This window comes from Mycobacterium sp. NGS27, assembly GCF_059813005.1.
In genome coordinates this window covers 1-55668 of sequence record NZ_JCALDT010000002.1, presented here as the reverse complement: position 1 = coordinate 55668, position 55668 = coordinate 1, and the positions used below count along the sequence as shown (strand labels likewise).

At 66.8% G+C, this 55668-nt stretch carries 56 protein-coding genes and 2 pseudogenes (1 of these 58 only partly in view); 37 read left to right on the top strand and 21 right to left on the bottom strand.

Going from position 1 to position 55668, the window contains the following annotated elements; all coding sequences use genetic code 11:
• The 7 genes from AC5Y30_RS04765 to AC5Y30_RS04735 form a co-directional block, all read left to right on the top strand.
• Positions 1–508, top strand: partial view of a 2-keto-4-pentenoate hydratase gene (locus AC5Y30_RS04765; protein ID WP_499916909.1) — the 3' portion only. It extends 278 nt beyond the left edge of the window; only the last 508 of its 786 coding nucleotides appear in the window; its start codon lies beyond the left edge, outside the window; the stop codon is at positions 506–508.
• Between the two features lie 47 nt (positions 509–555).
• On the top strand, positions 556–1488 hold the full coding sequence (locus AC5Y30_RS04760) for an acetaldehyde dehydrogenase (acetylating) (RefSeq protein WP_499916907.1): 933 nt from the start codon (positions 556–558) through the stop codon (positions 1486–1488).
• A 72-nt stretch (positions 1489–1560) separates the two neighbouring features.
• Positions 1561–2616, top strand: a complete 1056-nt coding sequence (dmpG, locus tag AC5Y30_RS04755) for a 4-hydroxy-2-oxovalerate aldolase (protein ID WP_499916905.1) — start codon at positions 1561–1563, stop codon at positions 2614–2616.
• Between the two features lie 58 nt (positions 2617–2674).
• Positions 2675–2980, top strand: a complete 306-nt coding sequence (locus tag AC5Y30_RS04750; protein ID WP_499916903.1) for a hypothetical protein — start codon at positions 2675–2677, stop codon at positions 2978–2980.
• Positions 2981–3068: 88 nt separating this feature from the next.
• The gene (locus AC5Y30_RS04745) at positions 3069–4196 is read left to right on the top strand and encodes a hypothetical protein (protein ID WP_499916901.1); all 1128 of its coding nucleotides are present in this window, start codon (positions 3069–3071) and stop codon (positions 4194–4196) included.
• A gap of 2 nt (positions 4197–4198) precedes the next feature.
• A complete protein-coding gene (locus tag AC5Y30_RS04740; RefSeq protein WP_499917627.1) occupies positions 4199–4981 on the top strand; it encodes an SDR family oxidoreductase in 783 nt (260 codons plus the stop codon).
• Positions 4981–6126 carry a sulfotransferase family protein gene (locus AC5Y30_RS04735; RefSeq protein WP_499916899.1) on the top strand — a complete coding sequence of 382 codons (1146 nt, stop codon included), beginning with the start codon at positions 4981–4983 and terminating at the stop codon, positions 6124–6126. The genes AC5Y30_RS04740 and AC5Y30_RS04735 overlap by 1 nt, the downstream gene beginning before the upstream one ends.
• Before the next feature lie 178 nt (positions 6127–6304).
• Here AC5Y30_RS04735 and AC5Y30_RS04730 read toward each other — a convergent pair whose 3' ends face one another.
• Together AC5Y30_RS04730 and AC5Y30_RS04725 are read right to left on the bottom strand one after the other, a co-directional pair.
• The gene (locus AC5Y30_RS04730) at positions 6305–6763 is read right to left on the bottom strand and encodes a hypothetical protein (protein WP_499916897.1); all 459 of its coding nucleotides are present in this window, start codon (positions 6761–6763) and stop codon (positions 6305–6307) included.
• A 5-nt stretch (positions 6764–6768) separates the two neighbouring features.
• A complete protein-coding gene (locus tag AC5Y30_RS04725; RefSeq protein ID WP_499916895.1) occupies positions 6769–7947 on the bottom strand; it encodes a 3-ketosteroid-9-alpha-monooxygenase, oxygenase component in 1179 nt (392 codons plus the stop codon).
• A gap of 115 nt (positions 7948–8062) precedes the next feature.
• Between AC5Y30_RS04725 and AC5Y30_RS04720 the strand changes: the two genes are divergently transcribed.
• Positions 8063–8587: a gamma carbonic anhydrase family protein gene (locus AC5Y30_RS04720; protein ID WP_499916893.1), complete on the top strand. Its 525-nt coding sequence runs from the start codon at positions 8063–8065 to the stop codon at positions 8585–8587.
• Here AC5Y30_RS04720 and AC5Y30_RS04715 read toward each other — a convergent pair.
• The 5 genes and pseudogenes from AC5Y30_RS04715 to AC5Y30_RS04695 all read right to left on the bottom strand — a co-directional run bounded on the left by AC5Y30_RS04715 (position 8584) and on the right by AC5Y30_RS04695 (position 12335).
• Entirely contained in the window at positions 8584–8991 is a 408-nt protein-coding gene (locus tag AC5Y30_RS04715; RefSeq protein ID WP_499916891.1) for a nuclear transport factor 2 family protein, read from the bottom strand. The genes AC5Y30_RS04720 and AC5Y30_RS04715 overlap by 4 nt on opposite strands.
• Positions 8988–9062, bottom strand: a pseudogene (locus tag AC5Y30_RS04710) (16S rRNA (guanine(966)-N(2))-methyltransferase RsmD); the annotation flags it as partial. The gene AC5Y30_RS04715 and the pseudogene AC5Y30_RS04710, both read right to left, overlap by 4 nt.
• A gap of 1 nt (position 9063) precedes the next feature.
• A complete protein-coding gene (locus AC5Y30_RS04705; RefSeq protein ID WP_499916889.1) occupies positions 9064–10260 on the bottom strand; it encodes a thiolase family protein in 1197 nt (398 codons plus the stop codon).
• Positions 10260–11324, bottom strand: a complete 1065-nt coding sequence (locus AC5Y30_RS04700) for a thiolase family protein (RefSeq protein ID WP_499916886.1) — start codon at positions 11322–11324, stop codon at positions 10260–10262. Before AC5Y30_RS04700 ends, AC5Y30_RS04705 begins: the two co-directional genes overlap by 1 nt.
• A 15-nt stretch (positions 11325–11339) precedes the next feature.
• Complete coding sequence (locus AC5Y30_RS04695) at positions 11340–12335, bottom strand: Zn-ribbon domain-containing OB-fold protein (protein ID WP_499916884.1); 996 nt, start codon at positions 12333–12335, stop codon at positions 11340–11342.
• A gap of 66 nt (positions 12336–12401) precedes the next feature.
• Between AC5Y30_RS04695 and AC5Y30_RS04690 the strand changes: the two genes are divergently transcribed.
• The 3 genes from AC5Y30_RS04690 (at position 12402) to AC5Y30_RS04680 (ending at position 15453) form a co-directional block, all read left to right on the top strand.
• On the top strand, positions 12402–13442 hold the full coding sequence (locus AC5Y30_RS04690) for an LLM class F420-dependent oxidoreductase (protein ID WP_499916882.1): 1041 nt from the start codon (positions 12402–12404) through the stop codon (positions 13440–13442).
• 74 nt (positions 13443–13516) lie between these two features.
• Positions 13517–14233: an acetoacetate decarboxylase family protein gene (locus tag AC5Y30_RS04685; protein WP_499916878.1), complete on the top strand. Its 717-nt coding sequence runs from the start codon at positions 13517–13519 to the stop codon at positions 14231–14233.
• On the top strand, positions 14230–15453 hold the full coding sequence (locus tag AC5Y30_RS04680) for a cytochrome P450 (protein ID WP_499916876.1): 1224 nt from the start codon (positions 14230–14232) through the stop codon (positions 15451–15453). The genes AC5Y30_RS04685 and AC5Y30_RS04680 overlap by 4 nt, the downstream gene beginning before the upstream one ends.
• Positions 15454–15512: 59 nt before the next feature.
• Here the strand turns inward: AC5Y30_RS04680 and AC5Y30_RS04675 are convergent, their stop codons facing one another.
• On the bottom strand, positions 15513–16352 hold the full coding sequence (locus AC5Y30_RS04675) for an endonuclease domain-containing protein (RefSeq protein ID WP_499916874.1): 840 nt from the start codon (positions 16350–16352) through the stop codon (positions 15513–15515).
• 103 nt (positions 16353–16455) lie between these two features.
• Positions 16456–17283, bottom strand: coding sequence for a crotonase/enoyl-CoA hydratase family protein (locus tag AC5Y30_RS04670; RefSeq protein WP_499917626.1), 828 nt, complete (start codon positions 17281–17283; stop codon positions 16456–16458).
• 70 nt (positions 17284–17353) lie between these two features.
• On the opposite strand from AC5Y30_RS04670, the gene AC5Y30_RS04665 reads away from it, so the two are divergent.
• From AC5Y30_RS04665 to AC5Y30_RS04650, 4 genes are all read left to right on the top strand, one after another.
• Entirely contained in the window at positions 17354–19006 is a 1653-nt protein-coding gene (locus AC5Y30_RS04665) for an acyl-CoA synthetase (protein ID WP_499916872.1), read from the top strand.
• A complete protein-coding gene (locus AC5Y30_RS04660; protein WP_499916870.1) occupies positions 19003–19770 on the top strand; it encodes a fructosamine kinase family protein in 768 nt (255 codons plus the stop codon). The genes AC5Y30_RS04665 and AC5Y30_RS04660 overlap by 4 nt, the downstream gene beginning before the upstream one ends.
• A 123-nt stretch (positions 19771–19893) precedes the next feature.
• Positions 19894–20721: an amidohydrolase family protein gene (locus AC5Y30_RS04655; RefSeq protein WP_499916868.1), complete on the top strand. Its 828-nt coding sequence runs from the start codon at positions 19894–19896 to the stop codon at positions 20719–20721.
• The gene (locus tag AC5Y30_RS04650; RefSeq protein WP_499916866.1) at positions 20718–22268 is read left to right on the top strand and encodes an acetolactate synthase large subunit; all 1551 of its coding nucleotides are present in this window, start codon (positions 20718–20720) and stop codon (positions 22266–22268) included. The genes AC5Y30_RS04655 and AC5Y30_RS04650 overlap by 4 nt, the downstream gene beginning before the upstream one ends.
• On the opposite strand, the gene AC5Y30_RS04645 is transcribed toward AC5Y30_RS04650, so the two are convergent.
• The 4 genes from AC5Y30_RS04645 to AC5Y30_RS04630 all read right to left on the bottom strand — a co-directional run bounded on the left by AC5Y30_RS04645 (position 22254) and on the right by AC5Y30_RS04630 (position 26871).
• On the bottom strand, positions 22254–22967 hold the full coding sequence (locus AC5Y30_RS04645; protein WP_499916864.1) for a serine hydrolase: 714 nt from the start codon (positions 22965–22967) through the stop codon (positions 22254–22256). The genes AC5Y30_RS04650 and AC5Y30_RS04645 overlap by 15 nt on opposite strands.
• Positions 22968–23045: 78 nt before the next feature.
• Positions 23046–24557: a long-chain-fatty-acid--CoA ligase FadD17 gene (gene fadD17 / locus AC5Y30_RS04640; protein WP_499916862.1), complete on the bottom strand. Its 1512-nt coding sequence runs from the start codon at positions 24555–24557 to the stop codon at positions 23046–23048.
• A 5-nt stretch (positions 24558–24562) separates the two neighbouring features.
• Positions 24563–25660: an acyl-CoA dehydrogenase family protein gene (locus AC5Y30_RS04635; RefSeq protein ID WP_499916860.1), complete on the bottom strand. Its 1098-nt coding sequence runs from the start codon at positions 25658–25660 to the stop codon at positions 24563–24565.
• A 29-nt stretch (positions 25661–25689) separates the two neighbouring features.
• Positions 25690–26871, bottom strand: a complete 1182-nt coding sequence (locus AC5Y30_RS04630) for an acyl-CoA dehydrogenase (protein WP_499916858.1) — start codon at positions 26869–26871, stop codon at positions 25690–25692.
• Positions 26872–27083: 212 nt separating this feature from the next.
• On the opposite strand from AC5Y30_RS04630, the gene AC5Y30_RS04625 reads away from it, so the two are divergent.
• The 12 genes and pseudogenes from AC5Y30_RS04625 (at position 27084) to AC5Y30_RS04570 (ending at position 39011) form a co-directional block, all read left to right on the top strand.
• A complete protein-coding gene (locus tag AC5Y30_RS04625; RefSeq protein ID WP_499916856.1) occupies positions 27084–27275 on the top strand; it encodes a ferredoxin in 192 nt (63 codons plus the stop codon).
• Between the two features lie 111 nt (positions 27276–27386).
• Positions 27387–28292 (top strand): annotated as a pseudogene (locus AC5Y30_RS04620) (3-oxoacyl-ACP reductase); the annotation flags it as partial.
• A 236-nt stretch (positions 28293–28528) separates the two neighbouring features.
• On the top strand, positions 28529–29293 hold the full coding sequence (locus AC5Y30_RS04615; RefSeq protein WP_007772499.1) for an MlaE family ABC transporter permease: 765 nt from the start codon (positions 28529–28531) through the stop codon (positions 29291–29293).
• Between the two features lie 19 nt (positions 29294–29312).
• Positions 29313–30155, top strand: a complete 843-nt coding sequence (locus AC5Y30_RS04610; RefSeq protein ID WP_067355945.1) for an MlaE family ABC transporter permease — start codon at positions 29313–29315, stop codon at positions 30153–30155.
• Positions 30156–30175: 20 nt separating this feature from the next.
• The gene (locus AC5Y30_RS04605) at positions 30176–31378 is read left to right on the top strand and encodes an MCE family protein (protein WP_499916853.1); all 1203 of its coding nucleotides are present in this window, start codon (positions 30176–30178) and stop codon (positions 31376–31378) included.
• A complete protein-coding gene (locus tag AC5Y30_RS04600) occupies positions 31378–32430 on the top strand; it encodes a virulence factor Mce family protein (RefSeq protein ID WP_499916851.1) in 1053 nt (350 codons plus the stop codon). The genes AC5Y30_RS04605 and AC5Y30_RS04600 overlap by 1 nt, the downstream gene beginning before the upstream one ends.
• Complete coding sequence (locus tag AC5Y30_RS04595; RefSeq protein ID WP_499916849.1) at positions 32420–33487, top strand: virulence factor Mce family protein; 1068 nt, start codon at positions 32420–32422, stop codon at positions 33485–33487. Before AC5Y30_RS04600 ends, AC5Y30_RS04595 begins: the two co-directional genes overlap by 11 nt.
• On the top strand, positions 33484–34923 hold the full coding sequence (locus AC5Y30_RS04590; protein WP_499916847.1) for a virulence factor Mce family protein: 1440 nt from the start codon (positions 33484–33486) through the stop codon (positions 34921–34923). The genes AC5Y30_RS04595 and AC5Y30_RS04590 overlap by 4 nt, the downstream gene beginning before the upstream one ends.
• A complete protein-coding gene (locus tag AC5Y30_RS04585) occupies positions 34920–36074 on the top strand; it encodes an MCE family protein (RefSeq protein ID WP_499916845.1) in 1155 nt (384 codons plus the stop codon). The genes AC5Y30_RS04590 and AC5Y30_RS04585 overlap by 4 nt, the downstream gene beginning before the upstream one ends.
• Before the next feature lie 14 nt (positions 36075–36088).
• Positions 36089–37813, top strand: coding sequence for a virulence factor Mce family protein (locus AC5Y30_RS04580; protein ID WP_499916843.1), 1725 nt, complete (start codon positions 36089–36091; stop codon positions 37811–37813).
• Positions 37813–38520 carry an Rv1363c family protein gene (locus AC5Y30_RS04575; RefSeq protein WP_499916841.1) on the top strand — a complete coding sequence of 236 codons (708 nt, stop codon included), beginning with the start codon at positions 37813–37815 and terminating at the stop codon, positions 38518–38520. The genes AC5Y30_RS04580 and AC5Y30_RS04575 overlap by 1 nt, the downstream gene beginning before the upstream one ends.
• On the top strand, positions 38520–39011 hold the full coding sequence (locus AC5Y30_RS04570) for an Rv1363c family protein (RefSeq protein WP_499916839.1): 492 nt from the start codon (positions 38520–38522) through the stop codon (positions 39009–39011). The genes AC5Y30_RS04575 and AC5Y30_RS04570 overlap by 1 nt, the downstream gene beginning before the upstream one ends.
• Positions 39012–39027: 16 nt before the next feature.
• On the opposite strand, the gene AC5Y30_RS04565 is transcribed toward AC5Y30_RS04570, so the two are convergent.
• From AC5Y30_RS04565 to AC5Y30_RS04555, 3 genes are all read right to left on the bottom strand, one after another.
• A complete protein-coding gene (locus AC5Y30_RS04565; RefSeq protein ID WP_499916837.1) occupies positions 39028–39606 on the bottom strand; it encodes a hypothetical protein in 579 nt (192 codons plus the stop codon).
• An 85-nt stretch (positions 39607–39691) separates the two neighbouring features.
• Positions 39692–41173: an alpha,alpha-trehalose-phosphate synthase (UDP-forming) gene (locus AC5Y30_RS04560; protein WP_499916835.1), complete on the bottom strand. Its 1482-nt coding sequence runs from the start codon at positions 41171–41173 to the stop codon at positions 39692–39694.
• Positions 41174–41338, bottom strand: a complete 165-nt coding sequence (locus tag AC5Y30_RS04555; RefSeq protein ID WP_007772513.1) for a hypothetical protein — start codon at positions 41336–41338, stop codon at positions 41174–41176.
• A 150-nt stretch (positions 41339–41488) separates the two neighbouring features.
• Here AC5Y30_RS04555 and AC5Y30_RS04550 point away from each other — a divergent pair, with 150 nt between their 5' ends.
• From AC5Y30_RS04550 to AC5Y30_RS04530, 5 genes are all read left to right on the top strand, one after another.
• Positions 41489–42187, top strand: coding sequence for an ABC transporter ATP-binding protein (locus AC5Y30_RS04550; protein ID WP_499916833.1), 699 nt, complete (start codon positions 41489–41491; stop codon positions 42185–42187).
• Positions 42184–42975 (top strand): ABC transporter permease, encoded by a 792-nt coding sequence (locus AC5Y30_RS04545; RefSeq protein WP_499916831.1) that lies wholly within the window; start codon positions 42184–42186, stop codon positions 42973–42975. The genes AC5Y30_RS04550 and AC5Y30_RS04545 overlap by 4 nt, the downstream gene beginning before the upstream one ends.
• A gap of 92 nt (positions 42976–43067) precedes the next feature.
• Positions 43068–44003: an enoyl-CoA hydratase gene (locus tag AC5Y30_RS04540; RefSeq protein ID WP_499916830.1), complete on the top strand. Its 936-nt coding sequence runs from the start codon at positions 43068–43070 to the stop codon at positions 44001–44003.
• 101 nt (positions 44004–44104) lie between these two features.
• The gene (locus AC5Y30_RS04535; protein ID WP_499916828.1) at positions 44105–44938 is read left to right on the top strand and encodes an SDR family oxidoreductase; all 834 of its coding nucleotides are present in this window, start codon (positions 44105–44107) and stop codon (positions 44936–44938) included.
• A 15-nt stretch (positions 44939–44953) separates the two neighbouring features.
• Positions 44954–45745, top strand: coding sequence for an SDR family NAD(P)-dependent oxidoreductase (locus AC5Y30_RS04530; protein ID WP_499916827.1), 792 nt, complete (start codon positions 44954–44956; stop codon positions 45743–45745).
• A gap of 33 nt (positions 45746–45778) precedes the next feature.
• On the opposite strand, the gene AC5Y30_RS04525 is transcribed toward AC5Y30_RS04530, so the two are convergent.
• Both AC5Y30_RS04525 and AC5Y30_RS04520 read right to left on the bottom strand, forming a co-directional pair.
• Positions 45779–47341, bottom strand: coding sequence for an LCP family protein (locus AC5Y30_RS04525; protein ID WP_499916826.1), 1563 nt, complete (start codon positions 47339–47341; stop codon positions 45779–45781).
• 323 nt (positions 47342–47664) lie between these two features.
• A complete protein-coding gene (locus AC5Y30_RS04520) occupies positions 47665–47919 on the bottom strand; it encodes a hypothetical protein (protein ID WP_499916825.1) in 255 nt (84 codons plus the stop codon).
• A 350-nt stretch (positions 47920–48269) separates the two neighbouring features.
• Between AC5Y30_RS04520 and AC5Y30_RS04515 the strand changes: the two genes are divergently transcribed.
• On the top strand, positions 48270–48446 hold the full coding sequence (locus AC5Y30_RS04515; RefSeq protein ID WP_499916824.1) for a hypothetical protein: 177 nt from the start codon (positions 48270–48272) through the stop codon (positions 48444–48446).
• A 16-nt stretch (positions 48447–48462) separates the two neighbouring features.
• Here the strand turns inward: AC5Y30_RS04515 and AC5Y30_RS04510 are convergent, their stop codons facing one another.
• A complete protein-coding gene (locus AC5Y30_RS04510) occupies positions 48463–49956 on the bottom strand; it encodes an amidase (RefSeq protein ID WP_499916823.1) in 1494 nt (497 codons plus the stop codon).
• A 126-nt stretch (positions 49957–50082) separates the two neighbouring features.
• On the opposite strand from AC5Y30_RS04510, the gene AC5Y30_RS04505 reads away from it, so the two are divergent.
• Positions 50083–50958 carry an alpha/beta fold hydrolase gene (locus AC5Y30_RS04505; protein WP_499916822.1) on the top strand — a complete coding sequence of 292 codons (876 nt, stop codon included), beginning with the start codon at positions 50083–50085 and terminating at the stop codon, positions 50956–50958.
• Positions 50959–51047: 89 nt separating this feature from the next.
• Positions 51048–51716: a S1 family peptidase gene (locus tag AC5Y30_RS04500; RefSeq protein ID WP_499916821.1), complete on the top strand. Its 669-nt coding sequence runs from the start codon at positions 51048–51050 to the stop codon at positions 51714–51716.
• Positions 51717–51764: 48 nt separating this feature from the next.
• Here the strand turns inward: AC5Y30_RS04500 and AC5Y30_RS04495 are convergent, their stop codons facing one another.
• Positions 51765–52565: a lytic transglycosylase domain-containing protein gene (locus AC5Y30_RS04495; RefSeq protein ID WP_499917625.1), complete on the bottom strand. Its 801-nt coding sequence runs from the start codon at positions 52563–52565 to the stop codon at positions 51765–51767.
• A 295-nt stretch (positions 52566–52860) separates the two neighbouring features.
• Here AC5Y30_RS04495 and AC5Y30_RS04490 point away from each other — a divergent pair, with 295 nt between their 5' ends.
• Complete coding sequence (locus tag AC5Y30_RS04490) at positions 52861–53685, top strand: DUF732 domain-containing protein (protein ID WP_499916819.1); 825 nt, start codon at positions 52861–52863, stop codon at positions 53683–53685.
• Positions 53686–53790: 105 nt separating this feature from the next.
• Entirely contained in the window at positions 53791–54093 is a 303-nt protein-coding gene (locus AC5Y30_RS04485) for a protein UsfY (RefSeq protein WP_499916817.1), read from the top strand.
• Between the two features lie 36 nt (positions 54094–54129).
• On the opposite strand, the gene AC5Y30_RS04480 is transcribed toward AC5Y30_RS04485, so the two are convergent.
• Positions 54130–55668, bottom strand: a 1539-nt coding sequence (locus tag AC5Y30_RS04480) for a thioesterase domain-containing protein (protein WP_499916815.1), incomplete at its 5' end; no start/stop codon positions are given.

The following is a 55668-nucleotide window of genomic DNA, read 5'->3' as shown; positions in this document are numbered from 1 at the left end:
TCCGGTCAAGACGAACCGCTACCTGTACCCGCGGGTGGAAGTAGAGGTCGGTTTCATCCTGTCCGCGGATCTGCCTGGCGCCGGCTGCACCGAGGACGACGTGCTGGCGGCCACCGAGGCGTTGGTCCCGTCGATCGAGTTGATCGACACCAGGATCACCGACTGGAAGATCGGGTTGTGCGACACCATCGCCGACAACGCGTCTTCGGCGGGCTACGTACTGGGTCAGGCGCGGGTCTCGCCGACCGAGCTCGATGTGACGAAGATCGACGCGGTGCTGACTTGCAACAGTGAGGTGATCGCCAAGGGACGTAGTGACGCGGTGCTGGGCAATCCGGTCACCGCGGTGGCCTGGTTGGCGCGCAAGGTGGAGAGCTTCGGCGTCCGGTTGCGCAAGGGTGACGTGGTGCTGCCCGGGTCGTGCACGCGGGCGATCGACGTGCACCCCGGCGACGACTTCGTCGCCGATTTCGCGGGCCTCGGTTCGGTCCGCCTGTCGTTCGAATAGGCTCGAATTTAAATCATCTAACTAAACCTCAAAGCTCGAGGAGCATCATGCCGACTAAGGCGACTGTGGCCATTGTCGGGTCGGGGAACATCAGCACTGACCTGCTATACAAGCTGCTGCGATCGGATTGGCTGGAACCCCGCTGGATGGTCGGCATCGACCCGGAGAGCGAGGGCTTGGCCCGGGCCCGAAAGCTGGGTTTGGAGACCACCCACGAGGGTGTGGACTGGTTGTTGGCGCAGCCGGAGAAGCCCGACCTGGTGTTCGAAGCGACCAGCGCCTACGTGCACCGCGACGCCGCACCCAAGTACGAGGCCGCCGGGATCCGCGCGATCGATCTGACGCCGGCCGCCGTGGGCCCGGCGGTGATCCCGCCGGCCAACCTGCGCCAGCACCTGGACGCACCGAACGTCAACATGATCACCTGCGGTGGGCAGGCAACCATCCCGATCGTGTACGCGGTGTCGCGTGCCGTCGCCGACATCGGCGGCGTGCCCTACGCCGAGATCGTCGCCTCGGTCGCCTCACTCTCGGCCGGTCCCGGCACCCGCGCCAATATCGACGAGTTCACCAAGACCACCAGCAGGGGCGTAGAGACGATCGGCGGAGCCAAGCGCGGCAAGGCGATCATCATCCTGAACCCGGCCGACCCGCCGATGATCATGCGCGACACCATTTTCTGCGCCATCCCGGAGGACGCCGACCGAGACGCTATTGCCAAGTCGATTCACGACGTGGTGGCTGAGGTGCAGACCTATGTGCCGGGTTACCGGCTGCTCAACGAGCCCCAGTTCGACGACCCGTCGATCAACTCGGGTGGGCAGGCGCTGGTCACCACATTCGTCGAAGTGGAGGGTGCGGGCGACTATCTACCGCCTTACGCTGGAAATCTCGACATCATGACCGCCGCGGCAACGAAGGTGGGCGAGGAGATCGCCAAGGAGTCCTTGAGCGCGACGGCCGGAGGAGCGCAATCATGACCCGTGCCGACGACGATGCAGTGGGGATACCGCCCGCTTGCGGGGGACGAAGCGATGAGGAGAAGTGGCGCCATGAGTGAAGTCTTCTTCAACCCGGTCTGGGACGTCCGGATGACCGATACGTCGCTGCGGGACGGCTCCCACCACAAGCGCCATCAGTTCACCACCGACGAGGTCGGCGCCATCGTGGCCGCTCTGGACGCCGCCGGAGTGCCCGTCATCGAGGTCACCCACGGCGACGGCCTGGGCGGCTCGAGCTTCAACTACGGGTTCTCCAAGACCCCCGAGCAGGAGCTGATCAAGCTCGCGGCCCAGACCGCCAAGGAGGCGAAGATCGCCTTCTTGATGCTGCCCGGCGTCGGCACCAAGGAAGACATCAAAGAGGCCCAGAACAACGGCGGCTCGATCTGCCGGATCGCGACGCACTGCACCGAGGCCGACGTGTCGATCCAGCACTTCGGCCTGGCCCGCGAGCTCGGCCTGGAAACCGTCGGGTTCCTGATGATGAGCCACACCATTGCGCCCGAGAAGCTGGCGGCGCAGGCCCGCATCATGGCCGACGCCGGCTGCCAGTGCGTCTACGTGGTCGATTCGGCCGGAGCGCTGGTCCTCGAGGGCGTGCGGGACCGGGTGGCGGCGCTGGTCGCCGAGCTCGGCGACGATGCCCAGGTCGGCTTTCACGGCCACGAGAACCTGGGGCTCGGGGTGGCCAACAGTGTGGAGGCGGTCCGGGCGGGCGCCAAGCAGATCGACGGCTCCTGCCGCCGGTTCGGCGCCGGGGCGGGCAACGCGCCCGTCGAGGCGCTGATCGGGGTGTTCGACAAGATCGGCGTGAAGACCGGGATCGACTTCTTCGACATCGCCGACGCGGCCGAAGAGGTGGTCGCCCCGGCGATGCCCGCCGAGTGCCTGCTCGACCGCAATGCGTTGATCATGGGGTATTCCGGGGTGTACTCGAGCTTCCTCAAGCACGCCATCCGCCAGTCCGAGCGCTACGGTGTGCCGGCCCACCAGCTGCTGCACCGCGCCGGGCAGCGCAAACTCATCGGTGGCCAGGAAGACCAGCTCATCGACATCGCGCTCGAGATCAAGCGCGAGCAAGAGAGCGGCGCCGCGGCGTCGCGCTGATCCGTCTCTCGCCTGCACGCACAGGCCACGCTAAGGTGCCGCGAGTAGCCTGGCGCACATGAGCACATCCAACACAGTCGGCGCTCGGCGTCGTGGGCTGTACGGCCTGCTCGCCGGGGGATTGATGACCGCTGCCGCCGCTGCGGTGATCGCGGTGCCCTTGGCCGGCACGGCCAGCGCGCAGTGCAACCAGGACGTGGGTGCGTCCATCGATGCGTACCTGCAGAAGCACCCGGACCTCCACCAGCAATTGCAGCAGAGGTCTCAGGCCGAAGGCGGCAACGGCAACGTCATCGACTACCTCAATCGGCATCCCGACGTGCGCCAGCACCTGATCGACCTTTCCCACTCCTGCCCTCCGTAGTGAGTCTGCGTCGTCCGTGAACGCCGCGGCCGACGCGCGGGAACGTTCGCCATTGACGAAAAAGTAGAACACGTTCTAGCGTCTAGGCGTGTTCTCTGATTCCCTCATCGAAGCCATCGCCGAGTCCGAGAAGCTGGTGGCCGCGGCGCCTCACATCGAGACCGAAGCCGACCTGCTGGAAGGGCTGCAGTACCTGGCCGGCTGCATCGCTGGCTGTCTGCATCTGTCGTTCGACTACGACCGCGACCATCCCTTCCTGCAATCGGGCACCGGGCCGTTCACCAAGATGGGCCTGGACAACCCCGACACGCTCTACTTCGGCACGCGGGTGCACGCCAACCACGATTACGTGGTCACCGGCCGGCGCGGCACCACCACCGACCTGAGCTTCCAGCTGCTGGGCGGGGAATACACCGACGACAACGTCCCGGTCAGCCAGGCCGCGTTCGACGACCGGGAACTGCAGATCGCACCCGACGGCAGCTTCGAGTGGCGGGTACGGCCGACGAGTCCCGGGCAACTGGTCATCCGCGAGGTGTACGGCGACTGGGCGGCGCAGCGCGGCACGCTTTCCATCTCGCGCCTGGACACCGCGGGCACCGCGCCGCCCCCATTGACCCGCGAAATCATCGAAAAGCGTTATGCCACAGCCGGAAAGCAACTGGTTAACCGGGTGAAGACGTGGCTGCAGTTCCCGCAGTGGTTCTACTTCAACATTCCGGTGAACACGATGGTCGCGCCCCGGCTGACGCCGGGTGGACTGGCGACTCAGTATTCGTCGGTGGGCCACTACGAGCTGCGGCCTGACCAGGCTCTGGTGATCACCATCCCGGCCACCGACGCGCCCTACCTCGGTTTCCAGTTGGGCAGCCTGTGGTACATCTCGCTGGACTACATCAACCACCAGACATCGCTGAACAACACTCAGGCACAGGCGGATCCGGACGGCAAGGTGCGCATCGTCGTCGCCGACCAGAACCCGGGCGTGACCAACTGGGTCGAAACCCTCGGCCATCGCAAGGGCATCCTGCAGTTCCGCTGGCAGCGGGTGTCGCGTCAACTCACCGAAGCCGACGGCCCCTCCGTCGAGCTGGTCGACGTCGACGCCATAGCGACCACGTTGCCCTACTTCGAGCACAACAAGATTTCCGAGGACGAGTGGCGCGCGCGAATCGCGCTGCGCCAACAACAAATTGCGGCAAGGATGCTGGGGTGACGATGTCAGGGATGCTCAACGACAAGGTAGTGATCATCAGTGGCGTCGGCCCGGGTCTCGGTACCACGCTGGCACACCGATGTGCCGACAACGGTGCCGACCTGGTGCTGGCGGCCCGTACCGTCGAACGGCTGGACGAGGTCGCCAAGCGGATCAACGACTCCGGCCGCAAGGCCGTGGCGGTCCGCACTGACATCACCGACGACGACGAGGTCGCCTACTTGGTCGAGACCACTATGGCCACCTACGGCAAGGTCGACGTACTGATCAACAACGCGTTCCGGGTGCCGTCCATGAAGCCGTTGGCCGGCACCAGCTTTCAGCACATCCGAGACGCGATCGAGCTCAGTGCGCTGGGCGCGCTGCGGCTGATCCAGGCCTTCACGCCGGCGTTGGAGGCGACGCACGGATCGATCGTCAACGTCAACTCCATGGTGCTGCGCCACTCGCAGGCGAAATACGGCGCGTACAAGATGGCGAAGTCCGCGCTGCTCTCCATGTCCCAATCGCTGGCCACCGAGCTCGGTGACAAGGGCATCCGGGTCAATTCCGTTGCGCCGGGGTATATCTGGGGCGACACATTGCAGGCGTACTTCGAGCACCAGGCGGGCAAGTACGGCACGACAGTCGACGAGATCTATGCGGCCACCGCGGCGAACTCCGATTTGAAGCGCTTGCCCACCGAGGACGAGGTGGCATCGGCCATTCTGTTCCTGTCCAGCGATCTGTCCAGCGGCATCACCGGGCAGACCCTGGACGTCAACTGCGGGGAGTATCACGTCTGATGTCCGAGCGCACCGATATCGGCACCGTCGACGAGCTGCACGCATCGGCCACCAAGCTGACCGGGCTCGACGACTTCGGCGCTGACGACGACAATTACCGCGAAGCGCTGCGCGTCCTGCTGGACTCCTACCGGACCGAGGCCGGGCTTACGGTGTTGGGCAGCAAGATGAATCGCTTCTTCCTGCGCGGAGCGCTGGTCGCGCGATTGCTCTCCGAATCGGCGTGGAAGCAATACCCGCAATACGCCGACGTCGTCATCGAACGGCCCATCTTCGTCACCGGCCTGGTACGCACCGGAACCACGGCGCTGCACCGGCTCCTGGGCGCCGATCCCGCGCATCAGGGCCTGCACATGTGGCTCGCCGAATTCCCGCAACCGCGGCCACCGCGCGAGACTTGGGAATCGCACCCGCTGTATCGCCAGCTCGACGCGCAGTTCACCCAGCACCACCAGGAAAACCCCGGCTACACCGGGCTGCACTTCATGGCCGCCTACGAGCTGGAGGAGTGCTGGCAGCTGCTGCGGCAGTCGCTGCATTCGGTGTCCTACGAAACGCTGGCGCACCTGCCCAGTTACGCCCAGTGGCTCTCGGAGCAGGACTGGACGCCGTCATATCAGCGGCACCGCCGCAACCTTCAGCTGATCGGGCTCAACGACGCCGACAAACGTTGGGTGCTGAAGAATCCCAGCCACCTGTTCGCGTTGGACGCGTTGATGGCGACCTATCCCGACGCGTTGGTGGTCCAGACTCATCGTCCGGTCGAAACGATCATGGCCTCGATGTGCTCGCTGGCGCAGCACACCGCGGAGGGGTGGTCGACGTCGTTCACCGGGGCTCAAATCGGCGCTGATGCAATGGAAACCTGGTCGCGGGGACTGGAGCGGTTCAACACCGCGCGAGCCAGATACAGTCCGTCGCAGTTCTACGACGTCGACTACAAGGAATTGATCACCGACCCGATGGGCACCGTGGCCGACATCTACCGTCACTTCGGCCTGACGCTGACCGATGAGGCCAAGGCCGCCATGGAGAAGACCCACGCCGACAGCCAGGCCGGCGAGCGCGCACCGAAGCACACTTATTCGCTGGCCGACTATGGACTCAGCACCGAGGCCGTCAAGGAGCGCTTCGCAGGCCTTTAAATCACGGGCGCCACAATAGTTTCCGGATTTGTGGTTGCGCGTTTTGCCCGCCTCGCAGCGACAACATTCGCGAATCGCGCTGTCGCGCCAGCGTTGTCGCTCGAAGGTGGGCAATACACCAATGCCGGAGCGGCGGGCCGTTCATAACCGCGGGCAGGGCCCCGGAGTTGACGTTCGCTCAGTCGTCGTCCGGCTCGTCGTCGAGGTCCAGATAGCCCTCGGCGACGGCATGTTCGATGCTGTCACCGAGTTTGGGGCACGACCTCGTGCGCGCGGTGTCGCCCCCGGACGCACGCACCTCGGTGAAGTGCGCACACCGCTGCCACGCCTCGGTGTTCCATTGCACCGCGGTGTGTCCGGGCCCGAGCCTTCGAACGGTGACCCGCACGTGGCAGAACCGGCAGTCCACCGGCAACAGACCCGAGTTGAGGTAGCGCTCGCGGTCGGCCCGACTGGCCTCGGCGACCGCAGCGGCGCGCTGCGGATCGTCGGTGAAATCCCTTGATTTCGACCAGGACCCACCCTTGCGTTCGGGGCCGGCTCGATGCTCGTCGTGGTCGTGATGATCGCCGTGCAGCAACAACATCGACCGCGCGAGCTGATCGACGTCAGGTACCGCCGGCTGATCCTCGCTCATGATTCCTAGTGTTGCTTAGCCGGCACGTCGTCGGTGGCGGGCTCGTCCGCCGCGGAGTCCTTGGCCTTGAGGTTCTGCTCCACCTCGGCATTCCAGTACTCATTGGCTCGGGTGGTGTCGACCTCGATCTCGAAGCGCTCCACCATCTCCGGCTCGATGTCGGCGACGTCGACGTAGAACTGCTGGTACCAACGACGCAACTGATAGACCGCGCCGTCCTCTTCGACCAGCAGCGGATTGTCGATGCGGGTCTTGTGCTTCCAGATCTCGACGTCCTGCAGGAAGCCCTTGCTGACGCCCTCGGTGAACACCCTCGACAGCTTGTCGGTCATCTTTTCGTCCATGCCCTTGGGCTTTTCGACGATGACACCCCACTGCAGCATGAACGAGTTCTGGGTCACCGGGTAGTGGCAGTTGATCAGGATCGACTCGGCCTTGTAACCGCCGTAGCTATTGTGCAGCCAGTTGATCATGAACGACGGCCCGAAATAGGATGCCTCCGAATCCAAGTGCGCCTCACCGTAAGACGTGCCGAGGTCGTTGACGTCGGGCCGGCCCACGTTGTGCAGGTACTGCGAGGCGATGTGGCCCTCGAACACGTTCTTGAAGTACGTCGGCAACCCGAAATGGATGTAGAAGAAGTGCGCCATATCGGTGACGTTGTCGATGATGTCGCGGCAGTTGGAGCCCTCGATGAGGATGCTGTTCCACCGCCACTCGGTCCACTCGTCGCTGTGGGACTCCGGGATGTCCGGGATGCGCACGGCGGGGTCCGGGGGATTGTTCTCGTGGTCGTGCCAGACGAACAGCAGGCCGCCGCGCACGTCGGTCGTCCACGAACGGGTCCGCGCCGTCTTGGGTGTGCGCTTGGCGTACGGGACCAGCTTGCAGCGGCCGTCACCGCCCCAGCGCCAGTCGTGGAACGGGCAGGCGACCTCGTCGCCCTTGATGGTGCCCTCGGAGAGGTCGCCGCCCATGTGGCGGCAGTAGCCGTCGAGCACCTTGATGTCGCCCTGCGAGTCGGCGAAAACCACCAGCTTGGTGCCGAACGCCTCGATCGAGTGCGGCTTTCCGTCCTGGAAGTCCTTCGCAACGCCCAGGCAGTGCCAGCCGCGGGCGTATCTGGTCGGCAAGGCGCCGGGATCGATCTCCCGGATGCCGACCGCCTTGGTGTCGGTACTCACCTGTCACCTCCAACTCGCTGGGCCTCTAACTAGAACACGTTACAGTTTTGCAGCGGGCGCGCGCAACGACGGCGAGCCTGGCCATGGCATATGCGCGCTGCGGTATATCTAAACGATGCCGCTGTTTGCGTTCGAGGGCCGCGCGCCACGGGTCGATCCCACCGCTTTCGTGGCCCCGACGGCCACTCTGATCGGCGATGTCGTGGTGGAGGCGGGGGCGTCGGTCTGGTTCAACGCCGTGTTGCGCGGCGACTACGGGCCGATCGTGGTGCGCGAGGGCGCCAACGTCCAGGACGGATCGGTGTTGCACGCGCCACCCGGCATCCCGGTCGACATCGGTCCCGGTGCGACGGTCGCCCATCTGTGCCTGATTCACGGGGTGCACGTCGGCCAGGAGGCGCTGATCGCGAACCACGCCACCGTTCTGGACGGTGCGGTGATCGGGGCGCGCAGCCTGGTGGCCGCGCACTCACTGGTGACGGCGGGCACCCAGATCCCGGCCGGGATGCTGGCCGTCGGAGCGCCGGCGCAGATCAAGGGCCCTGTCGCCGGGACCGGCGCCGAGATGTGGGTCAAGGTGAACCCGCAGGCCTACCGCGACCTCGCCCAGCGGCATCTGGCCGGGCTGGAGCCGCTCTAGACTTTGCGCGTGTTGGCCGCGGCGCGTTCCATCTCCCAGTAGGCGCGCAGGGCCACCATCTTGCCCTCGGCGTCGACCCGGTAGGTGAAAACGCCCTCGGCTGTCGTCTGGTACTCACCCGTCGTGATGAGGATGTGCCCGACGTTGGCTTCCTCGTTGCCGCACTGGTAGGTGTCGCGGAAGAAGAACTCGATCTTGCTGGTGGGGGCGATGGCCTTGTCCCAGAAGGCCGAGATGGCGTCACGGCCCCGGTGGCCGAGGCCTTCGGGGTCGAACACCGAGGGCCCGATCGGGTCCTCGACGATGGCGTCGTCGGCGAATACCGCCAGCCAGGCGTCCTTGTCCCGGGCCGCCACCGCGTCGCGGGAGCGGCGGCCGGCCTCGTGCGCGGGATGCTCACTCAACGGCGCCGCTCCTCCTCATCGCTGCGTCCCCCGCAAGCGGGCGGTACCCCCACTGCATCGTCGTCGGCGCGCTCACGAGACCTGCTGGGCCGCGGGCTTGTCAGCACCCACCACCCACATCGAGTAGTACTGGGAGCCACCGCCGTAGGCGTGTCCCAGGGCCTTTCGCGCGTTGGGAACCTGGTGGTCGCCACCCTTGCCCATCACCTGAATGGCCGCTTCGGCGAACCGAATCAGGCCCGACGCGCCGATCGGGTTCGACGACAGCACCCCGCCGGACGGGTTCACCGGCAGCCGACCGCCGATCTTGGTTTCGCCCGCTTCGGTGAGCTTCCAGCCTTCGCCCTCGGCGGCAAACCCGAGGTTTTCCAACCACATCGGTTCAAACCAGGAGAACGGGACATAGATCTCCGCGGCGTCGATCTCGTCGATCGGGCTCTCGATGCCGGCGGCCTTCCATAGTGCCGCGGCGGCGTCACGGCCGGCCTGCGGGCTGACCTGGTCGCGTCCGGCGAACTGCAGGGGCTCGGTGCGCAACGCGGTGGCGTGGATCCAGGCCACCGGATGTCCTTGCGCCAGGCGGGCTTCGGCGGCCTCCTCATTGCCGATCACGACGGCGGCGGCGCCGTCGGACGACGGGCAGGTCTCGTCGTAACGGATCGGATCCCACAGCATGGGCGAGGCCATCACCTTCTCGAGGGTGATGTCGGGTTGGTGCAGGTGTGCCAGCGGGTTCTTGACGCCGTTGAGCCGGTCCTTGACCGCGACCATGGCGCCGATGTTCGTCGGCGCGCCGGTCCGGCGGATGTAGGAGCGCACGTGCGGGGCGAAGTAGCCGCCCGCGCCGGCGCCCACCGGCTTGATGAACGGGATGGGAATCGACAACGCCCACATGGCGTTTGACTCCGACTGCTTCTCCCAAGCCATCGCGAGCACGCGCCGGTACTTGCCGGACTGGACCAGGCTGGCGGCAACCACGCCGGTAGAACCGCCGACCGATCCGGCGGTGTGCACCCGGATCAGCGGCTTACCCGTGGCGCCCATGGCGTCGGCCATGAACAGCTCGGGCATCATGACGCCCTCGAAGAAGTCCGGCGCCTTGCCGACCACGACGGCGTCGATGTCGTCGAAGGTGGAACCGGAATCGGCCAGCGCCCGGTCGATGGCCTCGCGCACCATGCCGTTCATCGAAACGTCCTGGCGTTTGGCGACGTACTTCGTTTGTCCGGTACCTAGTACCGCAGCAACGTTTGGCCCTGCACCGGCCATCAGTTCTTTCCTTCCATCACCGCGACCAGGTTCTGTTGTAGCGCAGGCCCGCTGGTGGCGTGCGCCAGCACCCGCTCAGCAGAACCGTTCCAGATGTGTTGTGCCGCAAAGCCGATGCGTTCGAGACCGGCGACGAACATGGGATTGGCCGCCAGCGCGCCGCCGGACGGGTTGACCTTGGTCGGTCCCGGTATCCGGATGGCTTCCGCGATGATCAGGTGTTGGTGGGTGAACGGCGCGCAGATCTCGGCAACGTCGAGGTTGTCGGTCCGCCCGCCGGTGGCCACCTGGGCGGCGGCCTTGGTCGACGGGGACTCGGTGAGGTCCCGCGCGCCCAGCACCGGCGTTTCGATGCGATGCTCGATTCCGGTGATCCAGGCCGGGTTTTCGCGCAGCTCGCGCGCCCGGTCGCCGGCCGCGAGCACGATGGCCGCGGCGCCGTCGGTGATCGGGGCGATGTCGTGGCGGCGCAGCGGGTCGGCGAAGAAGGGCCGCTCGAGCAGTTCGGCCACGCTGATCGACCCCTCCACGTTGTCCACCCGGCGCGCGTTGGCGAAGGAGTCGAAGGCCACGCGCGCCATCTGCTCCTCGGTCCACTTGCCGGTGTCGAGCCCGATGCGCGCCTGCAGCCCGGCCATCGAGATCGAATCCGGCCACAACGGCGCGACGGTGTACGGGTCGGTCTGCCGCGTCAGGATCTGACGCAGGATGCCCGCCGAGGACTTGCCGAAGCCGTACACCAGCGCGGTGTCGACCTCGCCGGTCAGGATCTTGATGTAGGCCTCGTAAAGCGCCCAGGCCGCGTCCATCTCGACGTGTGATTCGTTGATCGGCGGAACGGCGCCGATCGAGTCGATCGCCGAGATGAACGAAAATGCCCGTCCGGCAAGGTAATCAGATGATCCGGAGCACCAGAAGCCGATGTCGGTCCGGCTGATGCCCAGCTCCTCGTACAGCTGGGCGAAGCACGGGATCAACATTTCGACACCGTTGGTGGTGCCGTCGGTGCGGCGGACGTGCGGTGCGTGGGCAAAGCCGACTACCGCGACGTTGCGAGCGCTCATGTGTTCTTAAGCCCTTTACAGGTGGTGCTTGTAGGTGTCGTAGTCGGCGTCGGGTTCCCCGGTCGGCCGGAAGTATTCGATGTTGTCGATCCCAAATCCCCACTCCTCGCGGGGTTTCCACACCGCCTCGACGCGCATGCCCATCCGCACCTCGTGGGCGTCGATGTCGGCGACCAGATGCAGGAACGGGATGTCGGAACCGTCGAGCAGCACGTAGGCCGCCACGTAGGGGGGCTTGATGCGCTGACCCTGGAACGGGATGTTGATGATCGCGAACGTCGTGACGGTGCCCTTGTCCGGCAATTCGATGAACTCGGTCGTCGGCTGGCCGGTGGCGGGGTCGGCGCCGTGCGGCGGGAAGTAGACCTTGCCGTTCTCGCCCGTCTTCGCGCCGAGCAGCTTGCCCTGCGCGATGGCCCGCAGGTAGGCGCTCTCCTCGTGTGAGGCGCTGTGCTGGATTGTGAGCGAGACGGGGGTGACGACCATGGTCACCGGGTCTTTGTCGCCGTCCGAGTGCTCCGTCACGGCCTCGGCTTCCTCACCGAGCTCGAAATACGCGATGTCGGTGATGGCGCCCACCGGCTCGTCGGCCCAGCGCACATGCACCCGGGTGCCGGTCTTGATGTTCTTCGGCTCGCCCGCGTCCACCGCGTGGATCAGCGGGGTGTCGGCGCCGTCCAGCTTGATCAGCGCCCAGGCGAACGGCCTGTCCAGCGGCTGGCCCTCCATCGGCTCGGGCTGCCAGGTCCACGAGACGACGGTGCCGACATTGGACACCGGTACCATCTCGCCCAGCGGCTCATAGGTGACCGGGTCATACTCCGCCGGCGGGACGTGCACCCGGCCATCGGATCCGCGCACACCCAAGACGTGGCGGTCACGCAGTGCGGTGAAGAACTTGCCCAGCGTGGGGCCGACCGAACGGGTGTAGTCGAAGGACAACGTCAGTGGCGCGGCGAGCGGTGGCTCAGGGTGATCCATCAGGGGCGGGCTACTCGAACTGGCTGTCACGCCATCGAGTAGAACAGGTTCTAAGAACGGATTCAACATCGGGTCTGCTATCCGGAAGGGAAGACGATGAAGCTGGGATTGCAGCTGGGATATTGGGGCGCTCAGCCGCCCCAAAACCATGGCGAACTCGTCGCCGCCGCCGAGGAGGCCGGATACGACGCCATCTTCACCGCCGAGGCCTGGGGCTCGGACGCCTACACACCGCTGGCCTGGCTGGGCTCGGCGACATCCCGGGTGCGGCTGGGCACCTCGGTGGTCCAGCTGTCTGCCCGCACGCCGACCGCCTGCGCGATGGCCGCTTTGACGCTCGACCACCTCTCCGGCGGGCGCCACGTCCTCGGCCTCGGCGTCTCCGGCCCGCAGGTGGTCGAGGGCTGGTACGGCCAGTCGTTCCCCAAACCGCTGGCCCGCACCCGGGAATACATCGACATCATCCGGCAGGTGTGGGCGCGGGAGGCGCCGGTGACCAGCGCCGGCCCGCACTATCCGCTGCCTTTGCAGGACGGGGTCCGGGGACCGGCGACGGGTCTGGGCAAGCCCCTCAAGCCGATCACCCATCCGTTGCGGGCCGACATCCCGATCATGCTCGGCGCCGAGGGACCCAAAAACGTCGCGCTGGCCGCCGAGATCTGCGACGGCTGGCTGCCGATCTTCTACACGCCGCGCATGGCCGACACCTACAACGAGTGGCTGGACGAGGGATTCGCCCGCCCGGGGGCGCGCCGCAGCCGGGAGGACTTCGAGATCTGCGCGACGGCCAACATCGTCATCACCGAGGACCGCAGCGCCGCGTTCGCGGCCATGAAGCCCTACATCGCGCTCTATATGGGCGGCATGGGTGCCGAGGACACCAACTTCCACGCCGACGTCTACCGCCGGATGGGCTACGCCGAGGTGGTCGACGACGTGACGAAGCTGTTCCGCAGTGGACGCAAGGAAAAGGCCGCGGAAATCATCCCCGACGAGGTGATCGATGACGCCGCGATCGTCGGCGACGTCGACTACGTGCGTAAGCAGATCAAGGCCTGGGAGGCCGCCGGCGTCACCATGATGGTGGTGTCGGGCCGCAGTACAGAGCAGGTCCGCGAGCTGGCGACGCTGATCTGACGCCCGGGCGCAACAAACGAGAACACGTTCTAATTTTCTTGCAAGAGACTTAGAACGCGTTCTAGATTGTCCGGATGACAGCTTCGCAGCACACCATCGCGGGCAGGGTGCTCACCATGCCGGTGCAGATCCGCAAAGCGACCCAGCACATGGCGATGTTCTCTGTCGACGCGGACGCCGCGCAGCAGATGATCGACTACAGCGGCCTGCAGGTCTGTCGTTACCTGCCAGGCCGCGCGATCGTGGTCCTGATGTTGATGCAGTACATCGACGGCGACCTGGACCAGTACAACGAATTCGGCACCACCGTGATGGTCAATCCGCCCGGGTCGACGGCGAGTGGGCCACGAGCCCTGCAGTCGGCGGGCGCCTTCATCCACCACCTGCCCGTCGACCAGGCGTTCACGCTGGAAGCTGGAACGAAGATCTGGGGCTACCCGAAAGTGATGGCGGACTTCACCGTTCGGGAAGGCCGTCGGTTCGGCTTCGACTGCACAGTCGACGGGCAATTGGTGGTCGGCATGGAATTCGGCCGCGGACTGCCATTTCGGCTCACCCCGCGCACGCAAGCGCAGCGGAGTTACTCGCACCGCGACGGTGTCACCTGGGAGACCGCCTTCGATTCCACGCTGGACGGCGTGCGCACCAGATTCGGCGGGGTACGCGTCCGGCTCGGCGACCACCCCTATGCGAAAGAGTTGGCGTCGCTGGGCCTTCCGAAGCGCGCGATGCTGTCCAGTTCTGCTGACCAAGTACAAATGACATTCGGCGACGCACAGGAGATTTCATGACTTCGACCATCCCGGAAGCAATCTCGAACATCGACCTGACCGACGGCAATTTTTACGCCGACCGTCGCACCTCGCGGGAGGCCTATCGCTGGATGCGGGCCAACCAGCCGGTGTTTCGTGATCGCAATGGGCTGGCCGGTGCCACCACTTATCAAGCCATCCTTGACGCCGAACGCAATCCGGAGCTGTTCTCCAGCACCGGTGGCATCCGTCCCGAGCAGCCCGGCATGCCCTACATGATCGACATGGACGACCCCGCACATCTGTTGCGGCGCAAACTCGTCAACGCCGGTTTCACCCGCAAGCGGGTGAAGGAAAAGGAACCGTCGATCGCCAGGTTGTGCGACACCCTGATCGACGCGGTGTGCGAGCGCGGCGAGTGTGACTTCGTCCGCGACATCGCCGCCCCGCTGCCGATGGCGGTGATCGGCGACATGCTGGGCGTGCTGCCCTCCGAACGCGGCATGCTGTTGAAATGGTCGGACGACCTGGTCTGCGGGCTGAGCTCGCACATCGACCCGGAGTCGGAGACAGCCCAGGCGGTGATGGCCGCATTCGCCGCGTACACCGAATTCACTTCCGCCATCATCACCAAGCGGCGAGCCGAGCCCAACGACGACCTGTTCTCCATCTTGGTGAACGCCGAGGTGGAGGGCCAGCGGATGTCCGACGACGAGATCGTCATGGAGACACTGCTCATCCTCATCGGCGGCGACGAAACCACCCGTCACACCTTGAGTGGGGGCACCGAGCAGCTGGTGCGCCACCGCGACCAGTGGGATGCCCTGGTGCGTGACCCGTCGCTGCTTCCCGGCGCTATCGAGGAGATGCTGCGCTGGACATCGCCGGTAAAGAACATGTGCCGAACCCTGACCGCCGACACCGAATTCCACGGCACCTCACTGCGTGAGGGCGAAAAGATCATGCTGCTGTTCGAGTCGGGCAACTTCGACGAGTCGGTGTTCGACGAGCCGGACAGCTTCGACATCAGCCGTAACCCGAACAGCCACATGGCTTTCGGCTTCGGCACCCACTTCTGCCTGGGGAACCAGCTGGCCCGCCTGGAGTTGTCGATGATGACCGAGCGGGTGCTCAAGCGGCTGCCGGATCTGCGACTGGCCGACGACGACTCGACCCTGCCGCTGCGGCCGGCGAACTTCGTCAGCGGACTGGAAGCGATGCCGGTGGTGTTCACCCCGAGCGCCCCCCTGCTGAGCTGATTGGCTTTGCGCCGAGCGTGCACTCACGGCGAGTTTTTCGCTGATTTCTCGCCCTGAGTTCACGTTCGGCGCTTCCAAGCCGCCGATACCCGAGCGAGAATGCCGCCGGCCGTGTCTTCGGCGGTCACCCGGATGACGATCCACCCGAGCTCCGTCAACGACTCCAATCGCGCGATGTCTCGATTGAATTGCCGTCGATCGGAACGGTGGTGATCCCCCTCGTACTCGACGGCCAATTTGATGTCCTCCCAGCCCATATCGAGGACCGCGACGAGCTCGCCGTAGTGGCCGTGGACCGGAATCTGCGTCCGCGGGCAGGGATAACCGGCGTCGATGAGCAGCAATCGCAACCACGTCTCGCGTGGCGACTCGGCCCCCGCGTCGACCATGGTCAGCGCGCGGCGGGCACGACGGACATTTCGATGGCCCGTGTAGCGGTCAGCGAGCAGCTGGGCTTCGGCGATGTCGAGATCCGTCGCCCTCACCAGCGCGTCGAGAGCCGCGACGGCTTTGCCGACGGGATTGCGGCAGGCGATATCGAACGCCGTACGCGCCGCGGAAGTTGCGAGCGTATCGCCGATCGACCGGACTTCGTTATGCGACAACGAGTCCGACCAGGTGTTGATACCGGGCGGCGGACGGCGGTGTTCGTAGAGCAATTGTGCCGGCGCCCGGTGGTCGACCCATTTGGCCCCGTGCAGCGCCGCGGCGGAGCGCCCGGCGACGATGCCTCGGCGCCGCGACCACAGCCACGCCGCGCATGCGCGCGTTGTGGCGGTCAGTTCAGTGCCGGGGGCGACGTAGACGTCGGGGTGCACGGCGACGAATCGGCTGCGCAGCCGGTGCCGCGTCAGAGCGCCGGTTGCGAGCGCCTCGCTGCCGATGAAGGGTTCGCGCACGCAAGCAGTGTGGCGCGCAGGACCGACAACGTCGCCGAACGTGACGTCACGGCGACGAAATGGCCGAAAAGCCGCCATGAGTTCACGCTCGGCGAAGAGGGGGCTAGCGGTTTTTGAAGTTGGGCTTGCGCTTCTCGGCGAACGCCCGGGGGCCTTCCTTGGAGTCCTCGGAAAGGAACACCGGGATGCCGTTGGCGGTGTCGGGCTTGAAGGCCTCTTCCTCGTGCATCCCCTCGGTCTCGCGGATGGTCTTGAGGATCGCCTGTACGGCCAGGGGTCCGTTGTTTTCGATGACCTCCGCGATCTCGAGCGCCTTGGTCAGCGCCTGCCCGTCGGGCACGACGTGGCCGATCAGGCCCATGTCCTTGGCTTCGGCGGCGGTGATGTGCCGTCCGGTCAGCAGCAGGTCGCAGGCCACGGTGTAGGGGATCTGGCGCACCAGGCGGACGGCGGAACCGCCCATCGGGTACAGGCTCCATTTGGCCTCGGAGATACCGAATTTGGCGCTCTCGCCGGCGACCCGGATGTCGGTGCCCTGCAGGATCTCGGTTCCCCCCGCGATCGCCGGGCCCTCGACGGCGGCGATCAGCGGCTTCTTGAGCCGGCGACCCTTGAGCAGAGCGTCGATTCGCGACGGGTCGTAGCTGCCGTCCTTGAACGAGTCGCCCGGCGGCTTCTGGGTCGCCGCCTTGAGGTCCATGCCCGCGCAGAAGTAGCCACCGGCGCCGGTCAGGATGCAGACGCGGATGTCGTCGTCGTTGTCGACACGGTCCCAGGCCTGGACCATGATTTCCATCATTTCGGTGCTCAAAGCGTTGCGGCGGTGCGGCCGATTCATGGTCACGATGAGGGTGTGACCACGCTGTTCCACCAGCGCATCCGGGCCGGTTGCCCCGTTTTCGGTGTTTGCTGGGGTTCCGGCATTCTCCACGGTCACGGCTACCGCCTTTCCCTCGACAATGGGCACGAGCTTGCCTCGAAATGTAACACGTTCTAATTTGGTGGCCGTGGCCTTGAATATTGCCGACCTTGCAGAGCACGCCATCGACGCTGTGCCCGACCGTGTCGCCCTGATCTGCGGCGACGAGAAGCTGACCTACGCCCAGCTGGAGGAGAAGGCCAACCGCCTGGCTCACTACCTGATGGAGCAGGGGGTGAAAAAGGACGACAAGGTCGGTCTGTATTGCCGCAACCGCATCGAGATCGTCATCGCGATGCTCGGCATCGTCAAAGCGGGCGCCATCCTGGTGAACATCAACTACCGCTACGTCGAGGGCGAGCTGCGCTACCTGTTCGAGAACTCCGACATGGTCGCGCTGGTGCACGAGCGCCAGTACTCCGACCGGGTGGCCAACGTGTTGCCCGATACGCCCAACGTCAAGACGATCCTGGTCGTCGAGGACGGCAGTGACAACGACTTCGGCCGCTACGGCGGCGTCGAGTTCTACTCGGCGATCGCGCAGAGCTCACCCGAGCGCGACTTCGGCGAGCGCAGCGCCGACGACATCTACCTGCTCTACACCGGGGGCACCACCGGCTTCCCGAAGGGCGTGATGTGGCGCCACGAGGACATCTACCGGGTGCTGTTCGGTGGAACCGACTTCGCCACAGGCGAATTCGTCGAGGACGAATACGACCTGGCCAAGGCCGCCGCGGCCAACCCGCCGATGGTGCGTCACCCGATTCCACCGATGATTCACGGCGCCACGCAGTCGGCCACCTGGATGTCGATCTTTTCGGGCCAAACCACCGTGCTGGCACCGGAATTCAACGCCGACGAGGTGTGGCGCACGATCCACGACCACAAGGTGAACCTGCTGTTCTTCACCGGTGACGCCATGGCGCGACCGCTGCTCGACGCGCTGCTGGCCCACCAGGACGAGGGCAACGAGTATGACCTCTCGTCGCTGTTCCTGCTCGCCTCCACCGCAGCGCTGTTCTCGCCGAGCATCAAGGAGAAGTTCCTCGAGCTGCTGCCCAATCGGGTGATCACCGACTCCATCGGATCTTCGGAGACAGGATTCGGCGGCACCAGCATCGTCGCCAAGGACGCCCCACACAGCGGCGGCCCGCGCGTGACGATCGACCACCGCACCGTCGTGCTCGACGAGGAGGGCAACGAGGTCAAGCCCGGCTCCGGTGTGCGCGGCTTCATCGCCAAGAAGGGCAACATTCCCGTCGGTTACTACAAGGACGAGAAGAAGACCGCCGAGACGTTCAAGACCTTCAACGGCGTGCGGTACGCCATCCCGGGCGACTGGGCGACCGTCGAGGAGGACGGCACCGTCACGATGCTGGGCCGCGGCTCGGTGTCGATCAACAGCGGCGGCGAGAAGATCTACCCCGAGGAGGTCGAGGCCGCACTCAAGGGTCACCCCGACGTCTTCGACGCCCTGGTGGTCGGCGTGCCCGACCCCCGCTACGGGCAGCATGTCGCCGCCGTCGTCCAGCCCCGGCCCGGCGCCCGGCCCGCGCTGTCGGACCTGGACAGCTTCGTACGCTCCGAGATCGCGGGCTACAAGGTACCGCGCAGCCTGTGGCTGGTCGACGAGGTCAAGCGATCGCCCGCGGGCAAACCCGACTACCGCTGGGCCAAGGAGCAGACCGAGGCCCGCCCGGCCGACGACGTGCACGCCGCCCACGCCACTGCGTGACCGACTTCGTCAAACGTAATCCCGCCGCGCCCGCCGGCTTCTTCGCGTGGGAAGCCGCAGGGCTGCAATGGCTTTCCGCCGCCGAAGGTGGCGTGCCGTGCGCGCGGGTCGTGTCCGTCGACGACGCCGGCCTGACCTTGCAACGCCTTCAATCCGCCAACCCGACCCCCGAGGCCGCGCGCACGTTCGGCGGCCGGCTGGCCGTCACGCACGACGCCGGCGCCCCGGCGTTCGGGGCCGGGCCCGACGGCTGGGACGGGCCGGGCTTTTTCGGCCCGCTGTCGCGGCCCCTGCCGATGTCGCTGTGCCCGCACCGCGCCTGGGGAGAGTTCTACGCCGAGGAACGGCTGGGCCCGATGGCCGAACTCGCGGCCCCGCGGCTCGATGCCGCCACCCGAGACGCCGTCGACTCCGTCGTGAAGCGTTGCCGTGCGGGCGATTTCGACGACGACGACCGGCCGGCCCGGTTGCACGGCGACCTGTGGAGCGGAAACGTGATGTGGACTCCCGACGGTGTCGTGCTCATCGACCCGGCCGCACACGCCGGCCACCGCGAGACGGACCTGGCGATGCTTGCCCTGTTCGGCTGCGCGCACTACGACGAGATCATCGCGGGTTACCAGGAAGTGCGACCGCTCCGACCCGGCTGGCGCGACCGCACCGGCCTGCACCAACTCTTTCCGCTGCTGGCGCACGTCGTGTTGTTCGGCGGCGGGTACGCGCAGCAGACCCACGCCTGCGCCCGCGCCGCGCTGACCATCTGAGGTCGGCCGGGACCGGTCTAGAGCTGATTGCCCGCCTCGCCCCCTCGCCGCTGAGCGGCTGGGGGTACCCCCACCTCCCGCCGCTCCGCGGCGCGCATCGTCGGCGGGCTAAAGTCCAATCGCATGACGATCGATGTCTGGATGCAGCATCCGACCGCGCGGTTTCTGCGCAGCGACATGCTCGCATCCCTGCGGCGGTGGACGGGCGGGACGATCCCCGACACCGATATTCCGATCGAGGCGACCCTGGCATCGATGGACGCCGCCGGCGTCGAACTGGGTGTGCTCAGCGCCTGGCGCGGCCCGGGTGGAGAGGACCTGGTCTCCAACGACGAGGTGGCGCAATGGGTTGCCGCGCACCCGCAGCGGCTCGCCGGCCTGGCCGCCGTCGACCTGGACCGCCCGATGGAAGCCGTCCGCGAGCTGCGGCGCCGGGTAGCCGACGGCGGGTTCGTCGGGCTGCGGGTGGTGCCGTGGTTGTGGAACGCCCCGCCCACCGACCGTCGCTACTATCCGCTGTTCGCCGAGTGCGTAGAGTCCGGCGTGCCGTTCTGCACGCAGGTCGGCCATACCGGCCCGTTGCGCCCGTCGGAGACCGGCCGGCCGATTCCCTACATCGACCAGGTGGCGCTCGATTTCCCGGAGCTGGTGATCGTCTGCGGCCACGTCGGCTATCCCTGGACCGAGGAGATGGTCGCGGTGGCCCGCAAGCACGAGAACGTCTACATCGATACCTCGGCGTACACGATCAAGCGGTTGCCGGACGAACTGGTCCGATTCATGAAGACCGGTACCGGGCAACGAAAAGTGTTGTTCGGCACCAATTATCCGATGATCACCCACGAGCACGCGTTGGCGGGACTGGACCAGCTCGGGCTGTCCGACGAGGCTCGCCGAGATTTCCTGCGCGGCAACGCCGAACGAGTTTTCCGACTGGAGGCAGTGAAGTGAACGGTGCCCAGGCCCTGATCAACACCCTGGTCGACGGCGGTGTCGACGTGTGTTTCGCCAACCCGGGCACGTCGGAGATGCACTTCGTCGCCGCCCTGGACGCCGTCCCGCGCATGCGCGGCGTGCTGGCATTGTTCGAAGGCGTTGCCACCGGCGCGGCCGACGGCTACGCGCGCATCGCCGATCGCCCGGCCGCGGTGCTGCTGCACCTGGGCCCCGGGCTGGGCAACGGCCTGGCCAACCTGCACAACGCGCGTCGCGCGCGGGTGCCGATGGTGGTGGTCGTCGGCGACCACGCCACCTATCACAAAAAGTACGACGCCCCACTGGAATCCGACATCGACGCGCTCGCCGGCACCGTCTCGGGCTGGGTACGGCGGACCGGTGACGCCTCCCAGGTCTCGGCCGATGCCGTCGAGGGCATCGCGGCCAGCCGGTGGGGTTCGCAGATCTCGACGTTGATCCTGCCCGCCGACGTGTCGTGGTCGGAGGGGGCCCAGTTGTTCTCCAACCTGGAGGCCCAACCGACGGGCGCCGATCCGCTGCTGGCGCCCGAGGTGCTCGAGGTGCTTCGCTCCGGGGAGCCGACGGTGATCATGGTGGGCGGCGATGGCACCCGCAAGGCCGGGCTGGCGGCGGCCACCCGCATAGCGGCGGCGACCGGTGCCCGCGTGCTGTGCGAAACCTTTCCGGCCCGGCTGGAGCGCGGCGCCGGCGTCCCCGCCGTAGACCGGCTCGCGTATTTCGCCGAGGCCGCCACCGCCCAACTCAACGGTGCCAAGCATCTGGTGCTGGCCGGCGCCACGTCGCCGGTGTCGTTCTTCGCCTACCCCAACATGCCCAGCGATCTGGTTCCGGCCGGCTGCGAGGTCCACGTGCTCGCCGAATACAGCGGCGCCGCAGACGCTTTGATCGCCCTGGCCGATCAGGTCGCGCCCGGCACCGAGGCTCCGGTGGCGCCCGCTTCGCGTCCCCAGCTGCCGACGGGCGCGCTGACCTCCGCGTCGGCCGCCGACGTGATCGGGGCGCTGCTGCCCGAAGCCGCGATCGTGGTCGACGAGTCGAACACCTCGGGCGTGTTGCTCGCGGGCGCGACCGCGGGCGCGCCGGCGCACGACTGGCTGACGCTGACCGGCGGGGCGATCGGTTACGGCATGCCGGCGGCGGTCGGTGCCGCGGTGGCCGCCCCGCATCGTCCGGTGCTGTGTTTGGAGTCCGATGGCTCGGCGATGTATACGATTTCGGGGTTGTGGACCCAGGCCCGCGAGAATCTCAACGTGACCACCGTGCTGTACAACAACAGCGCCTACGACATCCTCCGGATCGAGCTGCAACGCGTCGGCGCCGGGTCGACCCCCGGGCCGGAAGCGCTCGCGCTACTCGATTTGTCGGACCCCACAATGGATTTCGTGAAGATCAGCGAGGGCATGGGGGTGCCCGCCCGGCGCGTCACCACCGCCGAGGAACTGGCCGATGCGCTGCGCGCCGCCTTCGCCGAACCTGGGCCGCACCTGATCGACGCCGTGGTGCCGTCAATAACGGGCTAGCGTCGGCAGCCGGCTCAGCAGCCAGTCGGTCAGCGTATCGACCACGTCGACGCCCGTCTCGAAAGCGCCGTCGTCCGCGTCAGCGGCGAGTGCCACACCCCACTGGCCGGAAGGGGTGGGAACGATGCCGAACTGGCGGACCAGGTACCCGCCGTGTACGCCCGGCCCCCAACCGCCCTTCGCGGCAAGGCCTTTCGCGGCCAGCCCCCACCGATCGCCGGCCACCAGGCGTTGCATGAGATCGATCACTTCGACGGCGTCCGGGATGGTCGACAACTCCGCGGCGAACCGAGCTTGCCGTTGCAGGCTCCACTCGGTTTGGCCGAAAGCGGTGAACCCGCGGCGGAGCCGTCGTGATTCGACCACCGTCGCGGTGTCGCCGCCTTCGGCCACCACGACCTGAACCCGTCGCGCGGCGTCCATCGGCTCGCCCAATTGCGACCACAACTGCTCGGAGGCGCGATTGTCGGATTCGGTGATGGCTTTCACGGCCAAATCGCGGGCACCCAGCCAATCGTTGCGCAGCGCCGCTATCGCCAGGGGAACCTTGATCGTCGACCACGCCACGCCCGACCACCAGCTGCCCAGCGAGAACGTTCGGTCCGGGCGGGCGATTGCGACGCCGACGTTCGCCGGCACCGCGGCGGAAAGCTGTTCGAAGCTCGCTTCCAGCGCGAGTTCGAGAGGCCGTGCGGTCATGCCCTGGTTGCCACGGCCGAGCCGGCGACGACTTCGCGGGTTTTCATCAAACGCTGAGTTTACTGCTCGGGTGGAAAGTCAACGGCGGATCTTGCACACCGGGTCGCCGCACTCGACACCCTGAGCGGCCAGCTGTCGCTTGAGCACCTTGAAGGTCGCCGTCCGCGGGAGTTCGGCGCAGATCCGCACGTACGACGGCCACTGTTTGGGCCCCAGATCGGTTTGCTCGGCCAGGAAGGCACGGAATTTCTCGTCCTCGAACTCGGCGCCCGGCGCCAGCACCAACGCGGCCATCACCTGGTCGCCGACTACCGGGTCCGGCACCGGATACACCACGGCCTCGGTGACGTCGGGGTGGCGCAGCAACACCCGTTCGATCGGAGCCGCGCCGAGGTTCTCACCGTCGACTCGCATCCAATCACCCAGCCGCCCAGCGAAGTACGCGTAGCCGGCGTCGTCGCGGTAGGCCAGGTCACCGCTGTGGTACACGCCGCCGGCCATCCGCTCGGCCTCGGCCGTGACGTCGTTGTAGTAGCCCTCGAAACGGCCCGGTCCCGCGGTGTTGACCAGTTCGCCGACCACACCCGGCGGGCACGACGAGCCGGTGTCGGGATCGACGATGTCGATGCCGTTGGGAAGCGGGCCCAGTGAACCGGCCGGCGTATCGGGCGTGCGCGCGATGGCCACGCCGCCTTCGGTGGAGCCGAACCCGTCCTGCACCACACACCCGAACCTGCGCCCGAAGCGCTCGATGTCTTCGGGCACGCCCTCATTGCCGTAGACCGCGCGCAGCGGGTTGTCGGCATCGTCGGGCTGCTCCGGCGTGGCGAGCACATACGACAGGGGCTTGCCCACGTAGTTCGCATAGGTGGCACCGTAGCGACGGACATCGACGATGAAGTTCGAGGCGGAAAACTTGCGCCGCAACGCCATTGAGCCCTGGCAGGCCGCCGCGACGGCCCAACCTACCAGCACCGCGTTGGAATGAAACAGCGGCATCGACACGTAGCAGACGTCGTCGCGCCCGAGGCCGAAACGCTGCGTCATCGTCACACCCGCGATCGCGACCTTGCCGTGGCTGCACTTGACCGCCTTCGGCTCGCCACTGGTGCCCGACGTGAAGATCAACATGAAGAGATCCGCCGGCGAGGCCGCCTGAAAAGAGATCGGCGCGTCGCGGTGCGCCGCGACCTTGTCGGCCCACTCGGGCGAGTCGGCGTTCAGGTGCTCGATGTCGCCCAGCGTCTCAGAAGATTTCGAGTCGGCCAGCACCAATTGGCAGTCGGCGCGGGCGATGTCGCGGCGCAGCGCATCGCCGCGGCGCACCGGGTTGAGCCCGACCGGCACGATCCCCGACATTCCCGCCGCCACCAGCATCGCCGAGAAGAAGGGGGTGTTCTCCAGCAGCACGCCGACATGCGGCGGCCGGCTGGGGTCGAGCCGCGCGCGCAACGTCGCGGCGATCACGGCACCGTGCTGCAGGTGATCGCGCCAGCTGGTGAACGCGTTTTCGAAGTGGATGCCGCGATCGTCGATCTCGGTCAGCGGCGCCAGCAGCTTGGTGACGGTCAGGTCGTCGGTGAGTTCCATTGCGCCTAAGCGGGCGTCTCGGCCAGCTCCCGGCCGATCCGGCGCAGCTGGCCGGTGGCGCCGCCGAGGGCGAACTCGATCTCCTTGGCGGCCAAGAAGTAGCGGTGCGCGGGGTGATCGGTGTCGACGCCGACGCCGCCGTGCACGTGCACGATGGTGTGCGCCACCCGGTGTCCGGCGTCCGCCGCCCAGAACGCCGCACTCGCGACGTCGACCTCGGCCGGGATGTCCTCCGAGACCCGCCAGGCCGCCTGCGTCAGCGTGAGCCGCAGACCTTTGACGTCGATGTAGCCGTCGGCCAGTCGCTGCGACACCGCCTGGAAGCTGCCGATCGGGCGGTCGAACTGTTCGCGCTCGCGCGCGTACTCGGCCGTCATCTGCAGGCCGCGCTCGAGCACTCCGAGCTGGAAAGCGCTGCGGCCCAACGTCCCCAGCGTGCCAAGCCACGTCACGACCTCGGCGCCGCCGACCTTGCGGCTCTCGTCCACCGGGGTCCCTTCCAGCGCGAGGTGCCCGACGCTGCCCAGGCCGGTGGTTTCCAGCGCGGTCACCGTGACGCCGGGATCGTCGGCGGCGACCAGGAAAACCGCGGTGCCGGAATCCGTTTCGGCGGGAACCAGGAACGCGTCGGCGACCGGGCCGAAGCCGACCTGGGTGCGGGTTCCGGTCAGCCGATAGCCGGCGCCGGAACCGGCCGCCTGGAGGGAACCCTCGCCCATCTCGCCGTCGAGGGCGACGGCCAGCGTCTTCTCGCCGTTGACCGCGGGCACCCCCCAGCTCTGTTGCAGCTCTTCGGAGCCGAACCGGGCCAGCGCTCCGGCGCCGAGCACCACCGACTCCAGGTAGGGCACCGCGGCCAGCTGGCGTCCCAGCGCGACCAGGATCGCGATCTGCTCCAGCGCCCCGAAGCCGTCGCCGCCCAGCGACGAGGCCGACGCGCTGGACAGGATGCCCGCGTCGATCAGCTTGCGCCACAGGTCGCGGTCGAACCGTTGATCGAGCCCGTCGAGCTTACGCTGGTGTTCGGGTGTGCAAACCGAGTCCACGATGGTGTCGACCAGGTTGCCCAGGTCGTTGGCCGCTTCGGTGGTGGTGAAATCCATGAACGTCCGTCCTTCTATTACGTAGCGGCTCAGCGGTTTCGGGGCAGACCGAGGGCGACCATGCCGATGATGTCGCGCTGCACCTCGTTGGTGCCGCCGCCGAAGGTGAGGATCAGGCAGGCCCGGTGCATCCGCTCGACCCGTCCGCGCAGCAACGCACCCGGCGAATTCTGGCGCACCGTCGCGGCGGTGCCGAGCACCTCCATCAGCAGCCGGTAGGCCTCGGTGGCCAGCTCGGTGCCGTACACCTTGGCCGCCGACGCGTCGGCCGGGTTCAACGCTTCACTGGACGCCGAGGCCAGCTCCCAGTTGATCAGCTTGAGCACCTCGGCCTTGGCGTGCACGCGGGCCAGGTTGAGCTGCACCCACTCGGAATCGATCAGCCGGGCGCCGCCGGCGTCCTTGGTGTTCTGCGCCCATTCGCGGACCTCACGCAGGGCCAGGAAGATCGGTTGCGGCGAGACGAGCGCGACCCGCTCGTGGTTGAGCTGGTTGGTCACCAGTTTCCAGCCGCCGTTCTCCTCGCCGACCAGGTTGGTCACCGGGACGCGCACATCGGAGTAATAGGTGGCGCTGGTGTCCACGCCGGCCATGGTGTGCACCGGCGTCCAGGAGAAGCCCTCGGCGGTGGTCGGCACGGTCAGCATCGAAATGCCGCGGTGCTTCTTGGCCTCGGGGTTGGTGCGCACCGCCAGCCACACCCAGTCCGCGTAGGCGATCAGGCTGGTCCACATCTTCTGGCCGTTGATGACGTAGTCGTCACCGTCGCGTACCGCGGTGGTGCGCAAGTTGGCCAGGTCGGTGCCGGCGCCGGGCTCGGAGTAGCCGATGGAGAAGTGCAATTCGCCGGCGGCGATCTTGGGCAGGAAGAACTTCTTCTGTTCCTCGGTGCCGAACGCCATGATGGTCGGCGCCACGCTGTTGATGGTCAGGAACGGCACCGGCACGCCGGCGATGGCGGCCTCGTCGGTGAAGATCAGCGAGTCCATCGGGGAGCGGTCCTGACCGCCGTATTCCTTGGGCCAGTTCAGGGTGAGCCACCCGTCCTTGCCCATCTGCGCGACGGTGTCGCGGTACGCGGTGCCGGTGCCGACCTCGCCGCCCCCTGAAGAGGTCAGCGCCTCCCGGCGCTCGGGGGTCATCAGCTCGGTGAAGTACGACCGCAGCTCGCGACGCAGGTCCTCTTGCTCCGGGGTGTAACTGATACGCATTTCGGCCGTCCTCGAAGTTAACGACGTTCGGAGTAGCAAGCCTCATCACAGGCTGCAGCTCGACCAACGGCTACCCGTTCGCCTCCCCGGTTGTAACACGTTCTAGTCTGGGAATCCAGCGACCGTTTCCCCAGCGGTGTCGGGGTCCTATGGTGGACCTACATGCTGATGAGGCGAGTCCTGCGGTGATGGCCAGGTTCAAGGAGGGTGCTGTGCGGGTGATCGTGGACCGTGACCGGTGCGAAGGTAACGCAGTGTGCCTGGGAATTGCCCCAGATATCTTCGACCTGGACGACGAGGATTACGCAGTGGTGAAGCTCGACCCGATTCCCGCCGATCAGGAGCAACTGGCCGAGCAGGCGATCGCCGAATGCCCGCGCGCGGCACTTCAGCGCGCCGACTAATCCGAGCCCAGAGCGCGGAACCGAGAAACTAGAGGTATTCATAAATTGACTAGGCCTTATGACCCGGCTTCTTCTCAGACCGCTGCACGGTCTGCATCGTCGCCGGGCGCCAGCACGAACGCTACCGATCTGTCCGGAAAGGTCGCGGTGGTGACCGGTGCGGCCGCGGGCCTGGGACGCGCCGAGGCGCTCGGCCTGGCGCGCCAGGGCGCAACCGTCGTCGTCAACGACATCGCCGCGGCGCTGGATGCCTCCGACGTCATCGACGAGATCAACTCGGCCGGTTCGAAGGCCGTCGCCGTGGCCGGCGATATCAGCGAACGCGCCACCGCCGACGAGTTGGTTGCTCAGGCCGACTCGTTGGGTGGCCTCGACATCGTGATCAACAACGCCGGGATCACCCGCGACCGGATGCTGTTCAACATGTCCGACGAGGAGTGGGATCTCGTCATTGCGGTGCACCTGCGCGGTCACTTCCTGCTGACCCGCAACGCGGCGACCTACTGGCGTTCCAAGGCCAAGGACTCCGGCGGCCGGATCTTCGGGCGCATCGTCAACACCGCTTCGGAGGCCGGGCTGGTCGGGCCGGTCGGGCAGGCGAACTACGGTGCCGCCAAGGCGGGCATCATTTCGCTGACCCTGACGGCCGCACGGGCGCTGGGCCGCTACGGGGTATGCGCCAACGCCATCTGCCCCCGCGCGCGCACCGCGATGACGGCCGACGTGTTCGGCGACGCACCGGAGGTGGAAGCCGGCGGTGTCGACCCGTTGTCGCCCGAGCACGTGGTGAATCTGGTGACGTTCCTGTCGTCCCCGGCGGCCGGCGAGGTGAACGGTCAGGTGTTCATCGTCTACGGTCCACAGGTGACTTTGGTGGCCGCACCGACCGCGGAGCGTAAATTCGTCGCCGATGGTGGCGCCTGGGACCCTGCGCAGCTGAGCTCGACGCTGCAGGATTACTTTGCTGGCCGTGATCCTGAGCACAATTTTTCCGCTGGCGCGCTGATGGAGCAATAACACCGGAAACCTGGTCGAAAGCGCCAAATCGCCAGGTAGAACGTGTGTCAGTTTGACACGTGCCAAGTGCTTCTGACCTGGCAAATTAACAGTTCAGATACGGAAATGCTGTTCATTGACATGGTGAACTTGTTCTGGGTTAATATGATCCGGCTCACACCGAGCCCCGTGGGACAGTAGCCGACGCAAAGGCCAGACATAGACTTCGCCGAGACCGAACCGAGGGGGGAACCGCGTTGAGGGAACAACTTGCGGTTCCCGCCCGCGCCGTCGGCGGATTTTTCGAAATGATGTTGGATACCGGCCGAGCGGCTTTCCGCCGGCCGTTTCAGTTCGGTGAGTTCCTCGACCAGACCTGGATGATCGCGCGGGTGTCGTTGGTCCCCACGCTGCTGGTATCCATCCCGTTCACCGTCCTGGTGGCCTTCACCCTCAACATCCTGCTCCGCGAGATCGGCGCCGCCGACCTGTCCGGCGCTGGGACGGCGTTCGGAACCATCACCCAGCTGGGTCCGGTGGTGACGGTGCTCGTCGTGGCCGGTGCCGGCGCCACCGCGATCTGTGCGGACCTCGGCGCCCGCACCATCCGTGAGGAGATCGACGCGATGCGGGTGCTCGGCATCGACCCGATCCAGCGGCTGGTCGTGCCGCGCGTGCTGGCCTCCACGGTGGTGGCGCTGCTGCTCAACGGTTTGGTGTGCGCCATCGGCCTTTCCGGTGGCTATGTGTTCTCCGTCTTTCTGCAGGGCGTCAATCCCGGCGCGTTCATCAATGGATTGACCGTGCTTACCGGGCTGCGCGAGCTGGTGCTCGCCGAAGTCAAGGCGCTGCTGTTCGGCGTGATGGCCGGCATGGTGGGCTGCTACCGGGGCCTGACCGTCAAGGGTGGGCCCAAAGGCGTCGGGAACGCGGTCAACGAAACCGTGGTCTACGCCTTCATCTGTCTGTTCGTGATCAATGTGGTGATGACCGCCATCGGCGTGCGAATCTCGGCGAAGTGATGGGACGGGTAAGCACGCAATGAGTTACGACATCACGTACCGGCTGCGCAATATCGCCTCCCGGCTCCAGGACCCAGTCGATGACTTCGGCGAGCAAGCGCTGTTCTACGGCCAGACGATGCGGTATGTCCCCAATGCGCTCACCCGCTACCGCAAGGAGACCGTCCGGCTGATCGCCGAGATGACGATGGGCGCGGGAGCTCTGGTCATGATCGGCGGCACGGTCGGTGTGGCCGCCTTCTTGACCCTGGCCTCCGGCGGTGTCATTGCCGTGCAGGGGTATTCGTCGCTGGGCAACATCGGCATCGAGGCGCTGACCGGATTCCTGTCGGCGTTCCTCAACGTGCGGGTGGTCGCGCCGGTGATCGCCGGTATCGCGCTGGCCGCCACCATCGGTGCCGGCGCCACCGCCCAACTGGGTGCCATGCGGGTGTCCGAGGAGATCGATGCCGTCGAATGCATGGCGGTGCACTCGGTGTCCTATCTGGTGTCGACCCGCCTGATTGCGGGCCTCATCGCGATCATCCCGCTGTACTCGCTGTCGGTGCTGGCCGCGTTCTTCGCCGCTCGCTTCACCACGGTGTACATCAACGGGCAGTCAAAAGGCCTGTACGACCACTACTTCAATACGTTCCTGATCCCGTCCGACCTGTTGTGGTCGTTTTTGCAGGCCATCGTGATGTCCATCGCGGTCATGCTCGTCCACACCTATTACGGCTACAACGCCCACGGCGGCCCGGTGGGAGTCGGGATTGCGGTCGGCCAGGCCGTGCGGACTTCGCTGATCGTGGTGGTCGTCATTACGTTGTTCATCTCGCTCGCTGTGTATGGGGCTTCCGGTAACTTCAACCTCTCCGGATAAGAGGACCGCTCACAAGGGACATGGCAGACACAGACGCGCGACGCTCAACCGTCCGGCTGGCAGCAGCGGTGCTGGCCGGTCTCTTGGTCGCTTTCGTTGTGCTGACCTATCTTTCCTACACAGCGGCCTTCGCATCGATCGACACCGTCACGGTGTCGGCGCCGCGGGCCGGCCTGGTGATGGAGAAGGGCGCCAAGGTCAAATACCGCGGTATCCAGATCGGCAAGGTCGAAACGATCGACTATTCCGGTGACCAGGCGCGGCTGACGCTGGGCATCAACAGCGACGACATGCATTTCATCCCATCCAATGCGACAGTGCGCCTCGCGGGTAACACCATCTTCGGTGCCAAGGCGGTGGAATTCATTCCGCCGCAGGCGCCTTCGCCGACGTCCCTGCGTCCGGACGCGCACGTGGCGGCATCCTCGGTGCAGCTGGAAGTCAACACCTTGTTCCAGTCGTTGATGGACCTGCTGCACAAGGTCGATCCGGTCGAACTCAACGGCACGTTGAGCGCGTTCGCGGAAGGCCTGCGCGGCCACGGCGACGACCTGGGTGGCATCCTGTCGGGCTTGAATACGTTGACCCGCCAGGCGAATCCGAAGCTGCCCGCGCTGCAGGAGGACTTCCGCAAGGCCGGGGTCGTGGCCAACGTGTACGCCGACGCCGCGCCGGACCTGACGACCGTGGTCGACAACCTGCCGACGATCGACAAGACGGTCGTGGACCAGCAGAAGAATCTCGACAGCACGCTGTTGGCCACCATCGGGCTGTCGAACAACGCCTATGAAACCCTGGCTCCGGCCGAACAGGACTTCATCGACACCATCAACCGGCTGCGGGCCCCGCTGAAGGTGGCCGCCGACTACTCACCGGAATTCGGCTGCCTGTTCGCCGGGATCGAGCGCGGTATCAAAGAATTCGCCCCGCTGCTCGGTGTCCGCAAGGCCGGCCTGTTCACGTCGTCGAGCTTCGTGCTGGGCGCGCCGGCGTACGTATATCCGGAATCGCTGCCGATCGTCAACGCCTCCGGTGGCCCGAACTGCCGTGGGCTGCCGGACATCCCGACCAAGCAGACGGGCGGATCGTTCTTCCGTTCCCCGTTCCTGGTGACCGACAACGCGAACATCCCCTACGAGCCCTTCACCGAGCTGCAGTTCGACGCGCCGTCCACGCTGCAGTTCTTGTTCCACGGTGCCTTCGCGGAACGGGACGACTTCTGATGGCCGCCTCGGGAATGCCGTCGCACCGCGAGATGATCATCAAGGTCAGCATCTTCGCGGTGGCCATGCTGCTGGTGTCCGCGGGGCTGGTGGTGGTCTTCGGCGATTTCCGCTTCGGGCCCGAAAGTACCTACCACGCAACGTTTACCAACGTGTCACGGCTGAAATCCGGCCAGAAGGTGCGCATCGCCGGGGTCCCGGTCGGCGCGGTGTCGGGCATCAAGCTCAACCCGGACAACACCATCGACGTGAAGTTCGGAGTCGACAAGCGCTACACGCTGTATTCGTCCACCCGCGCGGTGATCCGCTACGAAAACCTGGTCGGCGACCGATTCCTGGAGATCACGTCGGGCCCCGGGGAACTGCGGAAGTTGCCTGCCGGCGGGACGATCAACAGCCAACACACCCAGCCCGCACTGGATCTCGACGCGCTGCTGGGCGGACTGCGACCGGTGCTCAAGGGTCTTGACGCCGACAAGGTCAACACCATCAGCGGCGCCGTCATTCAGTTGCTGCAAGGCCAGGGCGGGGCGTTGTCGAACGTGCTGGCCGACACCAGCGCGTTCTCCTCGGCGCTGGGCCAGCGCGACCAGCTCATCGGCGACGTGATCAACAACCTCAACACGGTGCTGACCACCGTGGACCAACGCAGCGCACAGTTCTCGGCCAGCGTCGACCAGCTTCAGCAACTGATCACCGGGCTCGCCCAGCACAAGGACGACATCGCCGGTGCCATCCCGCCGCTGGCGTCGACCACGACGGATCTGACGGAGCTGCTGAAGAATTCGCGCCGTCCGCTGCAGGGCATCCTGGAGAACACCCGCCCGCTGGCCACCGAACTGGACAACCGCAAGGCCGAGGTGAACAACGACGTTGAGCAGCTCGGCGAGGACTATCTGCGGCTGGCCGCATTGGGTGCCTACGGATCGTTCTTCAACATCTACTTCTGCTCCGTGACGATCAAGATCAACGGCCCGGCCGGTAGCGACATCCTGCTGCCGCTCGGTGGCCAGGTGGATCCCAGCAAGGGGAGGTGCTCTTTTGCCAAGTAACGCAAGGCAGGGCGAGCGCGATCCACTGCGCACCGGCATCTTCGGCGTGGTGCTGGTGGTGTGTGTCGTGCTCATTGCGTTCGGCTACGCCGGATTACCGTTCTGGCCGCAGGGCAAAATCTACGACGCCTACTTCAGCGACGCCGGCGGCATCAATCCCGGCAACGCCGTTTACGTTTCGGGCTTCAAGGTCGGCAAGGTCACCTCGGTGGGCCTGGCCGGCGACAGCGCCAAGATCAGCTTCAGCGTCGACCGCCACGTCGCCGTCGGCGACCAGTCGCTGGCCGCGATCCGGACCGACACCATCCTCGGTGAGCGTTCCATCTCCGTGACCCCGGCCGGTGGCGGCAAGGCGACCACCATCCCGCTCAGCCGCACGACGACCCCGTACACGCTCGCCGGCGCGCTCGAGGACCTGGGGCAGAACGCCAACAACCTGGACAAGCCGCAGTTCGAGAAGGCGTTGAACGTGCTGACCGACACGCTGCACGACGCCAACCCGCAGCTGCGCGGCGCGCTGGACGGCGTGACCTCGCTGTCGCGCACCCTGGACCGCCGCGACGAGGCGCTGCAAAGCCTGCTGGCGCACGCGAAATCGGTCACCGGTGTGTTGTCGCAGCGCGCCGACCAGGTCAACAAACTGGTCGATGACGGCAACGAGTTGTTCGCCGCCCTCGACGAACGACGGGGCGCCCTGGAGCAGCTGATCTCCGGAATCCGGGGCCTCTCGGCGCAGATCTCCGGCTTCGTCGCCGATAACCGCAAGGAATTCGGTCCGGCGCTGAACAAGCTCAACGACGTGCTGTCCAACCTCAACGAGCGCCGCGACTACATCGCCGAGGCCCTCAAGCGGCTGCCCACCTACGCCACCGAGCTGGGTGAGGTGGTTGGTTCGGGACCCGGGTTCAACGTCAACGTCTACGGCGTGATCCCGGCGCCGTTGCTTGCCACCATGTTCGACTTCTTCTACCAGCCGGGCAAGATGCCGGCCAGCCTCGCCGATTACCTGCGTGGGTTGATTCAGGAACGCTGGATCATCAGGCCGAAGTCACCGTGACGCAGCGGATCCTCGGCAGCAGGGGGCTGCGCTACACCACCATCATCGCGCTCGTCGCGGTGCTGGTGGGTGGCGTGTATGTGCTTACCTCGCAAGCGAATAACCGCAAGATCGTCGGCTACTTCGCCTCCGCGGTCGGCCTGTATCCCGGTGACCAGGTGCGCGTGCTCGGCGTCCCCATCGGCACCATCGACACGATCGAACCGCGGCCGTCCGACGTCAAGATCACCATGTCGGTGAGTAAGGACGTGAAGATCCCGAAGGACGCCAAGGCGATCATCATCTCGCCGAACCTGGTGGCGGCCCGCTTCATTCAGCTGACACCCGCCTACACCGGCGGACCGGCGATGGCCGACGGCGCGAGCATCGGCCCGGACCGCACCGCGGTCCCGGTGGAGTGGGACGAGGTCAAGGAATCGCTGACGCAGCTGGCCGTGCAACTGGGCCCCACGGCCGGATCGATGCAGGGTCCGTTGGGCGCGGCGATCAACCAGGCCGCGGACACCTTCGACGGCAAGGGCGAGTCGTTCCACAACGCCTTGCGCGAGCTTTCGCAAGCCGCTGGGCGGCTGGGCGATTCGCGCGGCGACATCTTCGGCACCGTGAAGAATCTGCAGGTACTCGTCAACGCGCTATCGTCCAGCAACGAACAGATCGTCCAGTTCGCCGGGAACGTCGCCTCGGTGTCACAGGTGCTCGCCGACAGCTCGCGCCACCTCGACACCACGCTGGGCACCCTGAACGTGGCGCTGTCCGACATCCGGGGTTTCCTGCACGAGAACAACTCGACGATCGTCGACACGGTCAACAACCTCAACGATTTCGCGAAGACGTTGAGCGACCAGAGCGACAACATCGAGCAGGTGCTGCACGTGGCGGGCCCGGGTATCGCCAACTTCTACAACATCTATGACCCCGCACAGGGCACACTGAACGGCCTGTTGTCGATACCGGAGTTCGCCAACCCCGTGCAGTTCATCTGCGGTGGATCCTTCGAGACCGCGGCCGGGCCACGGGCGCCCGACTACTTCAAGCGCGCCGAACTCTGCCGTGAGCGGCTGGGGCCGGTGCTGCGCCGGCTCACCGCGAACTACCCGCCGCTGATGTTCCACCCGCTGAACACGATCACGGCGTACAAGGGCCAGATCATCTACGACACCCCCGAAACGCAGGCCAAAGCCGCCACCCCGGTACCCCAGCTGACCTGGGTTCCGGCGAAGGGCGCCCAGACGCAGCCGGCCGCGCAGAACCCGGCGGATCTGCAGGCCCTGCTGGTACCGACGGCCCCGCAGGCCGGCCCCGCGCCGGGCCAATCGGCGCCGGGCGCCGCTCCGGCGCCGGGGCCAGCGCCCGGAAGCGCCTTCGGCCCGCTGCCGGGGCCGGCGCCGGGCCAGGCGCCCAACGGGCCCGCGGCCGACCTGGGCGGTGGCGGATGAACCGAATGTCGTTGCGCGTAGGCGTATTGGCGTCGGGCGCCATGTTGCTGGCCGGCTGCCAATTCAGCGGGCTGAACTCGCTGGCGATGCCCGGCACCGCCGGCCACGGTAGCGGCGCCTACTCGATCACCGTCGAACTGCCCGATGTCGCGACCCTGCCGCAGAACTCTCCGGTCATGGTGGACGACGTCACGGTCGGCAGCGTCGCCGGTATTTCGGCCGAACAGCGCGTCGACGGATCGTTCTATGCGGCAGTGAAACTGGCGCTCGACAAGAATGTCGTGCTGCCCGCCAACTCGACCGCGACGGTCGCCCAGACGTCGCTGCTCGGTTCCATGCACATCGACCTGGCGCGCCCGAAGGACAAGCCGGCCGTGGGCAAGCTGAAGGACGGGTCGAAGATCGCGGAGGCCAACACCGGTCGCTATCCCACCACCGAGGAGGTGCTCTCGGCGCTCGGCGTGGTGGTGAACAAGGGCAATGTCGGTGCCCTGGAAGAGATCACCGATGAGACCTATCGCGCGGTCGCCGGCCGGCAGGACCAGTTCGTCGACCTGGTTCCCCGGCTCGCGGAACTGACCTCGGGACTCAACCGTCAGGTCAACGACATCATCGATGCCGTCGACGGATTGAACCGATTCTCGGCGACCCTGGCGCACGACAAGGACAACCTCGGCCGGGCGCTCGACACGCTGCCCGAGGCGATTCGCGTGCTGAACAAGAACCGCGACCACATCGTGGAGGCCTTCGGCGCGCTGCACAAACTGGCGAACGTCACCTCGAACATCCTGGCAAAGACCAAGGTGGACTTCGCCGCCGACATGAAGGACCTCTACTCGGCGGTCAAGGCGCTGAACGACAACCGCAAGAACTTCGTCACCTCGCTCCAGTTGTTGCTGACGTTCCCGTTCCCCAACTTCGGCATCAAGCAGGCCGTGCGTGGCGACTACCTCAACGTGTTCACCACCTTCGACCTCACCCTGCGCCGCCTCGGTGAAACCTTCTTCACGACGGCCTATTTCGACCCGAACATGGCCCACATGAACGAGATCCTCAACCCGCCGGACTTCTTGACCGGCGAGATGGCCAACCTGTCCGGACAGGCCGCGGATCCGTTCAAGATTCCGCCCGGCACGGCTTCAGGACAGTAGGGGGCGGGGAGCACATGCACGACAGACTGACCAAGATCCAGCTGGCGATCTTCGCGGTGATCACTGCCATCACCCTGACCGTGATGGCCATCTTCTATCTGCGGTTGCCCGCGACGTTCGGCATCGGAACCTATGGCGTGAGCGCCGATTTCGTCGCCGGCGGCGGCCTGTACAAGAACGCCAACGTCACCTACCGCGGCGTGGCCGTCGGCCGCGTCGAGTCGGTGGGCCTGAGCCCCAACGGCGTCATCGCCGGCATGCGGCTGAACAGTGGCACCGCCATCCCGTCGAACGTCACCGCGACGGTCAAGAGTGTGTCGGCGGTCGGCGAGCAGTACATCGACCTGGTGCCGCCCGGGTCGCCGGCAACCAGCAAGCTGCACAACGGATCTCGCATCGAGCGGCAGAACACCCGGATCGGCCGCGACGTCGCCGAGCTGCTGAAGCGCTCGGAAACCTTGGTCAACAGCCTGGGCGACACCCGGTTGCGTGAGCTGCTGCACGAGACGTTCATCGCGGCCAACGGCTCAGGTCCGGAGCTGGCCCGGCTCTTCGAGTCCGCCCGGCTGCTGGTGGACGAGGCCAACGCCAACTATCCGCAGGTCTCGCAGTTGATCGATCAGGCCGGCCCGTTCCTGCAGGCGCAGATTCGTGCCGGCGGTGACATCAAGTCGCTGTCCGACGGGTTGGCGCGGTTCACCTCCGAGGTGCGTCAAGCCGACCCGCAGCTCCGCGACACCCTGGCGACCGCGCCCGGCGCCACCGACGAGGCCAGCACCGCGTTCTCGGGCATCCGCCCCTCCTTCCCGGCCCTGGCCGCCAGCCTGGCCAACCTCGGCCGGGTCGGCGTCATCTACCACAAGTCGATCGAGCAACTGCTGGTCGTCTTGCCGGCGCTGTTCGCCGCGATCACCACCGCAGCGGGCGGTGGGCCGCAGGACGAAGGCGCCAAGCTGGACTTCAAGCTCGACCTCAACGACCCGCCGCCGTGCGCCGTCGGCTTCCTGCCGCCGCCGCTGATGCGCACCCCGGCCGACGAGACGGTGCGTGAGCTGCCGAGGGACATGTACTGCAAGACGGCGCAGAACGATCCGAGCACCGTGCGTGGCGCGCGCAACTACCCGTGCCAGGAATTCCCCGGAAAGCGCGCCCCGACGATCCAGCTGTGTCGCGACCCGAAGGGCTTTGTGCCGATCGGCCGCAACCCGTGGCGCGGGCCGCCGGTGCCGTACGACACGCCGGTGACCAACGGCTTGAACGTCTTGCCGCCCAACCACTTCCCGTACATCCCGCCCGGCGCCGAGCCCGACCCGGGCACGCCCATCGTCGGGCCGCCGCCCCCGGGCGTGACGCCCGGGCCGGGGCCGTTGCCGAACAAACAGCCGGCATTCGACCCGCCGCCGCCCAACAACAACGGGCCGCCACCGCCGTTCACGTCCTGGCAGCCGCCCGGGGTGCCCCCCGTGCCGCCCCAGCTTCCGTACCCGAAGTGGCTGCCCCCGCCCCCGGCACCGGAGGGCATCAGCCCGCCGCCGGCCGGCCCCGGACCGGAGAAGCCGTGGGGGCCGCCGCCCGGCGGACAACCGCAGGCCAGCGGACCTGCCTACGCCACGTATGACCAGAAGACCGGCGCGTTTATCGATCCGGCCGGCGGCACTGGTATCTTCGCGGCCGGCGCAACTGGCACCTCAGGCGCCGAGAACTGGGTGGACCTCATGCTTGATCCAAGGCCGATGTAATGGACCCTGCCGTGGCAGACGAACCGGCAACCACGCCGCGCGTTCGTCGACGGGCTTCGCGTGCGGCAGGTCCGGCCAAGGGCGGGCCGGCGCAGGACGCGACGGTCCAGACCGAGGCGCCCACCGCGCCGAAGCAGTCGGCGAAACCCGTCCGGGCCTTGAAGTCCATCAAGCCGCCGCCACGTCGGCAGCCACATCGTGTCCTGGTCGGCTGGATCTCGTTCGCGGCGGCGGTGTTGGCGATCGGGGCGCTGGCCGCCGGCCTGGCATACATGTGGACCCAGCAGCGTCACGCCACCGCGGCGCAGGCGCGCGATCAGCGTTTCGTCGACACCGCCACCCAGACGGTGGTCAACATGTTCAGCTACAAGCAGGACAACATCGACGAGAGCGTGAACCGCTTCGTCAACGGCACCAGCGGTCCGCTGCGCGGCATGCTCGGTGCGAACAACAATGTCGAGAACCTCAAGGGGCTGTTCCGCTCGACCAATGCGACGTCGGAGGCCGTCATCAACGGCGCGGCGCTGGAAGGCGTTGACACCGTTACCGATAACGCGTCGGTGCTGGTGTCGGTGCGCGTCACCGTCGCCGACATCGACGGGGTGAACAAGCCGTCGATGCCGTATCGCTTGCGCGTCATCGTGCACGAAGACGATGCCGGGAAGATGACCGGCTACGACTTGAAATATCCAGACGGGGGTAATTGATGCGATGGCGGCGCCGGCTGCTGGTCATCGCGGGTTACCTCGTGGCCGTGGCGTTCGTCGGGCTGTCGGCGGTGGCCGGCTGGATGTACTGGGACCGGGTGCAGACTCGCGGCGAACAGGCGGCGCGCGCCGTGCTGCCGGCGTTGGCGGCCAAGGAGATTCCCGAGGTCTTCGCGTACGACTACCAGACCGTCGAGCGGAGCCTGTCGGCGGCGTATCCGTTGTTGACCCCCGACTATCGCGCGGAGTTCCAGAAGAGCGCCAACAACCAGATCATCCCCGAGGCCAAGAAGCGCGAAGTGGTGGTGCAGGCCAATGTCGTTGGCGTGGGGGTCATGTCGGCCAAACGGGAATCGGCATCGGTGATGGTCTTCATGAACCGGACCGTGACGGACAAGTCACGCCAGCCGTTGTATGACGGCAGCCGGTTGCGGGTGGACTTCAAGAAGGTCGGCAAGCAATGGCTGATCGCCTACATCACGCCGATCTAGGCCCGACGGGTCGAGGTCAGTAGCACATCGCAATGCCGTTGCAGTACAACGGGTAACGATTGATTGGGCTCGGCGGCGGGCCGACCATCGTCAGCGAGAACGGTTCCTTCTTCATGCCCGGCTGCAACCCGCACACGGCGCCGTGCATGGTGGTGTGGTTGCCGCTCATCGTTTCGTCGCTGAATGCGAAGGTTTCGGTGGTGGGTCCGGTGCCACCGCCCGGGCATGCGACACCGTCGGCCTTGTCGACCTTGAAAGTCCATAGCATGCTGGACATCCGGGCGCGGCCGCTGAAGTTCTGCAGCTTGTCCGCGGCGCTGATCTGTTCGGGGGTCGAACTCACGATGTTCAGCGCGCAGTTCATCGCGAACACGATCGGGTCGTTGTAGTCGTTCATGTTCCGGGTGCCCGAGGGCTGATCGCAGAGCGCCGAGATGGTCCAGGTAACCCCGGACACGCCCGCCTCGTTGAAGTTGTAGGTGCCGTCCGCCGGCGGTCCGACCGCTTTCGCCGGTTCACCGGATTGCAGCGCGATTCCCGCCGCGATCGCCGTGCAGATGCCGGCACCGGCGGCCATCCCGTGACGGAGCTTCATGTGATTCCCTCTCCTTCACGCTCGACGCTGCATCTGAGTATCACAGCGTTCGGGCGCCAACACCATGGGTTCTTGCGTGTGCGGGCTAATCGGCGGCATGGGGCCGGGATTCGGCGAGCGCATCGAGGAACGAGCGCGCCCAGCGGTCGACGTCGTGAGCGAGAACTTGGCGGCGCAGTGACCGCATCCGGCGGCGCCCGTCTTCGGCGGATTGGTTCAGCGCGGCCTCGATCGTGTCCTTGACGCCTTCGGTGTCGTGCGGGTTGACCAGATACGCCTGCCGGAGTTCGGCGGCGGCGCCGGTGAATTCGGACAGGACGAGCGCACCGCCGAGATCGCTGCGGCAGGCGACATACTCCTTGGCCACCAGGTTCATCCCGTCGCGCAGCGGGGTGACGAGCATGACGTCGGCGGCGACGAAGAACGCGATGAGTTCGTCGCGCGGGACCGGGCGGTGCAGGTAGTGCACCACCGGATGCCCGACTTCGCCGTACTCCCCGTTGATGTGGCCGACCTGACGTTCGATGTCGTTGCGCAGGTGCTGATAACTGTCCACCCGTTCCCGGCTTGGTGTCGCGAGCTGTATCAGCACCGTGTCGTCGCGTTTGGCGCGGCCTTCGGCGAGCAACTCCGAAAAGGCCTTCAGCCGTACGTCGATGCCCTTGGTGTAATCGAGCCGGTCGACGCCGAGCAGCACCTTGCGGGGGTTGCCCAGCTCGGCCCGGATCTCGCGGGCGCGCCGCTTGATGTCGCGATGACGGGCCGCCTGGTCGAGGGAACTGGAGTCGATGGAGATGGGGAAGGCGCCCACCCGGACCACCCGGGACTCGAGTTCCACCTCGCCGTACCGTGAGCGCACTCCCACCGCTCCGCGTGAGGTGTTGGCCCCGGTCAGCCGTCGGGCCAGGAACAGGAAGTTCTGTGCACCGCCGGGCAAATGGAATCCGACCAGGTCGGCTCCGAGCAGCCCCTCGACGATCTCGGTCCGCCAGGGCATCTGCATGAACAGCTCGACCGGCGGGAAGGGGATGTGCAGGAAGAAACCGATGGTCAGGTCGGGCCGCAGTTCGCGCAGCATTTTGGGGACCAGCTGCAGCTGGTAGTCCTGCACCCAGACCGTCGCGCCTTTCGCGGCGGCGCGTGAGGTGGCTTCGGCGAAGCGGCGGTTGACGGCGACGTAGCGTTCCCACCATTCGCGGTGGTAGATCGGCTTGACGATGACGTCGTGATACAGCGGCCACAGGGTGGCGTTCGAGAAGCCCTCGTAGTATTCGGCGACGTCGTCGGCGCTCAGCTTGACCGGTCGAAGCTCCAGGTCTTCCTGGACGATGGGCTCGGCATCCTGGTCGGTGTCCTCGTCGATGGTTCCAGGCCAGCCGACCCACGCCCCACGCTGGCGACGCAGCAGCGGCTCGAGGGCGGTGACCAGGCCCCCGGGGCTGCGTTTCCACGCGGTGCTGCCGTCGGGCAGGCGCTCCTGGTCCACTGGCAGGCGGTTGGCGACTACGACGAAGTCGGAATTCCCGAAATCGGCTGCCTTCGAGCTTCGCCCTCCCCCGGGAGACATTTACGCGTCGAGTTTCGCAGGTCCAATACCCAGCATGGACAGAAAGACCCGGCATTCGTCGGCGTCGTTGGCGTACGCCGCGACGACCCGCCTGGCCTGGCTCGCAGTGTCGTCGGCCACCGGCTCGACATCGCCGATTTCGCCGGGATCAGATTTTGTAGGCATGACTTAACTGTAGGCGACGCGGATGACCGGTCGCAGGCCGTCTCACCAGCTAACGGGCTCTAGGAGCGGTTATGGCTGGTTTGCACGGATTCGCCGCGCCGCTCGCGAAGAGACCATGGACTGCGCGCCCCGGTGATGCACCATAAGCAGGTGGTCGATCAGGACGCCGATAGCGACAGGGTGTTCGAGTTCGTCGATGTCGTCGTGGAGCGCCAGGGCGTGCGCGCTCTCGACGGGCTGACCGCCGCCATTCCGGGTCACGGTGTGACGGCCGTGTGTGGACCGTCGGGCGCCGGCAAATCGACCCTGCTTCGGCTGTGCAACCGGCTGGAGCTGCCGACGAGCGGGCGGGCCTCGTTCTACGGGTCGGACATCGCCGGCCTCGACCCGCTGTCGCTGCGCCGCCGGGTGGGCATGTGCTTTCAGCGTCCGACTCCCTTTCCCGGCACGGTCGCCGACAACCTGCGGGCCGCCGACCCGGACGCGACCGACGCGCGGATGCGGGAGACGCTGGCCCGGGTGGCGCTGACGGGGTCGTGGCTGGGCCGTGACGTGGCCGAGCTCTCGGGCGGCGAAGCGCAACGCGTGTGCCTGGCTCGCACCCTGATGGCGCGGCCGCAGGTGCTGCTGCTGGACGAACCCACCTCCGCGGTCGACACCGAGGCCGCCGAGGTCATCGAGCGCGCGGTGCGCGAACTGGCCGCCGACGGGACCCCGGCCCTGTGGGTCACCCATAACGTGGCGCAGGTGCGACGCGCGGCCGACCGGGTCTTGCGCCTGGAGTCCGGCCGCAGCGTGGGGCTGGGCCCCGTCGCCGCCAATCCCGGCGACGGCTCGGTCGCGTCATGAACGGTCCGGTCGGCTGGGTGGGCCTGGCGACGTCGCTGGTCCTGGTGGCCTTCGCGGCCGGGATTTCGCTGTGGCGGCGACTGGGTTTGGAGCGGCAGCTGCTGTGGGCCGCGGCCCGCGCGCTGGTGCAGCTGCTGCTCGTGGGCGGGGCGCTGACGCTGCTGTTCGAACCGGGCCGGTCGCTGTGGTGGTCGTGGGCCTGGGTTGCCGGGATGGTGGCCTACGCCGGGGATGTCGCCCGCCGCCGGGCGCCGGAGGTGCCGCGCTTTGCGCCCCTGGCCGTGGCCGCGTTCGCCGGCGCGGCGCTGGTGACGCTGGGGGTGATCTTCGGCCTGCGGGTGTTCCCGCTGCAGGGCCGCACCCTGGTGCCGATCGCCGGGATGATGATCGGCAACTCGATGACCGCCATGGTGCTGGTGGCTCGGCGGCTGGTCGACGAACTGCGCGACAAGCGCGACGAGGTCGAAGCCCGCCTCGCGCTGGGTCAGCCATCGCGGCAGGCCGCGTCACCGTATCTGCGAATCGCCTTGCGCTCGGCCATATCTCCGCAGATTGAGACGACCAAGGCCACCGGCCTGGTGTTCCTGCCCGGCGCGATGACCGGTCTCATCCTCGCGGGGGTGCCGCCGCTGCAGGCCGTGCTGGTGCAGGCCGTGGTGATGTTCTTGATCCTGGGTTCGGTTGCCGCCACCACCGTGCTCGTCGCGATGGGCATCGTCCGGCTGGTGTTCACCCGTGACCACCGCCTGCTGCCGCTGCCCCGGCGGCCCGAGAGCGCCGGACGGTAGGCCCGTCGGCCGATCACCCCAGCGCGGACCCGGTTACACACTGGCCGTAATGTGTAAACAAGGCCAATTCAACGACGAACGAGGTGGGCGGAATGACAGTCTCCGAGCAAGCCGACACCGGCGCGGCCGACGCCAACTCTCCGGAGCTGGTGGCCTACGAGACCCTCGATGAGGGCCGCATCGCCCGGATTTGGCTGAACCGGCCCGACGCCCACAACGCGCAGAGTCGGCTCCTGCTGGTCCAGCTCGACGAGGCATTCGGCCGGGCCGAGGCCGACGACACGGTTCGCGTGGTGATCCTGGCGGCGCGCGGCAGAAACTTCTCCGCCGGCCACGACCTGGGTTCCGAGCAGGCCCTGGCCGAGCGCGCACCGGGGCCGGGGCAGCATCCCAGCTTCCGCTCGCGCGGGGCCACGCTCGAGCCGATCATGGAGAAGCTGTACCACCAGGAGTGGCACTACTTCTTCGAAAACACTTGCCGTTGGCGCGATCTGCGCAAGATCACCATCGCCCAGGTGCAGGGGAACGCGATATCGGCCGGCTTGATGCTGATCTGGGCGTGCGACCTCATCGTTGCGGCCGACAACGCAAAGTTCAGCGACGTCGTCGCGGTCCGGCTCGGCATGCCGGGTGTCGAATACTACGCCCACCCTTGGGAATTCGGACCACGAAAAGCCAAAGAGCTTCTGCTGACCGGGGATTCGATCGACGCAGACGAGGCGCACCGACTGGGTATGGTGTCCAAGGTTTTCGCTGTAGACGAATTAGAGGAGAAGACACTCGAATTCGCGCGACGCATCGCCGAACGGCCCACGATGGCGTCGCTGCTCATCAAGGATTCGGTCAACGCCGCCTCCGACGCGATGGGCTACACCGAGGCGCTGCGACACGCGTTCCACGTGCACCTGTTGGGGCATGCCCACTGGGCGGCGTTCAACGAGAACCGTTGGCCGGTTGGCCAGCCCCCGCACGTCGAGGACTGGCGTAACGCGAAGCCGACGAAGCTGGCGCGCCGCGACACGCCGTAGCGCCGCGCCGCCAACGCCTAACGAGACCGGGGGTAGCGATATTCGCCCCGAGCGGACATGCTTCTATAGCTAGAACTTGTTCCAGTTTGAAAGGGCCTCGCGTGCAGCTGTCTTTCGAAGACCGGACATATCTGATCACCGGCGGCGGTAGCGGGATCGGCAAGGGCGTGGCCGCCGGGCTGGTCGCGGGCGGGGCCTCGGTCATGATCGTCGGCCGCAACGCCGATCGCCTCGCGGCGGCCGTGAAGGAGATCGAGGCGCTCCCCGGGAGCGGCTCGATCCGCTACGAGCCCGCCGATGTCACCAATGAGGACGAGGTGGTCCGTGCGGTGGACGCCGCGACGGCCTGGCACGGCCGGCTGCACGGCGCGGTGCACTGCGCGGGCGGCTCGCTGACCGTCGGCCCGATCACCCACACCGACTCGGAGGCGTGGCGAAACACCGTCGACCTCAACGTCAACGGCACCATGTACGTCCTCAAGCATGTGAGCCGCGAGTTGGTGCGGGGCGGTGGCGGCTCGTTCGTCGGGATCTCGTCGATCGCGGCCAGCAACACGCACCGCTGGTTCGGGCCCTACGGGGTCACCAAGTCGGCGATCGACCACATGATGATGCTGGCCGCCGACGAGCTCGGCCCGTCGTGGGTGCGGGTCAACAGCATTCGACCGGGTTTGATCCGGACCGATCTGGTCGACGCGAGCGTGATCCAGTCACCCGAGATCAGCGGCGACTACGCACTCTGCACGCCGCTGCCGCGGGTCGGCGAGGTCGAGGACGTCGCCAACCTGGCGATGTTCCTGCTCAGCGACGCCGCGACCTGGATCACCGGCCAGTGCATCAACGTCGACGGCGGACACATGCTGCGCCGCGGCCCGGACTACTCGTCGATGATGGAACAGATGTACGGTGCCGACGCGCTGCGCGGAGTGGTCTGAGCCGGGAGGATCGCTGTGAAAAGGCTTGAGGGCAAGCGGATCCTGGTGACGGGCGCCGCGTCGGGCATCGGCCAGGCCGCCGCGCTGCGCCTGCTCGACGAGGGTGCCGCCGTCGCGGCCTCGGACGTCGCCGCCGACGGCTTGGACCGCACCCGTGCGCAGGCCGACGAGGCCGGCACCGCCGACCGGCTCACCACCATGCCGATGGATGTCGGCAACGAGGAGTCGGTGATCGACGGCGTGCGCCTGGCGGTCGAGCAGTTGGGTGGGCTCGACTCGCTGGTGAACGCCGCCGGCATCCTGCGGGCCGCGCACACCCACGAGACCAGCCTCGACCTCTGGAACCAGATCGTCGGCGTGAACCTGACCGGCACCTTCCTGGTGGTCCGAGAGGCGCTACCGTCCCTGCTGGCGAATCCGCGCAGCGCGATCGTGAACTTCAGCTCGACGTCGGCCTCGTTCGCCCACCCATACATGGCCGCCTACGCCGCGAGCAAGGGCGGCATCCAGGCGTTCACCCACTCGCTGGCGCTCGAATATGCCAAGCAGGGTCTGCGCGCGGCATGCGTGGCGCCGGGCAGCATCAAGTCAGGGATCACCGACGCCACCGGCGGCTACATTCCGAAGGACGCCGACTGGTCGCTGTTTCCCCGGCTGATGCCGATCCTGCCGACGACGGTGGAGTCAAGCGGCGCCGGCATGGCCGAGCCCGGCGCGATCGCCGGCGTCATCGCCATGCTGGTGTCCGACGACGGCGCGTGGATCACCGGTACCGAGATCCGGATCGACGGCGGCACGCACGCCTGACGGTGGCGACCCGCCGCGGTTGCGATCGCCTGGTCAGTTGACGCACGGGACGCCGCCGCCGTCGATCGGCTTCCCCTGATCGGGCGTCGGATAGGTCGTGGTCGTCCCGTTGTAGTAGTAACTCTTGGCCTTGGCCGACGTCGTGCTGGAGCTGGTGCTCGTGGTGTCGTCCATTTGGGTCTCGTCGGCGGTGGGCATCGAGAAACTGGTGTCCACGGTCAGCCGGATGTGTCCGGCCGCGACGCCGGGACTCGGCTGTTTGGGCGCGTCCACGCCGAGCATGCCGGCCAGGCTGAGCGCATCGGTCTGGGCACCCGCGCCGTACTCCACCGTCGTGGTGGTCGGGTCGCCCGATTCGCGGTCGCGCACCTGGCCCGGCGTGAAGCCCTTCTTCTTCAGCGCGCGCGAGACCTGGGTGGCTAGACCACTCATGGCGCCGGAGTTGACCACGTCGACGACGGTGGACGGATCGGGTTTGACGGCGGTGGTGCTCGGCGCGGTCGTCGGCGTGTCGGCGCCGATCGCCGCGGCCACCTCGGCCTTGATCGCCGCCGGGTCGACGATGTTGACGTCCTGGCCGTCGATGTTGTCGTAGCGCACCACCGGCAGGGTCCGAAACTCGACGTTGCCGCCGGCCAGCCCGCCGAGCCGCTGGATCATGTCGTCGTTCCAGCCCGCCGAGAGCACCACGTCTTTGCGCGCCACCGCCATGAGGTTCTTCAGCTTGTCGATGTTGGTGAAGGTGCCCGCCGCCTGCAGCTCCTGCATGACCGAAGAGATGAACGCCTGCTGCCGGTGGGTGCGGTCCAGGTCGCCGTTGTCCAGGCCGTGCCGCTGCCTGACGAACGACAGCGCCTCGGACGCGTCCAGCCGTTGCCGGCCGGCGGGGAAGTCCGCGCCCGAATACTCGTCGTAGACGGGGTGGTTCAGGCATACGTCGACGCCGCCGAGAGTCTGTGCCAGATCGAAGAAACCGGCCAGATTGATCTCGGCGAAGTAGTCGATGGGAACGCCGGTCAGGTTTCGCACCGCGCGCAGCGTCGCCGCCCGGCCGGCCTCGCGGCCCTTGGTCTCCAGTTCCTTCTGCGTGCTGTCGCCCTGGCTGGCCAGCTTTTGGGCGACGTACTGTTTGGTCAGCCCGTACGCCTCTTTGATCTTGATGTGGTTGTACCCCGGGACTCCCGTGAAAGGCACCCAGTCGTCGCGGGGGATCGAGAAGGCGACGACTTTGTTGTCGGCGCTGACGTGCACCAGGATCATCGTGTTGGTGTTGTAGCCACCGTCGTCGGAATCGCCGGCGTGCAGATGCTTCAGGATCGAGTTGGGCAGGTCGTTGCCGTCCTGGTCTTTACGCGAATCCAGCCCGATCAGCAGGATGTTCATGTTGTCGCCGCTGGAACGCGGATCGTCGGGCAGCAGGGCGTTCGACACGGTGATACCGCCCAGCGCGCCATGCGCCACGTAGTACCCCGCCCCGGTGAGCCCCACGGCGGCAACGGAGACGAGCGCGCCCAGGGTGCGCGTCAGCCCCTTGCGGAAACGGGAGGGTTGACGGACGGCTCGATGACGACGATGTGCGCCGCCCGAGCGGGCCATCACAAACCTCTGCCCACGCCCAGCGCATCACCAGGCACCACAACGGTGCCCTGCGGCGATGTCGCTTCAAGCATGGTGACAAGTATGCGTTAGCTTGCTGTGAAGCCTCCAATCGAGAGCACCCGTCACAGGCTCTCCGCAGGCGCGTTTGTCGAGCCGACCAGGAGCGATTCGCGCTCGTCCCATCGGCTCTACCAGCAGGTTCAGCGCGGCCGCCGCCGCGACGGTCTCCTGCGGGTCTCGGGCCGGTCACGTCGCCGCCCGGATCGAGCCGAACTTGTTACCCAGCGGATGCGGCGCCGGAGACCGCCACCGCTCCGTCGCTACCGGGCTTTGACCAGGTCCTCGCCCGCGCTGTAAAAGAGCGCGATGTTGGTGCCGGTGACGATTTCCGCGAGGTAGACGCCGACGGGTTCGATCTCGTAGTAGTAGCGGACGTTGCCGTCGTTGTCCAGCGTCGACGCACAGGCAAAGTCCGGCGCACCGCAGCGCTGCTTGACGGGTGCGGCGAGGACGGCAAGCAGTACGACGACGGCGGCGCCGACGACCAGCGGTTTCGCTCGCGCCGGATTGACCACGGTTGGAGTGTAAGCGGGGAATCCAGTGGCTTCGGCGCGCGGCCGGGATTCGTCATCGCGGCCGATCGGATACCGCCTGGGGCGTTTGGCTGCCCGGGTACGGCGGGTACGCGGCCATGAGCCGAGCGAAGGACTGAGCATGATCGACACACGCCTCAGGCCGTCTCCGGCGGGGCGGCCGGCAGATTCGGAGCCGGTGCAACCGGGCAGTCCCGGCGAGACGCCGGAGCGGCTGACGCCGACGGAAACGCCCGAACGGGTCACGCCGGCAGAACCGCCCGAGCGCTTGACGCCGTCCGAACCACCCGAGCGCCAGGCGCCGGAGTAGCCAACACGATTGGAGAGCAGATATGCGCGCCGAGGAAGGCGACGAAACCGTCAAGGACTACGCGAACGAGGGACGAGAAACCCTCGGCCGCATCAAGGCTTCGCAACACGGGGGTGGTCGCCTCGGCGACATCGCCCGGCGCTTCGCCAGCCTGTGGCGAGGCCAGCGCGGTACCGAAGACGCCGGGCCTACCACGTAAAGCCCTCAACGACAGGCTAATTCGGGTCCGCAGGTGCGGGATGCCGGTGGGCCCAGGGGCGCGCCTCTTCGAGTTGCGCTGCGAGCTGCAGCAGATCGCCGTCTGCGCCGAGCTTTCCGACGAACTGCACACCCAGCGGCAGTCCGGCATCCGTCCAATGCAGCGGCACACTGATCGCCGGGCGGCCGGTGAGGTTCGCCAGCTGCGTATAGGGCACCCAGCCCAAACTCTCCTGGATGAGGTCATCGAGGATTCCGCTGAGCCCCATGAGTTTTCCGGCGTGGACCCGGCTGACCAGGCGGGCCACCCGCTGCAACGGGGCCGACGTCGTCGTCGCACCGACCGCAATCGGTGGGGTGGCCAACGTAGGGGTCAAGAAGAAGTCGTAGCTCGCGTGAAACGCGGCCAGCGACTGGATGTAGTCGTTCCGATTCTCCAGTGCGGAGATCACTGGCAGCACACCGCCCGACCGGCCCAGTTCGGCGATGGCCAAGGTGTCGGCCTCAAAGTCGCTGTCGCGCGCACCGGTTCGCTGTTTGATGTCGGCGACCTGCTGGTGTAGCTGGCCGAACCAGATGGTCAGAAAGTCACGCCCCAGCGCAGCGTCGTCGTACGGCGGCGCGACCTCCTCGACCTGATGGCCGAGCTCGCGAAGAAGCGCCGCGGCGCTTTCGACCGCCGCGACGGCCTCACGGTGCGGCCGAGCGTTGATCGCCGAGCGCGCCGAGTAGCCGATTCTCAGCGTCTGCGGGCGGAGTTTGATCTGTTCGCCAAACGCTTTGTCGGGCAACGCGACTCGGTAGGCTGCGCTCGGGTCGGGTCCGATGATCGCGTCGAGCAGCGCCGCGCTGTCGCGCACGGTGCGCGACACGACTCCCTGGGTCGCCATGCCCAGCAGCTGTTCACCCGTCTGTGGGCCGTAGGGCGCCAACCCCCGGCTGGGCTTGAGGCCGACCAGCCCGTTGCAGGCGGCGGGGATGCGGATCGACCCGCCGCCGTCGTTGGCGCCGGCGGCGGGCACGACGCCCGCCGCCACGGCGGCCCCGGATCCGCCCGAGGAGCCGCCGGGGGTGTGCCCGGTGTTCCACGGATTGCGGGCCGGCCCCCAATAGTCGGGTTCCGTCACGCCCTTGGCCCCGAACTCCGGGGTGTTGGTCTTGCCGAAGATCACCAGGCCCGCGTCCAGGAACCGCTGGGTGACAAGGGCATGCCGGTCGGCCACGTCATGGGCCAGCGAGCGCGAGCCGCACGAGGTCGCAAAGCCGCGGTATTCCTGACCGAGGTCTTTGAGCAGAAACGGCACACCGGCGAACGGTCCGCTCAGGTTGAGGTCGGCGGCCTGCCGGTCGGCCACGTCGTCGAGGCGGCAGACGATGGCGTTCAGCCGCGGATTCACCTCGTCCGCTCGCTGCCGCGCCAACGCGAGGAGCTCGGCCGGGGTGACCTGCTTGCGCGAGACCAGGTCGGCCAGCGCGGTCGCATCCAACGACATGTACTCGTCAAGGTGCACGAGTGCTCCTTCGCTTCGGTGGGCTTACGTAGCGCGGGCATCACCCTCTGCGCGATCAACGCCGCTGCACGCTGTCGACGTTAAGCCAACGCGAGCTTTGCGTGGGGGGCGCCTTAGTATCACCTGATGCCCGCGGCAGCTGAACCGTTCACGATCCAGGGCCCCGGCGGGGTGCAGATCGTCGCTGACCGCTTGGGGGATCAGCAGGCGCGCGCGGTGGTGTTCTTGCACGGCGGCGGACAGACCCGCCGGTCCTGGGGGAAGGCGGCCGCTGCCGTGGCGGCACAGGGGTGGCAGGCCGTCACCGTCGACCTGCGTGGCCACGGCGAATCGGACTGGTCCGACGACGGCGACTACCGCGTCGTCAGTTTCGCCGCCGACGTCCAAGAAGTGCTGCGCACGCTGCCCCCGCGGCCGGTGCTGGTCGGTGCATCCTTGGGAGGGTTCACATCAATGCTCCTCGCCGGGGAGCTGTGCCCGGGCATCGCCAGCGCGGTCGTGTTGGTGGACATCGTGCCGAACATGGACCAGTCCGGCGCGAACCGGATACATGCCTTCATGGCCGACCGCGTGGAGTCGGGCTTCAGCTCACTCGACGAGGTCGCCGACGCCATCGCCGAATACAACCCGCACCGGCCGCGACCAACCGATCTGGAAGGCCTGACCACCAATCTGCGTCGCCGCGGCGATCGCTGGTACTGGCATTGGGACCCTCAATTCATCAGCGGCACTGCGGCTTTCCCGCCTTTCGAGGTGACCGACCCGGACCGGATGCACGCCGCCGTCGGCGCTATCCTGCGCGGAGGGGTGCCCATGCTGCTGGTCCGCGGCCAGATGAGCGACCTGGTCAGCCAGGAGCGCGCCGACGAATTCCTCGCGCGTTTCCCGCAGGTCGAATTCACCGATGTTCGCGGCGCGGGACACATGGTGGCGGGCGACCGCAACGACGTCTTTGCCGGTGCTGTGCTGGACTTCCTTGCCCGGCACGTCGATGCCGGATGAACCGCATGCGTGGAAAAAGTTGGCCGCCAACTCATTTCAGGTCGGCAGCCCTGCTACTATCTGGCGGGCGCAAGGGAGAAAGGGACGGCGTGACCATACGGTGGTTGCGGGGGCCGGTACTCTTAGGGGCTGTGATGGTGATCGCGACAGCGGTGGCGAAAACCGCTCCCGCAGCGCCGCCCCCGGCTCTGCCGTCGCCGCCCCCCGCGCCGGGCATCGGAGTCGATCATGAATCCGGCAGGTGCACAGCCGGATTCGCGGCGCAGGGATCCGACGGCAGTTACTATCTGATGACGAGCGGGCACTGCGACTCACACGACGGCACGGAATGGACGTACGGTAACGACGCTCCGCTGGGCAGGATCTCCGCCAGCGAGCACGACGGCGACAAGCGAGACGCCGCGATCATCCGTCTGGAGCCGAGCGTCGGGATGCCGATAGGCGACGTCGGCGGCAGGTATCAGGTCCGGGATGTGTTGAGCCGCCAGCAGATTCAGGCCGGCATGCCGTTCTGCAAGATCGGCGCGGTGACCGGCGAGACGTGCGGTGCCGTCAAAAGCATCAACGGTGACGTCGTCGAGGCCAGCGTGTTCAGCCTGGACGGCGACAGCGGCAGTCCAGGCTTCGTGATGAACCCGGACGGCACCGTCAGCGCGGTCGGTCTGTTGATGTCATCGCCCGACGGCGACGACTACACGACGTACTTCATGCTCATCAATCCGCTGCTGGGCAAGTGGGGACTTCGGGTGCTTCCGTGAGTGGCGCTCGCCGCGGTGAGCGGGGATCCGTTCGCACCTGAAAGCCGTTTACTGCGGGTGGGCGGCCACGTAATCGGCGGCCGGGATCGGCGACGATGCGTCGTAACCGATGGGGAGCAACACATCGCCCGCCGTCGTCAGACAGTAGACGTCCCACCGGTAGTACGTGGCGAACGTCGCGGGGTCGGCGGCGATCAGCGCCGCGTAATCGTCGACCGCGCGCACATATTGGTTGGCGTGGTTGTACCCGTAAATGGCGTGATCGCGATCCGTGGCGAACCCGTTGGCCGCCAGGTAACGGCCCGCCGCCAGGATGCTGTCGTGGGGCGAGTGGATGTCGCCACCCTGGCCGTAGCCGGCGAACGTCGAGGGCAGGAACTGCATGGGTCCCTGCGCGCCGGCGGTGCTCGCGCCAACGATGCTGCCGAAGCGCGACTCGACGAAGTTGATCGCGGCCAGGTAATTCCAGCTGACCCCCGATTCGGACTCCGCCTGGCGGTAGTAGTTCATCAGCTCGTCGGCCGGCGCCGGCGGCGTGATGCGCCACGCCGGCAGCGTTTCTCGCACCGGGGTCAGCGCGGTGAGCTGGCGGCGGGCGTCGACGTTGCGGTCGTAGACATCAGCCAGCTCCGGTGGGATACGCGGGCGCGTGGTGGCGTCCCACTCGGGGTGGCGCCCGATGGCGCGGTAGGCCGCCTGCTCGCGATGCGCCGCCGCCGTCAGCGCCGGGTCCAGTGTCCCTGGATCGCGCAGCGCGCGCTCGTCGGCCACCAGGTCGTCGGCCAACTGCGTGGGGTCCGACGCCAGGCGAGGCTGCGCGCCCGGCGTGCCTGAGTCGGCGGGCACCATCCGTGTCGTCAGCGCCGGAGGCGCGGGGACGTGCGCGGCCGTGGTCGGTCCGGTCGCGGAGTCGGGATGCGGCGCCGAACAACCGGCGAGCGCGAACACGATCGCCCCAACGACAAGTGACGCGGTGCGCCAGTCACGACTCGCGGTGATGCGTGCGTCCAATGCCTCGAATCCCACCGTTCCGTAGTTGGGTTACCGCGAGTCTGTCGCATCCGAGCATCGGACATCAATGCGGCGGCGGTCTTTTGTTCGCAGGGAGTTGTCACAATTGCGCGGCACTCTCAAACTGATTGGTATGCGCGACCGCGAGAAGATCGACTCGGAATTGCGGCTCATCGCGCTGCGGCGCCAAGCGATCCGCGAGCAGGGTGGTAGGCCATCGTCCGTAGAGGCCGACGAACTGCTCGACGAAATCCTGGCCCACGGCGCCGGCACGTCTGAGCTCGATCCGTTTGCAGTCTGGGAGACCGAGGTCGTCGCCGCCGCACGGTCGCGCGCCAGCAGAATCCGCGCCATCGCGTCGCGGCGACAAAAGGTTGCCGCGCTGCGCCGCTTCGGCCTTTTCGCCGCGCTGCCGCTGTCTCTGGTGGCCGTCGTCGCCGCCGTGCTGGTGATGTTCGCACTCCACCGCCAGGATTCGTCCGCGCAGCCGGAGGACCCCCCGCCGTCGGCCGCGCCCTTCACACCTGCCGCGCCCCCGACGCCGGCCGCGCCCTTCACGCCGGCCGCGCCGAAGCCGTCGGCTCCCGCGATCAGCGCTATTGACGCGGCGTTCGTCTCCGTGCTGAAGCAGGAAGGCGTGCCAGTTCCCAGCCAGGATTACGTGCTGGCGCAAGGGCATGCGGTGTGCGATTTCCTGGCGCACCAACCGAACTTCGCGGACGCCGTCGGGTTCGTGCAGCGCACATCCGTATGGAATGCCGATCAGAGCACCGCCGTAACCGCGGGTGCCATTGCTTCCTATTGCCCCCAGTCCCGACCTACGACCCCTGACCAGATCTCGCCGGCCTATCAGAACACGCTGTCTGATCTGCAGGCCATTGAGCAGAAGCTGCAAGGCATTCAAGGGAATCTCAAAGACATTCAAGATGGTCTGCCGGGCATACCGGGCCGACCGTGACCGGCGCCGTCGGCAGGCCGTCCGAAAAATGCGTGTGGAAATAGTGACCTGTAGTTATTGTTTTCGCTATCATGGGTTAGTAGCCTCACAGCGGAGGAGGCCCTCATGCGTTACATCACCTCGATCGATCCCGTTGACCACCAGCGCACGAGTCGCCCGCTGGTGGGACAAGCGCTGAAAAGTCCGGCCAAAGAGCCCGCGTTGCTTTTGATGGCGGTCGGACTGGTGGCGTACGGGCTCTGCCTTGCGTGCTTGGCGCACTGCCAATACGGGAACGCGCTCATCGCCGCCGTCATTTCGTTGCTGGCTCTGGCGACGGGCGGGGCCTGGTTATGGGTGGAAGCACGGCGAGTCCGGAAACTTGACAGCGACTGGAACAGCAAAGAACACGAAAACCTGGCGGGCTGATCGAATTCACCGCCGCATTCGAAGCCGCACCTGGTTTTATGGTTCAAGTAAAAGTTTGAGCTGTTCGCCATAAAGGCTGAGCGATTCGACAGTCAACATATTCTCATGTGCGCAATCGACCGCATACTCGGTGATGTCGCCGACGACGTAAGGGCGCCAGCTCTGTGTGAATGACGCACTGCGCTCGCTATCACCCGGCGCAGCGACGAATATGGTCATGTCACCGCCATAAATTCGGGGTTCGTGGGCCCGCTGCAGCTTTACGTTGCCATTGAGATTTTGAATGAGCCAATCGACAAGCCGCTTGAGCCGCGGAAACTCCGTGATTCCTCGCTGAACCATTATTTCTTCTAGGCGCTCATAGGTGAGCGGCTCATCCTCCTCGGAAAGGTCTATGCCGTAGAAACGCAAGACTTCTTCCAAAGTCTCTTTGTCCTCTAGGGGGTGGCTGGGTAGTGTCGCGCTGTCGTCGAGACGGACTTGAGCGTCGAAAAGGATGAGGCGTCCGATTGCGCATCCGCGTTGCTGCAGCTCGATGGCGATTTCATGCGCGACGACGCCGCCGAAAGACCAGCCCAGAAGATTGTAGGGTCCGCTGGGGCTAATCCTTTGAATTCTGTCGGCGTAGTTCTTCGCCATCTCCTGAATTGTCCGAGGTTCAGCTTCTTCGGCCTCTAAGAGTTGCTGAATTCCAACGATCGGGCATTCCAGGTACTGACCAAGACGCTGATACGGCCAACTCATTCCGCCCCCGGGATGGATGCAGAACAGCGGAACACCCGTACCCTCCTTGAGGATCTCGACAGGCACAACTTCGGGCTCGCTGGTCTGCCTGCCCACCTGCAGGCTCAAGCGCCTCACGGATGGCGCGTGGAACAGGGTGCGCACCGCAAGGTCGGTATCGAGCGCTTCGTTGATCGCGGCGATGACTCGCATCGCCGAGATGCTGTCGCCGCCGAGCTCGAAGAATGAGTCATCGACCCCGACTCGTTCGAGGCCGAGGATGTCGGCGTAGATGCCGGCCAGGATTTCCTCGGTGGCCGTGGAGGGGGCGCGGTAACGCTCGGTGTCGGTGTAGTCGGGGGCGGGCAGGGCGCGGGTGTCGAGCTTGCCGTTGGCGGTCAACGGGAGAGCGTCGATGGCGATGATGGCGGCCGGGATCATGTAGGCGGGCAGGTGTTCGGCCAGCGCGCTGCGCAGGGTCGCGGGGTCGGCGTGCCCGGTGATGTAGCCGATCAGGCGTTTGGCCCCGGGTTGGTCTTCGCGGGCGAGCACCACCGCCTGCTCCACCCCGGCCAGGGTGGCGAGGGCGGCCTGGATTTCGCCGAGTTCGATGCGGTAGCCGCGGATCTTGACCTGCTCATCGGCGCGCCCGTGGTAGTCCAGCTGCCCATCGGGGCGCCAACACACCAGGTCCCCGGTGCGATACATGCGTTGTCCGGGGGCCTCGGGCCCGGCGAAGGGACAGGCCACAAACCGCGATCCGGTCAACCCCGCGCGGCCCACATAACCCACACCCACCCCGGCGCCGGCCACATACAACTCACCGATCACCCCGACCGGCACCGGACGCAA

Excerpts from the sequence above, each read along its gene's own strand:
- AC5Y30_RS04760 (WP_499916907.1), top strand. The coding sequence starts at position 556 with ATGCCGACTAAGGCGACTGTGGCCATTGTCGGGTCGGGGAACATCAGC.
- dmpG (WP_499916905.1), top strand. The coding sequence starts at position 1,561 with ATGAGTGAAGTCTTCTTCAACCCGGTCTGGGACGTCCGGATGACCGAT.
- AC5Y30_RS04750 (WP_499916903.1), top strand. The coding sequence starts at position 2,675 with ATGAGCACATCCAACACAGTCGGCGCTCGGCGTCGTGGGCTGTACGGC.
- AC5Y30_RS04740 (WP_499917627.1), top strand. The coding sequence starts at position 4,199 with ATGTCAGGGATGCTCAACGACAAGGTAGTGATCATCAGTGGCGTCGGC.
- AC5Y30_RS04735 (WP_499916899.1), top strand. The coding sequence starts at position 4,981 with ATGTCCGAGCGCACCGATATCGGCACCGTCGACGAGCTGCACGCATCG.
- AC5Y30_RS04730 (WP_499916897.1), bottom strand. The coding sequence starts at position 6,763 with ATGAGCGAGGATCAGCCGGCGGTACCTGACGTCGATCAGCTCGCGCGG.
- AC5Y30_RS04720 (WP_499916893.1), top strand. The coding sequence starts at position 8,063 with ATGCCGCTGTTTGCGTTCGAGGGCCGCGCGCCACGGGTCGATCCCACC.
- AC5Y30_RS04705 (WP_499916889.1), bottom strand. The coding sequence starts at position 10,260 with ATGGCCGGTGCAGGGCCAAACGTTGCTGCGGTACTAGGTACCGGACAA.
- AC5Y30_RS04700 (WP_499916886.1), bottom strand. The coding sequence starts at position 11,324 with ATGAGCGCTCGCAACGTCGCGGTAGTCGGCTTTGCCCACGCACCGCAC.
- AC5Y30_RS04690 (WP_499916882.1), top strand. The coding sequence starts at position 12,402 with ATGAAGCTGGGATTGCAGCTGGGATATTGGGGCGCTCAGCCGCCCCAA.
- AC5Y30_RS04685 (WP_499916878.1), top strand. The coding sequence starts at position 13,517 with ATGACAGCTTCGCAGCACACCATCGCGGGCAGGGTGCTCACCATGCCG.
- AC5Y30_RS04680 (WP_499916876.1), top strand. The coding sequence starts at position 14,230 with ATGACTTCGACCATCCCGGAAGCAATCTCGAACATCGACCTGACCGAC.
- AC5Y30_RS04655 (WP_499916868.1), top strand. The coding sequence starts at position 19,894 with ATGACGATCGATGTCTGGATGCAGCATCCGACCGCGCGGTTTCTGCGC.
- AC5Y30_RS04645 (WP_499916864.1), bottom strand. The coding sequence starts at position 22,967 with ATGACCGCACGGCCTCTCGAACTCGCGCTGGAAGCGAGCTTCGAACAG.
- fadD17 (WP_499916862.1), bottom strand. The coding sequence starts at position 24,557 with ATGGAACTCACCGACGACCTGACCGTCACCAAGCTGCTGGCGCCGCTG.
- AC5Y30_RS04635 (WP_499916860.1), bottom strand. The coding sequence starts at position 25,660 with ATGGATTTCACCACCACCGAAGCGGCCAACGACCTGGGCAACCTGGTC.
- AC5Y30_RS04630 (WP_499916858.1), bottom strand. The coding sequence starts at position 26,871 with ATGCGTATCAGTTACACCCCGGAGCAAGAGGACCTGCGTCGCGAGCTG.
- AC5Y30_RS04610 (WP_067355945.1), top strand. The coding sequence starts at position 29,313 with ATGAGTTACGACATCACGTACCGGCTGCGCAATATCGCCTCCCGGCTC.
- AC5Y30_RS04605 (WP_499916853.1), top strand. The coding sequence starts at position 30,176 with ATGGCAGACACAGACGCGCGACGCTCAACCGTCCGGCTGGCAGCAGCG.
- AC5Y30_RS04600 (WP_499916851.1), top strand. The coding sequence starts at position 31,378 with ATGGCCGCCTCGGGAATGCCGTCGCACCGCGAGATGATCATCAAGGTC.
- AC5Y30_RS04585 (WP_499916845.1), top strand. The coding sequence starts at position 34,920 with ATGAACCGAATGTCGTTGCGCGTAGGCGTATTGGCGTCGGGCGCCATG.
- AC5Y30_RS04580 (WP_499916843.1), top strand. The coding sequence starts at position 36,089 with ATGCACGACAGACTGACCAAGATCCAGCTGGCGATCTTCGCGGTGATC.
- AC5Y30_RS04575 (WP_499916841.1), top strand. The coding sequence starts at position 37,813 with ATGGACCCTGCCGTGGCAGACGAACCGGCAACCACGCCGCGCGTTCGT.
- AC5Y30_RS04570 (WP_499916839.1), top strand. The coding sequence starts at position 38,520 with ATGCGATGGCGGCGCCGGCTGCTGGTCATCGCGGGTTACCTCGTGGCC.
- AC5Y30_RS04565 (WP_499916837.1), bottom strand. The coding sequence starts at position 39,606 with ATGAAGCTCCGTCACGGGATGGCCGCCGGTGCCGGCATCTGCACGGCG.
- AC5Y30_RS04560 (WP_499916835.1), bottom strand. The coding sequence starts at position 41,173 with ATGTCTCCCGGGGGAGGGCGAAGCTCGAAGGCAGCCGATTTCGGGAAT.
- AC5Y30_RS04555 (WP_007772513.1), bottom strand. The coding sequence starts at position 41,338 with ATGCCTACAAAATCTGATCCCGGCGAAATCGGCGATGTCGAGCCGGTG.
- AC5Y30_RS04545 (WP_499916831.1), top strand. The coding sequence starts at position 42,184 with ATGAACGGTCCGGTCGGCTGGGTGGGCCTGGCGACGTCGCTGGTCCTG.
- AC5Y30_RS04540 (WP_499916830.1), top strand. The coding sequence starts at position 43,068 with ATGACAGTCTCCGAGCAAGCCGACACCGGCGCGGCCGACGCCAACTCT.
- AC5Y30_RS04525 (WP_499916826.1), bottom strand. The coding sequence starts at position 47,341 with ATGGCCCGCTCGGGCGGCGCACATCGTCGTCATCGAGCCGTCCGTCAA.
- AC5Y30_RS04515 (WP_499916824.1), top strand. The coding sequence starts at position 48,270 with ATGCGCGCCGAGGAAGGCGACGAAACCGTCAAGGACTACGCGAACGAG.
- AC5Y30_RS04505 (WP_499916822.1), top strand. The coding sequence starts at position 50,083 with ATGCCCGCGGCAGCTGAACCGTTCACGATCCAGGGCCCCGGCGGGGTG.
- AC5Y30_RS04495 (WP_499917625.1), bottom strand. The coding sequence starts at position 52,565 with ATGGTGCCCGCCGACTCAGGCACGCCGGGCGCGCAGCCTCGCCTGGCG.
- AC5Y30_RS04490 (WP_499916819.1), top strand. The coding sequence starts at position 52,861 with ATGCGCGACCGCGAGAAGATCGACTCGGAATTGCGGCTCATCGCGCTG.
- AC5Y30_RS04485 (WP_499916817.1), top strand. The coding sequence starts at position 53,791 with ATGCGTTACATCACCTCGATCGATCCCGTTGACCACCAGCGCACGAGT.